This is a genomic window from Novipirellula galeiformis, from assembly GCF_007860095.1.
In the GTDB taxonomy this organism is placed as follows: domain Bacteria; phylum Planctomycetota; class Planctomycetia; order Pirellulales; family Pirellulaceae; genus Novipirellula; species Novipirellula galeiformis.
Genome location: NZ_SJPT01000007.1, coordinates 346,028 through 403,698 on the forward strand (window position 1 = coordinate 346,028; position 57,671 = coordinate 403,698).

Consider the following 57,671-nt stretch of genomic DNA (forward strand, 5'->3'; position numbering starts at 1 on the left):
GAACGATTCGATCCATGTCATGTTCAACTGGTTGTTTTTGAAGATCATCATCACATCGGCAAGCGTACCGGGTTGATGATTGATTTTGAACAACAGCGAGGTTTTGTCGTCACCGCTGGACTCGGGGCGATCTTTGCCAAGCACGGCGAAGCGAGTCACGTTGTGCGGGTTGTCTTCGATGTTGGCGGCCAACACATCCAAGTCGTATTGCCGGCCCGCTTCGAGACTGGCGACCGCTGCGACCCCCGATTTCTCAGCGGCCAATTGAGCCGCCGCCGTCGTGCTGGTCGTCTCCACCAATCGAGCGCCCGGAAAATGAGTCGCCAAGTAGCCGCGGCATTGCGATAACGCTTGCGGTTTGCTGTGAATCTCGGTGATCGATTCACGCGGCGAGGATGACAATAAATTGTGATGGATCGGCAGCACCACCTCGCCACAAATTTGCATTTGGCAGCGGACGAACATGCCGAGCGTGTCAACGACCCCGCCATCGGTGCTGTTTTCAATCGGGACGAGTCCCGTCGCCACGTCACCTCGCGCGACCGCTTCGAACACCGCCGGGATCGAGCCCACAGGCGTAAACTCCGCCCCCAGTCCGAAATACTTCAGCGACGCCAAATGACTGTAGCTGTATTCAGGGCCAAGAAAGGCGACGCGAATCGGGTCGACCGCGGCAAGGCAAACGCTGGCGATATGACGCAGAATCTGGCGTTGAGTTTCGGCGGCGGTCGCCGACGCGTCCTCGGCAATCTCGGTCCGCTCGGCAATCGCCGCGACCACTTCGTCAATATGGTGACTCGACGAGGCCACGCGACCGGTGATCGGCTGCGTCGGGGAGGGCTGGGACGATCCAGCGGACTGCTTCACCGACCGGGCCTCCTGCTTGACCAAAGCGATGCGCTGATCGACCAACGCCAGGATCTCGCGGTCGATCGTATCGATTTTTTCTTGATTCGCGTTTGACATGGGTTCCAATGAGGTGGAGCTCAGAAGATTTGGAGGGAAGGCTACTGTCATTTTGACACGGCCCCGAAAACGAAGCGGAGTCCGTTTGGGCGTGTCTGCCAGAAATTACTCGCCGGCCGTCGATGTCGTCGACCGGAAAAAGCAGTTTAGCGGGAAAAACGGGGGTTTTATCGGCTGCTAATGAAAAAACTGCGGAGTTCCGAAGTCGTTCGGCACAGGCTTTGCCAATCTACCCTTCGTCTCGCCTGAAGCTGACGAATCGACAACCAGCCGAGTGGGGCATCGACCCAGCATACCCAATTGAAATTTGTCAGCTAAACCTCAATGTTTAACGCGACAACCGAAAGAATCGAGAGATAGGAGAAATTAGAGATGGCACAAGGTGAAAAGATTATCGGTATCGACCTCGGCACCACCAACAGTGTGGTTGCAGTGATGGAAGGCAGCGAGCCGAAGGTGATTCCGAACCCCGAGGGCAATCGATTGACCCCTAGCGTGGTCGCGTTCACCGACAAGGAAGACACGATTGTGGGCGAACCCGCACGCCGTCAAGCGGTCACCAACCCCAAACGCACCGTTTACTCGGCCAAGCGTTTTATGGGACGCCGCCACAGCGAAGTGGAATCCGAAGAAAAAATGGTTCCCTACGGCGTGACCGGTGCGGCGAACGATTACGTCAAAATCAAAGTGGGCGACAAGGAATACACGCCTCAAGAAATCTCGGCCAAGGTCCTCCGCAAGCTGAAGGAATCGGCCGAGTCGTACCTTGGCCACAAGGTCAACAAGGCGGTGATCACCGTCCCGGCTTACTTTAACGATGCTCAGCGTCAAGCCACCAAGGATGCTGGCCAGATCGCGGGCTTGGAAGTCGCTCGGATCATCAACGAGCCCACCGCGGCCGCGTTGGCCTACGGCTTGGACAAGAAGAAGGACGAGAAAATCATCGTCTTCGACCTCGGGGGAGGTACGTTCGACGTTTCCGTTTTGGAAGTGGCCGACAGCGGTGACGAAGAGCAAGAGAGCCGCGTCTTCCAAGTGATCAGCACCTCGGGTAACACGCACCTCGGTGGGGATGACTTCGATGAAACGTTGATCAACCACGTCGCCGACCAGTTCAAGAAAGATAACGCCATCGATCTACGCAACGATCCGATGGCACTGCAACGGTTGCAAGAAGCATGCGAAAAGGCCAAGAAGGAGCTCAGCACGCTGCCCGAAACCGACATCAACTTGCCATTTATCACGATGGACCAGTCGGGGCCGAAGCACTTGACGATGAAGATCACTCGTAGCAAGTTTGAAGAGTTGATCGACCCCTTGGTCGAGCAATGTAAGAAACCGGTGCTGCAAGCACTCGAAGACGCGGGCATGAAGCCAGGCGATATCGACGAAATTGTTTTGGTCGGCGGTAGCACCCGTGTGCCCAAGGTTCGTCAAATCGTCAAAGAGATCTTTGGCAAAGAGCCTCACCAAGGGGTGAACCCAGACGAAGTGGTTGCGGTGGGAGCCGCGGTGCAAGGCAGTGTTCTTGCCGGCGAGCGAACCGACGTGTTGTTGTTGGACGTCAACCCATTGACGCTCGGTATTGAAACCGAGGGCGGGGTGATGACCGCGCTTGTCGAACGCAACACCACGATCCCTGTGGAAAAGAAAAACGTGTTCAGCACCGCTGCGGATAATCAAACCGCAGTCACCGTTCGCGTTTTCCAAGGGGAACGAAAAATGGCCACGAGCAACCGTTTGCTCGGCGAGTTCAATCTCGAAGGCATTCCGCCACAACCCCGTGGTGTGCCTCAGATCGAAGTCAAGTTTGACATTGACCAGAACGGGATCCTGGCGGTATCGGCCAAGGAACTCAAGACCGGCAAAGAGGCTTCGGTCCAGATCAAAGAAGCCGGTGCACTCGGCGAAGACGAGATCGAGCAAATGCGCAAGGACGCCGAATCGAATGCCGAAGAGGATAAGCGTCAATTCGAATTGGTCGAGGCCAAGAACAAGGCGAACCAGCAGGTTTATCAGCTTGAAAAACTGATGAACGAAAACAAGGACAAGTTGAGCGATGCCGACACCGAGCCGATGAACAAGGCGATCGAAAAGGTGAAGACGGCTGCCGAAGGTTCCGATACCGCTGCGATCAAGCAGGCGACCGAAGAACTCGACGCAGCTTCGCAAGCGTTCAGCAAGGTGCTGTATGAGAAAACCGAGGCGGCAGGTCCTGCCGCTGAGGGCGCCGAGGCCGCTTCGGGCGCCGCCGCGTCGAACGACGACGACGACGCAATCGATGCGGATTTCGAAGTCAAAAACTAAGCGTTTGACGCTTAGTTAATCGTGAGACGGTCAAATACATCAGCGGGTGGCGGAGCACAGTGCGTCGCCACCCGCTGCGTTTACCGTCATGATTTCTCCCGCTCCTGAGTGAGGAGCACGGGTGTTCGGCGCAAGCACGCTTCGATTCCGGGAATAGCGTGCATCGCAATCTTTCCCGGAAACGCGCCGTGATCTTTTGACCGGATCAAGGGCGCGGCTCTTCTCTTCTGCAAAGGAGTTTCGTGTTATGGCGTTTCGGTTCGATAAACTCACCACCAAAGCTCAATCACTCGTGTCCCAGGCCCAGGGGTTGGCGACATCGGCTGGCAATCCCGAGATTCTGCCGCTGCACTTGCTCGCAGCGATGCTCGAGGAAAGCGATGGGATCACCCGTCCGATGCTGAAGAAGATGAACGCCGACGCGGACAAGTTAAAAGAGCTTGTGCAGAGTGAAATCCAGAAATCGCCCTCCGTTTCCGGAGGCCGCCAGCCGGGGATCGCGCCAGCGCTGCAGCGGACGTTTGACGCGGCCGCCGAAGTCGCGGCAAAATTGAAAGACGAATACGTCAGCACCGAACACTTGCTGCTCGGAATTGCCAAGGTCGAAAGCAAAGCACGCAACCTACTCAAGTTGATGGGAATCAGCGAAGCCGACGTGCTCAAAGCCATGAGTGAGGTTCGTGGTTCGGCGCGGGTGACCGACCCCAACGCGGAAGATACCTACCAGGCGCTGGAGAAGTATGGCGTCGATTTGACGCAATTGGCCGCCAAGGGGACGCTTGATCCGGTGATTGGGCGCGACAATGAAATCCGCCGCGTGATCCAAGTCCTCTCGCGTCGCACCAAAAACAATCCCGTGCTGATCGGCCAACCTGGCGTCGGGAAAACCGCGATCGCCGAAGGCTTGGCGCTGCGGATCTTCGAGGGCGATGTCCCGCAAAGCTTGAAAGACAAACGTGTCATTTCGCTTGACATGGGAGCGCTCGTCGCCGGAGCGAAGTTCCGTGGCGATTTTGAAGAGCGACTCAAAGCGGTGCTGCGCGAGGTCAAAGATGCCAATGGTCAAGTGATCTTGTTTATCGACGAATTGCATCTTGTCGTCGGAGCGGGCAAAGCTGAAGGGTCCCCCGATGCCGCCAACTTGCTCAAACCTGAACTTGCCCGTGGCATGCTCCGTTGTATCGGAGCGACGACGTTGGATGAGTATCGGCAAAACATCGAGAAGGACGCCGCACTCGAGCGGCGTTTCCAACCCGTTTACGTGGGCGAACCGACGGTCGAGGACACGATCGCGATTTTGCGAGGGCTGAAATCACGCTACGAATCGCATCACGGGGTTCGGATCACCGACAGCGCCCTGGTGGCCGCCGCGAATCTTTCCCACCGTTATATCGCCGATCGATTTCTGCCGGACAAAGCGATTGACTTGGTCGATGAAGCGGCCAGCCGTTTGGCGATGGAAAAGGAAAGTGTGCCGGAGCCGATCGATCGAATCCAACGCCGACTGCGGCAACTCGAACTCGCACATCGACAACTCGTCGACGAAACCGAAGCCTCCGCGATGGAAAAACGCGAAGAGGTGGAGGGCGAAATGGCCACGCTCAATCACGAACTCGCCAGTCTCCGCGAGCAGTGGGATGCGGAGAAGATGGGTCTCGATGACGTTCAATCGGTTCGCCAGGAAGTCGAGCGACTTGAGCATCGATTCACCACGCTCGATTCGGACGCCAAGCAAAAACAATTGCGTGGCGAAAGCCCCGAAGAGGTTTATCGTGAGATGCTCGAGGTGCGGGCGCGTTTGAGCGAGTTGCAAGACAAACTTGACGATGCCGAACAACGAGACGCGACGGCCAAAGACGAGAGCGATACCCATGCGGAAAAACGCCGTTTACTCCGTCACGATGTAACCGAGGAAGAGATCGCCGAAGTCGTCAGCGCATGGACCGGGGTACCTCTGAACCGCATGCTCGAGACCGAGCGAGCCAAGTTGTTGGTGATGGAAGAACGACTGCATCAGCGTGTGATCGGTCAAGACGAGGCGGTCCAGGCCGTCTCGGATGCGGTGCGCCGTAGCCGTAGTGGATTGCAAGACCCGGAACGTCCGATCGGATCGTTTTTGTTTCTCGGCCCCACCGGCGTCGGCAAAACGGAATTGTGCAAGGCGCTTGCCGAAGTGATGTTCGATGACGAGCAAGCGATGGTGCGGATCGACATGAGCGAGTTCATGGAACGACACAGCGTGTCACGCTTGATCGGTGCCCCTCCTGGATACGTGGGCTACGAAGAAGGGGGCAAGTTGACCGAGGCGGTTCGCCGCCGCCCTTACGCCGTCGTGTTGCTCGACGAAATGGAAAAAGCACATCCCGATGTCTTCAACATCTTGTTGCAAGTCCTTGACGATGGCCGCTTGACCGATGGACACGGAAGAACGGTCAATTTCACGAATACCGTCATCGTGATGACCAGCAACGCGGGCAGCCAAGTGATTCGCAAGTTGACCGAAGAGGGAGGCAGTGAGCAAGCGATGTACGAAGCGGTTCAAGAATCGCTACGCGCACGCTTCCTGCCCGAATTCTTGAATCGGATCGACGATGTCGTGATCTTTAAACCGCTCGATCGACCACAGATTCGCCAGATCGTCAAACTGCAACTGCTCTCGCTCGGACACCGGTTACAAGAAAACGGATTGCTGTTGAAGGTGACCGAGGCTGCGGTTGATGAAATTGCATCGGCCGGATACGACCCGACCTACGGCGCCCGCCCCCTCAAACGGGTGATTCAAAACGAGGTCCAAAATCGTTTGGCGACGGCGTTGTTGAAGAGTTCCTATCCCGAAGGCAGCACCGTGCAGGTCGATTTCCAAGACGGCCAATACGTGTTCACGCAGCACTAGTGGATATTAAAAATTGAGTCGAGATGTTGGGCCGCTTCCCAGCGGCCTCACTGAAGCGAAGGCCGGTGGGAACCGACCCTGCGGCCAATTTAAAATCGCCCAAGTGGATCTCGCAAAAAAAACGTAGCCGGAGCGTCTCGTTTGCCGATAACAAGGATCGCAAGAGGGACGCTTCCAGCCTCGACCTAGGCTAGGATCTCATTCCCCTTTTCATGTTCGGCTCATTCCGAACAACGCGTTTAATCGGATTGATTCCTCCAATCCACCTCGACTATCGGGATCGAGTTGGCGAGTTTGACGATTCAGTCATTTGACGCCAACGCTGCGATCCGATTCGAGCTATTCCTTCATAAGCGTCTCTTACTTTGCTGATGTGGATTGATGAAATTGCGTTTGAATCAAACAGGTGCTTGCCGAACACGACCTCGCCGAGGTTTAGCGATGTTCCAGGTCGTGCTGTTGCTAGGTTGCCTCAGCGTTGCCGGAGCGGCGATGATGGCGCTCCGTTCGTGGGTCACCGAGCGGTCACGCGTGACGACGGCGTTTGAATACCTGTACGAGGTCCAACATTCACAACAGCGTTATTTCGCTCAAACGGGGACCTATGCCGAGCGACTAGCCGATTTGGATCTGTCGATCCCCTCGCCAGCCTATTTTGCGGTGGGAGAGCTCGAAATTCGACAGCGTGATACAACAGGGCCGGCATGGCGAATGCAGCTCAATCGAGTGGGCGTTGCCCCCTTGTTTGGTGCTTACGAAATCACCTTTGATGGCTCAGGATTTGTCGCCAGTGCGTCGTCGGTCCAGCCGTGGATCGTGCCAGCAAACATCGGTGCATGGCAGGCGAGTGATCCTCGAGCGTTGGCAAAACTCTAGCGAGCAAGTTAACCCAGGGCGGCGCTGCGCTGTGCCCTGGGCGGACATAACGCCGCCCCGCCCGCGGCTGTGGTTAACAGATCGCATTGCCCGATAGCCCCAAAGAGGCGGCCCTATGTCAGCCCAGGGTGAAACCCTGGGATTTCGTTGCCCAATGGAATCTGTTAGCCCCAAAGGGGAGGCCCTAATCCCGTGATTCACATAGCGCCGCCCCGTTGGGGCTGAACTTCGGATGCGGTCCCTCGCTCACGCGTCGGGTTATGATTTGCCTGGTAAAACTGCGATAGCGCAACTTCAAAACTAACGCATTTTGCCGTCGCTTATAGCTAATACCCACAATCACTGCGGGATACGATTGGCTGATCCGCAGACGAATGAGGAGAGCTTAAAAACGCTTGATCATCACGATTTCATTTCCCGCTTCATTGAAACGGACTTCGTCCATAAAGGATCGGATCAGCACGAGGCCGCGGCCCCGCTCGATCTCGAGAACCTGAGATGCGTCCGCGGACATCAACGCTTGGGCATCGAAGCCGGGGCCTTCATCCGTGATGATAAAGACGAGTTCGGTGTGACCGAGATGGGCGCGAAACAGGACCCGACGATCACCGTAGGGCGATTCGCTGCGCCGCCGCTGGACAAGCGTCATCTCTGCGGAAACCTGTAGCTCTTCGTCTTCAAGTTGCGCTTCGCGGCTGATCTCTAAATTGCCACGGAACATCGCGTTGAGCAAGGCTTGCTCGATCGCCATACCAATGCGAGCTCGAGTGACATCGTCACTGAAATGCATTCCCGAGGCGACTTGCTGCATCAAATGCACCAAAGGCGAGATCAAACTCGGGTCATTTTCTAACGTGAATTGAAATTGGTTGTAGTCCAGTCGCTTGATCAGATCCCGGTAACTCACTTGAGTCGCCATCAGCGCGAGGACGTGCTCGATCGAGCCAAGCAATTCTTCATCGACAACCGATTTTGGCAAGTACGCCGCAGCACCTTCTTGCAGCGCTTGGGCGGAGAGCTCCTCGCTGCCCTGGGCGGTGATCAAGATCACTGGGATTGCGGGGTGTTGCTTCCGCAGGGCTCGCACGAGTTCGAGACCGTTCATGTTTGGCATTTGCATGTCGGTCACCACGATCTCGGGCATCGTCTCGAAGATCAGCTCAAGTGCCTCGACCCCGTCGCCGGCAACATGCACGTCGTGCGAATCCTCTTCGAGCATCGCGCGTAACAAGATCGCTTGGGTCCGGCTGTCTTCTACCAATAGAACTCGCGCCATGATGCTTCCTCTTCAGAGTCGTAACCGGTGCAGCGGGGTCGCCACGAGCAAATGTAAAAATCGGACGGGGACGCAGACGAACTCTCTAAAACAGGGGTTCGGAATCGGTTGTCTTCCATCATCATTGCCAACGGCGAGCGAAGTTGCCTGCCTCCTTCGTTCGCTGCCCCCGCTTCTCTGCCCCTCTTCTCAACACCCCCGTTTTCTGCCCCCCTCTTCTCAACACCCCCAGTTTTCTGCCCCTCGTTTTCTGCCTCTCCGTTTATCGATTGACGGTATCGAGATACTCGTTCGTTTCCGCCAGTGTCGAGTCAAGTTGGTGGTGCAAATGCTTGAGTAACTCCGCCACGTTTTCGAACTGATTCGTTTTGCCGACCTTCTCCACCTCGATCGTGCAATCCGCCAGCGCCGTGGCTCCGATCGCCATCGCCGCCCCCTTCAAGGTGTGAGTCGAAGTCTTCAGCAACGTCGCATCCCGCGCCTCCGCAGCGTTGTCGATCAACTGGATCAACGTGGTACTCTCTTCGTCAAACGCTTTGAATAGCTCAACGACCAACGACGGATTATCACCAATGGTGTTGTGCAACTTCGTCCATTCGATCGCTGGCGAAACCGAATTGGCGGACTGCGTTGTGCCGTCATGCTGCGGCGACGCTGAGATACGTTGCTGGGCCGACGCAGGATCAGCATCCGGCAGGGCATCAGCAGGTGAGGCATGCGGCGACGATTCATCAGGCCGTGCGGCATCTGGCGGCGAGTCATCTGGCGGCGAGTCATCTGGCGGCGAGTCATCCGGCGGCGAGTCATCCGGCGGCGAGTCATCCGGCGGTGGGGAGCCAGCGTCCTGGCCGGTTGTGGACGCAGCTGCGGAGGACACCCCTTCAGCGGACTGCGTTTTAGCGGACTGCGTTTTAGCGGGCTGGGCTTTAGCGGGCTGGGCTTTAGCGGGCTGGGCTTTAGCGGGCTGGGCTTTAGCGGGCTGGGCTTTAGCGGGCTGGGCTTCGGAGGGATGCGTTTCGGAGGACGGTGCTTCTCCGGACTGGGCTTCTGCGGACTCGGCTTCTGCGAATGAGGCTTTACCGCACTTCGCTTCCGGCAGCACTTTGGCTAATTTCTCAAACAGGTTTGCGATGCGGATCGGTTTCGGGACATACTCGTCCATGCCCGCCTCGAGACACCCTTCACGATCCCCTTTCATCGCATGAGCGGTCATCGCAATGATCGGCAACCGAACTCCGGTCCCTTGTTCGGCTTCACGAATTTTACGAGCAGCGGTCAATCCATCCATTTCCGGCATTTGAATGTCCATCAAAACCAGATCAAAGGATTCCCGCTGGACCGCGTCAACGGCTTGTTGACCATCGCAGACGACGGTGACTTGGTGCCCATGCTTGCTGAGCACTCCGACTGCAAGCTTTTGATTCACCAAATTGTCTTCGGCAAGCAAAATGTGCAACGGCCCGATCGCATGCTGCGGCACCGGATGGGACTCGTGATGATCTTCGGTAACATTGACTCCTAGGGCGCGGACGACGGAATCGAACAACTCGGACTGTTTGACCGGTTTCATCAAGCGATCGGTGACACGAAATTCATCGCGTCGTTGCTTATCGCCTAGACGTCCGCCAGAGGTCAGCATGATGATCGGCATGTCGTTGATGCATTGTTCATGACGCACCCGTTTCGCGAACTCAAAACCATCTTGGTCGGGCATATTGACATCGGCGATCGTCAATCCAAACGGCGACTTGGCTCGGATCGCCGCTCGGATCTCCTTGATCGCTTCTTCGGTGCCACACGCCAGCGTCGGTTGCATGCCCCAATTGCTCAACATTTCGTGCAGAATCAAACGATTCGTTTCGTTATCATCGACGACTAACACGCGCGTGCCGCCCACCACCACCATGCCTCGTTGGTTCGTCGCGGACACCCCTTCGTCGGCAATCCCCAACTGGACAGTAAAATAAAATCGGCTTCCCACCCCAACACTACTTTCGACCCAAATGGTTCCGCCCATCATGCTGACCAACCGGGATGAAATCGCCAGCCCCAAACCGGTGCCACCGTAGCGACGGGTCGTGGACGAATCGGCTTGCTCAAACTCATTGAACACCGTCCTACATTTGCTGGTAGCAATCCCAATGCCCGTATCGCGAACACACACGCTCAATTCGGTTTGCGAGCGTGATTGTGATTTCAATTCCACGTCCACCACCACCTCTCCCTGTTCGGTAAACTTGATCGCATTGCCGACCAAATTGATCAACACCTGGCGAATTCGCCCTGCATCACCGACGACATAGGGAGGGATATCCGGGGCGACACGGAAGGCCAATTCGAGCCCCTTGGCATGGGCGCGAACGGCCAACGTTTTCATCGTATCGCCGAGCGTTTCTCGTAGATCGAAAGGAATGCTGTCGATTTCGAGCATGCCAGCTTCGATTTTGGAAAAGTCCAACACGTCGTTGATAATCGACAACAGCGCATCGCCGGACTCACCCACCATCCTTAAATATCCACGCTGATTCGCATCGAGCTTGGTGTCCAATAGCAACTCGGTCATCCCGATGATGGCGTTCATCGGGGTGCGAATCTCGTGGCTCATGTTGGCCAGGAAATCGCTCTTCGCTCGATTCGCAGCGTCGGCCGCCTCCATCGCCCGGAGCAACTCTTCGGACGCAAGTTTGCGAGCGGTGATGTCGCGTCCAATTCCCACAATTCCGATCACCGATCCGTCGCTGCCTCGCAACGGAACCTTGGTCGTCAATAGCCAACGTTCCTGACCGTTGACATCTTGAGCCGACTCTTCTTGATCGATCAACGGGGTCCCCGAACGGATCACATTCTGGTCATCGGTGACGTAGTTACAAGCCAATTCGGCGGGCAGAAAATCGTAATCCGTTTTACCGACGATCTGCTCGACCGTTTCCAAGTTAAATAACCCGAGCAAGGCGGTATTGCCAGTCACGAATCGTCCGTAACGATCTTTGACATAGATCAAATCGGGAATGTTGTTGGTGATCGTTTTCAACAAATCTCGTTCGCGAGCCAGCTCCTGTTCGGCGCGAATTTGCTGAGTCACATCGCGTGAAATCCCAAACGTTCCGATGATTTTCCCGTGAGGATCACGCAGCGGCAATTTGGTCGACGAGCACCATGTATCCTCGCGGTCCGGCCACGTCTCGCGTTCCACTTGGGCAATGATCGCTTCTCCGGTCTTCATGATCCGTCGCTCGTCGGCCAAGGCGGATCGGGCATGATCGATGCCAAAGAAATCCGCATCCGATTTGCCCACCGCATCGGCCGGATCGGTCAAGCGAAATAACTTGGCATGCGCACGACTAATGCGGATAAAGCGGCTCTCGCTGTCCTTGAAATAGATTGCATCAGGAACGTTCTCGAGCAACGTGTCCATTAAAAACCGAGCTTGCTGTAATTCAACCTCGGTCGCTTTTTGGCTGCTGACATCCCAAAAAATCACCTGGATCCCAACCACCTTTCCTTTGGTATTGAAGCTCGGCAGCTTTAAGACTTCGACGTAAACGACCGACCCATCCGCGGCAATGTTCTCTTCGACCACATGCTCCGGCAAACCGCTGGACATGACCGCTTGATCATTCTCAACATAAAATTTTGCCAACTCGGCTGGGTAGATGTCGAAATCGGTTTTCCCGATCAACTCTTCCACAGGCTTCCCCACTGCGTTACAAAAGTTGTCGTTGGCGTATTGAATACGCCCCTGTTTGTCCTTGCGTGTGACATTCAATTGCACATGTTCGCGAAGCGTTTGACGCTTGCTGAAGAACTCCAGTGGCGTGGGCAGCGAAAAATCTTTAGGCGAAATCGCGTGCGCCACCGCATCAATCCGAATCGGGTCGCCGTTTGCATCCTTCACGACCGACAAACGCTCATCCAACCAAGTCACTTTGCCCGCAGGATCGACGACACGGTACTTGTGCCGCAGCGCCCCCTCGTCGCACACGTTGCGGATGTTGCGGCTGACCTCGATACGATCTTCGCTATGGATCAAGCGCTGACGCACTTCGACGGTGCCCAACGGCTGCGCCGAAACACCGAAAATCGATTCCGCGGCGCGATTCATATACAACAGCATTTTGCCGTCGATCGTCGATGACCAAATCACGTCCGAAACGTGATCCATAATCGCTCGCGTGGAATCGAACGGCACCGACGTTGTCGCAGACGCAGAGACAGGGTCATTCATAATCCAGCCTTCAGGGGAGAGAGAAGCTCCCTTATTTTAGCTGCTTGTCTCGGCACTCGCACTGGTTGGGACAAGAATTGCCATCAAGAACCGCATCGCAGGCCGCGTAACACGATCTCAACGGGAACTCAGCGGCAGCGAATCAGATGGGAGGGGTCAATCCCGAGTCGCTCGATCATCTCGGCGGTCTCCAACAAGAAGCGATCGGCGTCGACCGGATAACCGGCCGTCGGACGGATCGTTTGCCCAGCGGCAGCGTGTTTTGCGAAGAAGGCGTTGAGGGCATTCATCATCAATTCACGCAGATACTTGGCGTGAATCGACGACATCGCAACGGGCGGAAACGAGTCCCCCTTGACCGTGAACCGGATCTGCATCGTCCGCTCGCCCGAGCCAAGTTCGTAACGGCTTTCCCGTTTGCTCTCCGAAACGACGCGAAGCCGCCAATCAGGCCAAATTTGCTGAAGCACCGCGCCGTAGAATTGCCGACCGCCGTGACGGTCACAATAGACATGGACATTCGTCTCGGTCGGATCGCGATCGAGAACATCGCATACTAACCGCAACGCCGTGTCGGATAACAAATCGGACTTGTTCATTCCGCGTGCAATCACTTGATTGAATTGCCGAGCGGTGAGGATGCGGAGGGCGACGTGTTGTAACACGGCCCCGGCTTGCCCCCAGTGCTGGATCACCCCTTGAGCGTCCGCGGCGGCAACAGACCGATTGCCGCGCAGATCGCGAAGCCATTCCGCTTGCCTCAGCGAGGGCCCGTCGCCTCTAGCGATTTTTTTCAGCCACGGTTTGAAGTCCAGCTCGCCGTCACCGCACCAATGTTTACAGCAACTGACCACGGCATGCAGAACCGCCAACGGATCGTGAGCACGCGACTTGAACAGCTTTTTGGAATCATCGACGACGACCTTCAAGTCGCCACAGCGCAGGGGCGTGCGCAACGGAGCAAAGCAATTTGAAATCGCGTCGTCGGTGTTCGCCGCCTCGTGATCCAGCGTCGCATCGGGTACCTGCCACGCGGTAGCCGCAACGACCAAGGGGCCTAGCTTGGGACCATATCCAGCTTCGTCGACAGCGATCAACAACATCCAAGAACTACGCAGGCAGGAGAGAAATTGAAATGAACGACCGATCCCCGCAAAAGCGCGAGCGATCACCACGTGAAGAGTGTGCCCGCTGGAACGCCGCAGCTCAAGGGCGGCGCACGGTAGGCCGCCAGCGGCTGCCCTGTTGGTGACAAGCAGATCAAGAGAGATCAGATGACGGTTTTCCCATTTTCCTGTCCCCCATTTTCCTGTTCTCATTTCCGGCAGGGGCTCGCGAGACTCTGCCGACGCGCGAAAGGTTTTAACAGAAAGATGGGGGACAGGAAAATGAAAGCGGATCACGTGCTTGGGGGTTTTCCAATTTTTCTGTCCCCCATTTTCCTGTTCTCATTTCCGGCATGGGCTTCGGGAACGGCCGGGCGAGTTTGCCGAGGCAGCGGGCTCGCGAGACTCCGCCGACGCGCGAAAGGTTTTAACAGAAAGATGGGGGACAGGAAAATGAAAGCGGATCGCGTGCTTGGGGGTTTTCTCATTTTTCTGTCCCCCATTTTCCTGTTCTCATTTCCGGCAGGGGCTTCGGGAACGGCCGGGTGAGTATGCCGAGGCAGCGGGCTCGCGAGACTCTGCCGACGCGTGAAAGGTTTTAACAGGAAGATGAAGGGACAGGAAAGTAAAAGCGGATCACGTGCTTGGGGGTTTTCCAATTTTTCTGTCCCCCATTTTCCTGTTCTCATTTCCGGCAGGGGCTTCGGGAACGGCCGGGCGAGTTTGCCGAGGCAGCGGGCTCGCGAGACTCTGCCGACGCGTGAAAGGTTTTAACAGAAAGATGGAGGGACAGGAAAATGAAAGCGGATCACGTGCTTGGGGGTTATCCAATTTTTCTGTAGGTCGTGTCGCTCGACGGTGGTCCGCGTTCTGGCGAACGCAGCTACGGGAACGGCAGCAGCTCGCGGTTCCTAATAGCCGCTGATTCGACAGGAAGGTTAAAGCGAATCAGGTGCTTGGGTATTCCCATTTTCCTGTTCCCCATTTTCCTATTCACCCTCGTGCATGGGGATTAATCAGCGGAGTACGAACCAGAGAAGGCCGCTTGGGCTTAAAACCTACGCCGAATTTCAAATTGCGTTCGCGTCTCGTGCACTGCTTCGGCTCACGCCAGTGAGCGGTAGATCTCGGCCATTTTTTCCATCCGCTTTTGAAAACAGAATTTGTCCACCACCGTCTCCCTGCCTCCTTGCCCCAGCCGACCTGCCAGTGCGGCATCCTCGAGCACGCGTTTGATCTCCGCTGCCAACCCCTCGGGATCGCTCGGCGACACCAGCAACCCGTTGCGGTGGCCATCGATCAACCGCGGCACGCCTGCGATCCGCGTGGCCACGATCGGCACTTCGAACGCCATCGCTTCCAACAACACGTTCGGTAACCCTTCCCGCAAACTGCTCAGCGCATACACGTCAAACGCTTGGTAATAGGTTTCCGGGTTCGCCACAAAGCCGGCCATCCGAATCCGCTCGCTCAATCCTTGCTGTTCGATCTGAGTCTTCAGCGTCTCAGCGAGCGGCCCATCGCCGACGATCACCAGCCCGACATCGTGTCCTTGTTGGACCAGTTGTCCCACGGCATCGATCAGAAACGCGAACCCTTTTTCCTCCGACAAGCGTCCCACGGCGCCAATCAATTTACGCGATTCCGGCCAATCGATCGCGGCCTTGGCCTGGGCAATCGTTTGTCGCCGGCGATATTGCTCGGTATCGATCGCATTGTCGATCATCGACAAACGGTCCGCGGGGACACGTCCCCGACGGCACGCATCAAACAAATCGGTCGAGACACAGACGACCGCCTCGTAGCGCCGCAAGCACCAACGGTCGATGGCGTAATAGAGGGGCGTTTTCCAGGTATTGAGCACCCAGCCGTGCACCGTGGAAACGAGCTGCATCGGGTAGCGACGCCGCAACCACAAGCCCGCCAGATTGCTTTTGTAATCGTGGCCATGCCAGATCAAGGGACGATTCCCGAGCCGTTTGAGCAGCTCGTCCAGCCGAGCGTAGATGCGGTAGTCGGTCGCCCCGGCATCGTCCACCGCGACCAACGGCGCATCGGCCGTTTCGGCGCGGCGTTGGATCGCAGCAAACCCTTCATCGGCTGGGTCACGCAGATAAACACAAACGCAGTCGTAGCCCAGAGGGTGCAAGAAACGAGGCGAATGGAGGATCGTTTTTTCCGGTCCTCCCCCAGTACCACTGACGATCCGCACGTGCAGCACCAGCGGATGCGAGCTCGGCTCGGACAACAGAGAGCGTGCCCGCGCATTGGCCGTGACACCGCTTGCGATCGTTTCATTACCGACAGATTCATCAACTGTCGGGGCGTCATTCATCAATGAATTCAAACTCATGCGTCTCAATACGAATCCGAAAAGGGCAGCTCAGCCACCGAGGAAGCTAGGTTTTACGCCAACAGCGTTCGGTCCCCAAGGCCCAAAGTCGTTGTTTGCTCCGCAAACAAAACGCACCGTCCCACCGTCCCACCGTCCCACCGTCCCACCGTCCCTTCTTCCTCCGTCCCTCCCACCACCATCCCTTCTTCTTCCCCACTCCCCACTCCCCACTCCCCACTCCCCACTCCCCACTCCCCACTCCTCACTCCCTCTCCTTGTCTCCTTGTCTCCTTGTCTCCTTGTCTCCTTGTCTCCTTGTCTCCTTGTCTCCTTGTCTCCCTGTCTCCTTGTCTCCTTCACTCCTTCACTCCTTCACTCCTTCACTCCTTCACTCCTTCACTCCTTCACTCCTTCACTCCCCTCCAGCCCACGTCACGACGACGCGGTAGCTGAGCCAGCCGCCGAGCGCACCGGCGGCATAGATCAACACGTCCGAAGCATCAGCGTAAAAGGGGACCAGGTAGACCTGGGCCACTTCGATCGTCAAACCGGTGCCCAGCACCACCAGGATCGAGGTCAGCGAGGCGACGACGCCAGGAGTTTGCTGGCGTGAACCAGGGCGTGAAAAAACGTGGGCCAGCGCGACTCCCAAAGCGGCAAACAGGATCATCTTGCCGACCAGATTCGAACCGGCCAGGAATTCGGAGGTGTAGTAATACTTCACAAACGGAGGCGACCAGAAGTCGATCCAGCCCGCATCGATTTCAGCCCGGTTTGCGACCCGTTCATACCTGGCCAAAAACGCGACAAAGATGCCCAGCACTACCAACAACAGCGACGCACAGCGAACGCTGACTCGGTCCGTGATTCGCTGAATCGCAGTCCAATGAGTCGCCAGCACCACGCCGATCGCGGCCCCGGCCCAGCCACAGACGACATCGGCTAGCGTGGTGTAGCGAGTGAAGATGGGCGCTTGCAGCAATTCAATCAAGATTGGAAAGCCCAACATGATCGCCAGCCCGCGGTGCTGCATGCGGGCCAAGACGATCAAAATTCCCAAGGGCACCATCCGCAAGCTTGAAACGGCCAGCGCGATCGCCAGTTCCAGCAGCCCTCGTTGCGGATCAAGCGCCACGACGTGCAAGCCAGGCACCCAAGCGAATCTCCCCGCATTCGCTTTCGCAGCCCACTCCGCTTGGCTGAACATGACGTCCAGCGGCAGCACGGAGTAGACGAGCAACAGCGAGCAAAACGACCACAGCAGCACGGTGGCGATCCGAGACGACGAAGACGCATCCCAGCTCAACGTACGGACGCGTCGCCAAACCGCCAGCGCCGGTCGACCGACGGCGATCCATAGCAGTGGCGAGATCGTGGCTGCGACACAACCTGCGGCGATATCGTTGCCCGAGACGGTTCGCCGTGGGTACCACAATTGCAGAAATTCGATCCCCACGATCAACGTGTTGCCAAACAGGATGATGGCGAACAGCGAGGCTAGGTAGCGGAGGGTCAGACGTCCGTCGCGGTCGGCTGCCCCGGCCAACAGAAATCCGAAGGGCAGCGCGACCAATCCGTTGGCGACCCAGTCGGCGCGGCGATCGACGTTCAAATTTAGCCAGCGGAGCGAGCGGAATCGCTCGATCGCCTCGTCGAGTGCCAGCGGACGGTACTCCAGCGGCACGATCGACGCGTAGACCAATGCCACCGCAGCGAGCGAGCCCAGGACGGCCAGCCAAACACGGGGCGAGCCATCGTCCAGCGGTCGGGGAAAACGATCCAGCTCGTTCATCAAAACGTTACCGCGGTGAGGGAGAAAGTCGTTGTTTGCTCCGCAAACAAAACGCGGCGGCAAGCAACCCAACGTCGTACAGCATAACGGCAAGCCGCGGCAGCGTCAGAGCCAACCAGATAGTCGTTGTTTGCTCCGCAAACAAAACGCAGCAGCAAGCCCCCCCAACGCGTCAACGAGTGCCCGCGCAACATAGGCGACAATAAGAATCCCGAGTCGCAGCCAAACAATCCCCCCGGCCCAAAGATGAACAGGAAAATGGGGGACAGAAAAATGGGAATACCGAGCACCTGATCTGGCTCTATCTTCCTGGCTCCATTTTTCTGTCAAAACAGGGCATCCCTAGAAGATCAATCGTTGTCCGAACAAACAAGCTCAGGTGCAAGCTTGCCGTTTCATCACGTTTTCCGTAGTGGACGAGGCAACGAGTCCCTGTTTTTTTTTTTTTTGCCATGGACTCGTTGCCTCGTCCACGACGCTCGACCCTAATTCCTAGCTGTTACGCAACATTCGCGTTCATCCGCGCCATTCGCGGGCAAAACCCGTCCAAAATGCGCCCGCGAATGACGCGAATGAGCGCCAATAGGAATCCCGAACCGCAGCTAGACAATCCCCCCTACCCGAAGATGAACAGGAAAATGGGGGACAGAAAAATGGGAATACCGAGCACCTGATCTGGCTTTATTTTCTGTCTCCATTTTTCTGTCAAAACAGGGCATCCCTAAAAGCTCATGCCCGACGAGCGACAAAAAGATGGGGGGCAAAAAGAGGAGGAAACCGTCATCCGATCACTCTCAATTTCCCTGTCAAAACTGGGCATCCCTCGGCGCAGTGCAGCGGGCTACCGCTCAATCGTCTTTGGTAAACGCGATCCGTTTGGTCCACGTCAACGGGTCCAACCAGGTACGCATCTTCGGCAGCGGATAATGCTCAAGCGACCACAACGCGAAACAACGTTTTCGTGAGCGAAAATCGGGACCCGCAGGGATCGCGGCGACTCGCATCGTGCGGTAGATCCATTGGCGTCGCAAACGCTGTACGCTTCCTCCACTCATCTGCTCGATTACCTCCGCCGGACAATCCAATTGCAACAGCTCCATCGCCAAGCTTAACATACAAGCGACTGGCATTCCGAGCTGCAATTCGCACGTCCGCCGGATCAATTCCTGCCAATCGAACGGAGCCGTGTCGGATCTCTCACCGGATTGCGCCCCGGCCAAATCGCACGGCTGCTCGATCATACAGCTGATGTCCCAAAGATCGCGAAACGCGCGCTGAAACTCACCGGTTCGGGCCAGATTCAATGCCGAATGAAGCACGCGATCGACTCGGTCGAGAATCGAAAAGGGGCTGTCCGGTAGGCGTATCGAACGGGCAATCAATTCATCGGCCACAAAGCTGCGTGGGTCCGAAATGGGTAACAGTCGAAAATGGACATCCACTTCAATCCGCCGATAAGCATGTTTCAACGGAGCCAACTCGTGCAGCCAACGACGATAGTAACGGCAATCGGCCTCGGATAAATCGTCATCCACCGCGTAACCCACCCGACGCAGCGCCGCTTCCACCCGCGGCAAGGCCGCTTCGCTCACTAAGAGATCGACGTCATTGGTTCGTCGGCCGCCCGCCCAGGGCATCGCTGCGGCGAGATAGGCCACTCCTTTCAATAACACCACTGGATCGTCCACCGCCGCCAACGCCGTTTTCAGTTGGCGCAGCTCGAATCCAAACGTGATGTCGTTGAATCGGGTGGACTGAATTTCGTGTTCCAATCGTGAGCGAGCCGGCGCAGGGATCCATTCCCAGGCGGCACTTTCGCGCGCACGCCAAGCGACCCGGGAAAGCAGCCCGGTGTGCGAGGCGACGAGTGTCAGCGCATCCCACTGGGGCAATGACACGCTTTCCAGTGGCACACGCCCACGCAGCAGGTCAATCATCTGGGTCAGATCCTCGTTCCAAATGTCTGCGTTTGCCGCGACTCCACGCGGTGGCGCTGCGGACACCTTCGTGCAAACCGACACAGGATCCGCCGCGCTGAGCGCTGCGGTTGAAGCGCAGGGCCGGTTCCTACCGGGCGACTCGTGCACGCTACGCTTTGGATCCGAACGCTCCGTGGCGGCGATCGCAACCTCGTTCCAATCATGATCTCGCAAAAATCGCTCGGCATCGGCCGCCTCGTCGTAAAACAGTTCAAAAGCAGGCACGTGTTTGGCTAAACGCACCGTCGCCTGAAATCCCGACTCACCGAGTTGACGATAATTAATCCCGAACTGGTTCAAGCGGGTGAACAACCCACCCGGGGTGACTGGTTTTAGTTCCAAACGTTGGCCCGGACCGCGGCGAGGGAACACGATTGCGGCGGGGGAAAAGGATTTACCTCTTAGCGCATGCGACTTCGCCGTGGAACGAAGATGAGCGATTTGTACTGGAGGATCGACGATTCTGCCGTACGGGCCGAACACCGCATCGCTGCCATAACGCTCGGAGATCAGTTCCAACGAATGGCCCTTCAAGATGGTCGGACGGCCGAGCGCCGTCAGGGTCAAGTCATCGAGATCAAACATCGAGATTTCATCACTCAGCAATCCCCATCCGCACATCATCAAGGTTGACGCGAGGGTGCTTTTCCCTGCTCCCGAGTTACCGGGAAAGACGAGCGTTTGATTCTCCGAACCGGGGATTAGCGCCGAGGCGCCGTGGATGGCAAGATGTCGGTGCGAGGCACGAAAAAAACACCAACTGCAAACCCATTCCATCCCCGCCACCGTCAAGCGGCGCGGCCACGCTTGCCAAATATGTCCATTGACCGTGGCGACTACCATCCTTCTGCCACGTTCAAACCTAGGATCCAACCGCATCCGAAAATCTGAAAACTCGTACGGCGGCACCAGCGGATGATCCCCATGTAAAACGTGGACCGCTTGAGCAATCAAAGGAAGCTCCGACTGGATCCGAAACGTGTAAGGACCAAACCGAAGTCCGATCCCCTCGTTTCGTAGTCGCGTCGCGAGTTCGTCAAGAGTGACGTCGGCGATCTTCAGCACGGAGACTCCTGGTCAATCAAGCCAACCAACGCCATTTGCGACAATGCCTCGGCAATGTAGTTCTGAAACGTGGCGTCATAAGCCAGCTCGACCTCCGCGGCCACCATTTTCCCCAGCTCGCCTTCCCCACTCGCCTGCCCAGCACGTTGCATCAAGAAACGCAAAACAGCGACATCGATCGCGTTCATCAGGTAGGAATCCCAATAGGAAGCACTGAAGACGGCAAACTCGTTCTCGGCCAACCGCTCGATCAAAATCTCGTTCTGTGAGCAACGCCAACGACGCTCCAGCGGCGTAGCGGCGGTCACAGCGATCTCCGTTTGGCTCGTTTCGGTAGTCATGGTTTAAGCTGGGGCGAACGGTCGGCGCGTGAGAAACCAGTTACCACCGAATCTTGAACATCGCGGGAGACGACGGTGAGACCGCCGCAGGGAAGAAACAGGAGAAAATCGGTTGCCACCCGATAATTAGACATCACGAAGTGTAGAAGAGAATTCGCCGCGCCATCGATCTGGCGTCAAGCAGGAAGCACAATACACAATCGTCGCTTTCTTTTTCATTCCACGGCCGCGAAGTCAATCAGCGCCAACCCGCGATACACGGAGCGCGAATCAGCGAGTGTGATATGGCGATCGGCGTGTCACTATGGGGTCGTCGGAGGCACACTTGGTCCGGAAACCTTCGACGTAGGGCCTTGAGCGTGGGCGGTTTGCGCCGAGCCGGCGACGATCATCGGGCCGCCGACCACCGCCGCCATCATCAGCATGCGACGTCGTTGCGGATTGACTTGCGTCGCTGTGGTGTGATCCACGGCATCGTCATTCAACTCAGGATTCTCGTTCTCTAGATGCATATCAATTTTTTTCCTGTGCAATCAGCGCGGTCACTCGCAGGCGAGACCAGCGATGGGTCCCAATACTATAGTTACCAAACGAGCCCGCAACACGGTTTAGGTCACGGAAAAGCCAATCAGGCCTCAAAAAGTGTACAGAAGCATCGCGGGGTCAGGCAAGCGGGCAGCAAAAAACGAAAGCAAACCAGTCAAAACAGGGGGCTACGGCTCACGGCAGGCTGCTCAGATAGTCGTTGTTTGCTCCGCAAACAAAACGCACCAGCAAACTTCCCAACGCGTCAACGAGTAACCGCCCAACATTTGCGTCGATTGGCGTGATTCGCGGGCAGAACAAAAAAGCAAAGGGGGCCCGCCAATAACGCGAATAGGCGCCATTAAGAATCTCGAGCCGCAACCAGACAATCCCCCATGCCCGAAGATGAACAGAAAAATGGGGGACAGAAAGATGGAAATACCGAGCACCTGATCTGGCTTTATTTTCCTGTCTCCATTTTTCTGTAAAAACAGGGCATCCCCAAAAGCTCATGCCCGATGAGCGACAAAAAAATGGAGGGCAAAAAGATGAGAAAACCGTCATCCGATCACTCTCAATCTTCCTGTCCCTTCAATACTCTCTGTCAAAACGGGGCACGCATCGGAAGATCAATCGTTGTCCGAACAACCAAGCTCAGCTGCAAGCTCGCAGTTTCTTCACGTTTTCCGTAGTGGACGAGGCAACGAGTCCCTGTTTTTTTGTTTTTTGCCATGGACTCGTTGCCTCGTCCACGACGCTCGACCCTAACTCCTAGCTGTGACACAACATTCGCGTTCATTCGCGGGCAAAACCCCCGGCCGAAGTGGGCCCGCGAATGACGCGAATGAGCGCCAATAGGAATCCCGAGCCGCAGCCAGACAATCCCCCGGGCCCGAAGATGAACAGAAAAATGGGAATACCGAGCACCTGATTGGGCTTTATCTTCCTGTCAAAACAGGGCATCGGTCGCGTCCCCCCACACCACGAGCGCTAACCTTTTAAAAAGCGAGGTGTTTGGAGAAAAAGAACGTTCAGCCTGTAATTCACGCCGCTGTGCCACTGATGAATTGTGGGTAAACAGTGTCCTCTTAATCGAAACGGTCTCGTCGCTTTTCATCCTTAATCTTAATCTTCACGACTTGGCTCCAGTCCAGGTGTGGCTTGCGCGGACGGGAGTAAGATTAGGAGTTGACGACGGGGTGGACCACGTTCTGGCGAACGTAGCTACGGTTGAAGGCCCTCGTCAATCTTCGACGGCCGAGTCATCCGCTACATGCCTTCCGATTAGTGTTCAATTAGCGAAGATCAGTGTTCGCGAAGCCAAGTCTTCTTAACCACCCAACACATCAGTGTGCAACCGCACGAAACTGCCGCATCCCTTTTGTTTCTTAATCTTAATCCTACTCTTAATCCTAATCTTCACGACTTGGCTCCGGGTCCAGGTGTGGCTTGCGCGGACGGGAGTAAGATTAGGAGCTGACGACCGGGGCGACCACGTTCTGGCGAACGTAGCTACGGTTGAAGGCCCACGTCAATCTTCGACGGCCGAGTCATCCGCTACAAGCATTCCGATTAGTGTTCGATTAGCGAAGATCAGTGTTCGCGCAGCCAAGTCTTCTTGACCACTCAACACATCAGCGTGCAACCGCACGAAACCGTCGCATCCCTTTGGTTTCTTAATCTTAATCTTAATCTTAATCTTAATCTTAATCTTAATCTTAATCTTAATCTTAATCCTAATCTTCACGACTTGGCTCCGGGTCCAGGTGTGGCATGCGCGGACGGGATTAAGATTAGGAGCTGACGACGGGGTGGACCACGTTCTGGCGAACGTAGCTACGGTTGAAGGCCAACGAGCTTATGCGGATGCGAAAACGTATTCGCCGAACCGCTCCGCCTTGGATTGCCAATCTTCACTAGCCAACCGCTGCCGCCGGCGATCCAGTTGCGTGAGTGGGTCGGAATCGCGACTCGCATCACCGGTCTGCTCATTACCCATCATCCAGTCCAACGTGGCGGCGACAAATGAGGCTTCGTCGTCAACCATCTTCAGACAATCTTGCCAAGGCACGACGGCGGGCAAATCCGCTGCGACGACCGGCAGCATCGTCGCCAAGTATTCTTTTAGCTTCAGCGGCTGCATCGCCCGCGTGACGGGCAAATCGGCGTACGGCATGATCAACACCCGTGCCGCCTGGGCCAGCGCCGGCAATTGCTCAAACGCCAATGGTCCGATCGCGGCAATCCGCGGGTGCGTGAGCAAGCGAGGATCCGGATCTTGCTGCGGCCCGGCCAGTACGATCGTCCCGGCCGCGCCCCGATCCCGCAGCGCATCGGCCAAGCCGAGCACCCAATCGGCATTCATCCGCCGATCGACCACGCCCCAAAACACGGCCAAAGGAGTGGGCAAGTGCTCGATTGCCGCAGGAGGAGCACAGGTCGGATGGGCCCAGAATGACGAGTCGACGCCATGCGTCAACACGCTGACGTGGGCATGCCGCGGCCGGATCGCCGCCGCCAATGGATCGCTGACCGCCACCACCCGGTCGACGCCCGCGATCAACGTTTGTTCCATCTCGCGCATCGCCGCGGCTGAGAGGCCCGGCCAGACCGAGAAGTCATCGACGCAGTAGTAGACCCAGCGGCGGACCGGTAAGCGGCCGATCAAGTCGGCCGTGATTGGGATCGTCGTGATCGCGATCGCATCCTGAGCATCGTCGTGCAATTGCCGCGAGAGCAATCGCGCGTTCAGGGCCCGATCCCAGCGGTGGGACATCCAAGGCCACATCCGCGGACTGCGGAGCGTCAAGTTCGTAGGGAGTTCGGCGGCAGTGTCTTCGCGATGCATGGCCGCCCACTCGCGCAGTTTGCCGGCGCCGCGGCTCAGCGTGAGCCGGTCCAGTCGTGGCGGACGCATGCCGATCGTATTGACCCAGGTCACCTCGATCGTGGGCAAGAGCTGCGAGATCAGGTGCTGGCAACTACTCGGATGCCGCCCCCAATCATCCGAAAAGACAAGCAGTCGGTTCACGATACAAGCAGAACCACGGCGACGATCACGATCAGCGAAAATACGGCGACACCGGCAACGACCAACTTTTTGAAACGCCCGATCGCAATCTGTCGCTGCGGAACAAACATTTGCGGTTCGCCAAAGTCCTTACTTAGAGGCGAATCAAGACGTGTGTGATCCGAGTGCCTCCGAAACCAGTCGCGTTGCCAACCAAAGTTCAACATCAGCACCACAGGCCGGCACAGAGAACGCGTCTTGAATGTGGATAGCGAATCACAAACGTCGTCGTAGAAAAAACCTGCCTTCGCTTGGATCCGCTCGCGTTTTTTTGCTTCCCCTTCGTACTGCGCCGCATGCTGCAGCACATGCCACTTACGCATATCCTGTGCGGCCCATGTTTCATTCGGGTATTGCAATTCGTCCGGTCGCGATAGGGTTGGACGCTCATGCTCGGACATCCAATTTGCGTAATGCAAAAGGGTGGCAACGCCATATTGGAAATCATCGTCGCGTTGACCGAGGGAATCCTTGTAATCAACAAACCGCCCCAAGGCTTGCAAGTACATCGTGTAGAACCAACGCAACTCGGCATTCAACAAGTCAAGCTTTTCTAAATTTTGATTTGGATGCACGGTGCGTCGCATCAGCAACGCCGCACGATCGAGATACTTTGTTTCCCCGGTCAACTCGTGACCGGTCAGCAACGCGTGGGTCGAGTTCGCCGCGGCGCGTCCAGGGCCGTAATAACCATCCGCGCTGCACGTGGAATAGCCTGTGTCGCCGCGTGAGAGCCATTTGAAGGGCGTCTTGCGGCCATCGTCGATTCGCATCACATAGTCGGCCGCATTGATCGCGGCGGTGCGATAGCGCTGCGTGCCAGTCAGATAGTAGGCGACCATCCAACCGGTGCTGTAGTTATGCGACGCCGCGGGTCCGCCCCCGATCGCATAGTTCTTCGCCAGCTTTTCGCCTGTTTCGCCGAGCTCTTCGAGATCTTGCCCGCCGTCGAATGATTGCGAAATGCGAAGCCGTTTCGGATAGCTGCGATGAGTCGCCGTATGCGCATCGGCGTAATGGTAAGTGTGCCAAAACAGTCCGCCGTTATAGAGCAGCTTGTCATCTTCGGTGTGATAGGTATCGATGTCCCAAGCATGGTCGGCCATTTGAGTCATCAGTTCAAACCAACGTTCATCTCCACTGCGCAGGAACTGGATCGCGAAGCCAAGCGTGCAATCGTATTGATTGTTGTAGTGCGAGATCATCGGTGACTCGCCACGGTGGTCGACCGCTTCATGATCGCCGTACAGATCCCCAAAGTGGCGCCAGCCGAACTGGTCGATTTTCTCATTTTTGATGGCAAACGTATCCTCGCCCTCAATGGCAAGATCGACCAGAGATTCGTAACGCGGGTCACTCCGGTCGGAGCGCGGCATCAAGTAGGGCAGCGCACCGGCGCGAGCGTAATCCTCAGGCGATAGCCGGATCAACGGTGGATTCAAAACCGCAACAATAGTCGACGGTGCGTCAACTGATTTCATTTCAAAGGCGAACTGAAACGTTTTCTGCTCGCCTCCTTGCAACTCGTGCCCTCCCTTGGCCTCGGCGGGAAACAGACCCACACGCAGGCGATTGCCATCGCTTGAAAGCGCCGAGGGAAAATTTTGCCAAAAGTCGCGATAGGCGACCGAGTACTGGACCGCTGCATTGTGGCATCGCAACACCGGCTCGGCGCGCAGTCCGCTGTGGAGCTCGTCATCGGCGACCACCTTGTAGCCACGAAACTCCAGCGGCACCGAGCCGTTTCGGTCGACGTGGTTGCTGCTGTTCCAGTTTTCACCGCCGCTAGAGGCTTGAAAGATCGAGAGCTGTTTTTGCGCCGTGATCGTGGTATCGACATCGCCAAGTTCCAGCGACAAATCAGTGCCCCGTTCACCCTCGGGAAATGAGAAATGGACCGACAGATCATCGATGACGATCGAGCCCTCGGAGCCAAGATCCCAATTGCCGCCGGGATGATCCATCGCTTGCGGATTTTGGACCACCAATTCAAAGGTCACCACGGAATCGTGGGCGTAGGAGTTCGCGATCAAATTGGCAAGTAAAGGTGACCTGTGCTCGCCCGATTCAAAGCTTAGTTCCCACTGTTGTGCCCAGCGAACGGGTCCGGAATCGATTGTTTTCGCCGAGGGTACAACCGCGCGGAATTCGCGATTTTCGTGCGTCATCTTTATTTCGAGCGACGCATGTGTCCCGAGATCGCGGTGGGCAAGCCGAATGCTCGTTCCGTCATCCATCGAATCACCGGCAACCGGCAACGAAATCACCGGTTCGCATGAGGGACTCGGTACGTCATCGAGGATCGTAGGATCCGTGACCACGCTGAGTGACGTTAGTGAATCACTGGCGAATTCCAGCAAGCACCAGCGGACCGATCCATCTGGCCAGAACGCCAGTGGGCTTCGCTGGACCGTTGGTCGCGACCCATCGGCATCCACGACATGAATGGATGCTAACGACTCGCCTTGTCCCTGAGCAAACGGTACCCCCACTCGAACCGGAACGGTGCCGGTTTGGAAGGCGGAGTGGACTGGACCATGATCGATCGCGTGAAGGCGCACGGGAGAATTCTTAATCACTCAGGTGAAACAATAAGTAAGAAATGTCGGGAAAACAAACTCTTGTGAGTGTCGAGCTCGCAGCGTGTACGAAGTCGCATTCTGTTTTGAAGATCACGGATTTGGCAGACACTAAGTTGTCGAAGCATCCGTTTCGAGCGGTCCCAGTTCAGTCGTGGCCGGCGTAGCGAGCTTCATCGCGGCCGCTGTCTCTGCCGTTTTAGATCGCAAGGAAGGTATTTGCTCACGCAGCGTCATTCCCGGCAGCTCAACCAAGCGGTAGAGCAACTCTGCCAACAGCAGAGAGAGAACCCAAATCGCGAAAGTAAACATCAGCTTAGATTCAAATCCTAAGCGATTCGCGATCGCAATCGCTTCGATATGAACCAGGTAGACCGCATAGGAACGGGTTGCCAAATAACCAATCAGCGGCTGCGAGCGGCCGAACCGACGCCAAAAATCGCTGTGATCCGACAGACTGACCCACGAGGCAAAAATGAGCGTGTAGGCGATCAAGGGAAACTCAATGCCGCTGTCCGTTCCACGGGCGATCATGGCGCCCAGAAAAGCCGCTAGCCCGACGGCCGCGGCCAGAGGCACAAACCGCTGTAGCCGATGCCAAACCAGCGTGGCGTGGGTGCTTAGCAAGGCGAGCCCTACGCCCGCCGCACATTGATCGATGCGAACATGCGTCTGAGTGCCCGATCCATACCAGCCCAATCCGCGAAACATCAGCGGTAGGATCAACAAAGTAGCAATCACCAGCATTGCACCCCGGCGGCATGAGCCAAACCACAGCAACAGCGGCGCGATGATCAAGTAAAAATGCTCTTCGACGCATAACGACCAACTGACGCCAAAAAACAGTGTTTTATCAAATGCGTACGTTTGCAGGAAAACAAAATAGCTCGAATCAATCAGTTCAAGATTTCCGTTCATGCCACGCTGCGCGAGCGTGAACAACAGGATCGCGAAATAAGCGGGCAACGTTCGCAGCCAGCGCCGACCGTAAAAGCGTCCCAGCCGGATCGTTCCCGTCGTTTTCAATTCGCGAAACAGCAATCCTCCCAGTAACCATCCACTGAGGACAAAGAACAGATCGACCCCATGTCCCCCCACTCCCAGCGAGCGCAGAAAAGTGGAGTTGACCGATGCATCCTGAAACCGGATGGTCGAAGCGATGTGGCAATTGACGACCAACACAATCGCCAAGGCTCGCAAGAAATCGAGGAAACCGTTACGCATGATTAGCGGAGTCTAAAACCGTGATCGATCGATACAGAACCGGCAATCCAAGTCGGTGGATCCGAGATGTCATTTGCCCGATTTCACTTGTGTTCACGCCACCAAGTCCGGAACGTTGTCATCGTTCTCTTCCGCGTCGAGATCCTCGCTCTCCGAGTCCGCGTTCGCAAGATCAATGTTCATCGTGCAATAGCCGACGATCGCCAAGATGTAGCACGATTCAAACAACACTCCGCTCGAAAACATGCTGGCCAGTAAGTAGGCGGGCATTCCCGCTACCACCGCTAACCGAGCTGCGCCTAAATCCGACCGATCGTCGTGGCGACGATAGGTGCGCCAACAATAGACAACCGGGACCAACAGGAAGCTGAAGTAGATCAGCGCCGCCGGGATCCCCATCCCCGTGGAGACATCAAAGAACAAATTGTGCAGTGCTTTATTGTTGAGATCGAGTCCACCATCGTAGTACTCGGGCAAAGGAACGAGTGACCGCGCCGCGTTCGGCCCTACGCCGAAGACGGGATAATCCATCGTAATGCGATACCCCGCCTGCCAAAGATAGAAACGGCTTTCGGCCGAAGAATCGCGTTCATCCTTTGAGGCAAACGAGGAACTAAATTCAGCGACAACCGAGGGTCCCGCCAACAATACGGTCATGACCGCAACCGCCGCGATCAAACGCACGTTACCATCGCGGCGTGGCATGTACCAAATCGCGATCATTGCTAACAACACCGCGGCGATCATACAGCCCCGCGACTCAAGCAACATGATTTGGTGAATTTGTAACAGCGAAATGCCCAGGTAGAGGAATTTTTTCCATCCCATCTGCTCCCACAATCCTAATGCGAACGAGGCCGCCAAGACAGGAACTGTGATGATGGAGTAGCCGTTATTGTCAACGCCCATGCTGCCCCACGGGCGTTGCGCATATCGAGAGATTCCAAGCTGGAAATATTCCAAGTTAATTTGGTAGGCGTTGTACGCCTGGGCCAACACCGCCACGATCAATAGCGTCGTGATATGCTTTGGGTTATCGAGCACGCAAATCGCCAACACCACCACAAGGACCACTTTCCAGGCATAGCTCATAAAGAACTCGGTCGCTGCCGGAGCAATGCTTTGCTGAGCGCTCACGAAACACAGCCCCAAGAAAAACAGCAGCGCCACCACTCCGAATTTCGCTAACTTCGCAAATCGTTGCGTTCGGAAACCACGCAGCGCAAAGGCGAGTGCCAAGCAGACAAAGATGTACTTTTGGTAGGGAGTCCCCTGCTCCAGCGACCAGCGCCAGTTCCAGCCTGGATCGAGCAGGACAAAGCCATAAAAGCCAATGACTCCAATCGCAGGCTTAAAAAACGCCACGATGCAGACGATTCCTAACAGGCAATAAACGAAAAGAGGGCCTAGCATTTTACGGTGTCTATCATTGCGATCCGTCTATCCTCATCTGGCATCAAACCGTCGAATCTAACGCCCATTTAACTCGTTGAACAGTTTTTGGGCTTGTGTTCCTAGGATCGACCAATCAAAAGTCTTGGACACAAACGCTCGCCCCGCTAGCCCGAACGCAGCTCGCTCGCTGGGGCTGGAAAAACGTTCGCAGATCACGTTTGCAAGCGGTTCGGGGGCGACGCAATCAACCAAGAATCCAGACTCGTTGGGTCGAAGCGTATCACGAGTACCACCACTGTCACCGGCGAGCACAGGTTTTCCGCATGCTTGAGCTTCAAGCAGTACGATGCCAAACCCTTCGACGTCTCGCCCCACATCGCGGTTGGCGAGTACGAAAAGGTCGCAGTCCTGGTAACACCTTAGAAGGCTTTTGTCATCAACTTCACCGACAAACTCGACGTGGTCCGTCACGTTCAATTCACGGCACAAACGTTCTAACCGCGCGCGATCCTGTCCGCCTCCCACGATCGCATAGTGTATCTCAGGGATACGTTCGCGAATCTTAGGAATCGCCCGAATGACCATATCGTGCCCTTTGCGTTCCTGTAGCCGCCCCACGGTCAGCATCACGAACTTCCCTTCCCAATGAGCTCTCCAGTTGGGTTGATCTGCCGGGCGCGGCGTAAAGTAGGATGTGTCGACGCCAGGATTCATCAGTACGACGGAGTTCGGATCCAACTTCCATTCGTTCAGTAACAGATCGCGTGTGAAAGTTGAATTCGCGATCACACGCTGGCAATGATGAAGGACCGACCGGGTTAGCATTTGCAATTCGCGACTCGTCATCGCGATATTGACGTCTTCGCCGTGGACATAACAGAGATAGGGAATGCCCGTCATTGCTTTCACGGCACGACACACCAGCCCTTCGGACAATGGTCTCGCTGCGTGAAGCGACGATACGCGGTGATGACGAGCCAGTTTTGCAACTTTACGAATCTGTTGCGTGTACTTTCGCACGCTGCTCCACGCTGCAATCCCTCGAAATGGCATCGAAAGATCGAGACGTTCAATGACTTGTGGATACTCTTTGTCGCGTGTATCACAACCGTGAGAGTCGCCGACCGCCATGATGTAGGAGTGGGGAGTTTGCCGGCGATAAATTTCCCAAAGCCATTTACCACTGCCACCGTTTTGAGGCGGAAACACTTCGCTCAAAACCAAGCTGAGGTGTTTTGGTGTTTTATCGGTATTACCAGTCGAAGCCAACTTGCTAGTTCTCATCATGAAAGGAATGATATTGTTTAAGATTCCGCAACGGTCTAACCAAATATCATGCTGCACCCAAGCGAACCACATCGTGAATCTTGGCCGGCGCACCTTTCGCTCTTTGAAGGTGAGGAACCAGGAAATTACTGGCAGGCAAATAATCGGTGTTACCCAACACGAACGCCTGCACAGCCCCCTGAGGCGAATCGTTAATTGGCTCCTCGTGCATGCTGAAACTCATGTTGACAAGGACCGAAATCCCCGTTCGTCTCTCGTCGTCTGTCACGATTTGATGGAAACTCGGATTAGACTCGGTCGTCACTAATTGAGGCCGTACGGTGCCATCCGCGTGGACCGCTGCGGGGCAGCACGCGCAGTTATGTGATAATCGCCGCAGCGTGATCGATGTTGAAAACTGGATGATTCACGAAAGTACGTGTAATAGACGCTAAACCGATCATACGACTTTTAGACCTCCGTCAGACCTTCGATGTCGCTGGCACGGTTTCTTTTCGTCGGATAACCTGATGACCAATCCCACTCCACTTCGGTGTGGAGCGTTTCGAGTATCAAGTTGACATTGAAGTCGACTCGCACTCATCGCCATTAGATGGCAGACAACGGCCCCCCAAGAATTGTTCGTAGATCGTAATCAATTTGTCGACATGCACCTGCTCGCTAAAATTCGCGACGACACTTCGTCGTCCGGCACGCCCCATCTCTTCGGAACGGTCACGATCGGTAAGTAGGCTTTCTACGGCGTCCGCCAACTGCCGTGGTTCGCGAGGCGCCACCAATATACCTGTAACCGAGTCGTCCACCACCTCGGGGATGCCCCCTACCCGAGTAGCCACCACTGGTTTTCCGCATGCCATTGCCTCAATCAAGCAACGCCCGAACGTTTCCACTGTGGAAGGACATACCAATATATCGATCCGGCGAAGCGTGTTAGGCACATCACGGACATGCCCCAGAAACTCTACGTGGGACCCGATCCCAAGTTCGGCTGCCTTTTGCCGAAGTTGCTGGTCGGCGCCGGTTCGAAAAACATCCTCGCCGATGATCCAGTACCGACATTTATATCCACGCTGACAAAGATGCATTGCCATCGCCAGAAAGTCATCATGTCCTTTCACAGGAACTAAATTCGCCAAGATGGCGACGATCGGTCGATCGTTATGCGTATCTTGCGAAGGTGGATGGAAATTTTCCGTGTCGACAGCGTTGTGAAGCACAATCTGCCGCACACGCGGACAGGCCGACATTATTAGCGAACCTAGTTCAGCCTTCATTGCATGACTATTAAAGACAAATGCGTTGGGCCGTGGCACACCACGGAACGCCCAATCGACATAGCTAGATTCCGGCGGATATCGAATATGGCACAGCAAGGGGAGGCGAAATTGTCGCGCGGAATAGGCTAAACTTCGCGCTGTCGAAATATCGTTCGCATGGATTAAGTCGCAAGAGATGCCTTTGAATATGCGACTCCATCGCCGCAGATCTAATAGAAATCGGAACGGTTTCTTCCAACTGTGTAACGCATAGGGAACGACCGTATGGGGGATTTCCGCTGCAGTCAGTTCCGCGGTCATACGACCCGAAGCAGGTACGGCTACGTGTACCTTCCAGTTGCGTCGGATCAGTCCCTGCGCGATCAACAACAAGCTTCGCTCACCCCCGCCCAAGTTCGACGAATTAGATAACAACAGGATGGAGTGTGATTTCAAATTCATGTCTTCAGCGAAGCAGGATGAGTCAGTTCGTAAAGTTGGTTATGCAAGTTGTCTATCCGACTGTCCCAATTGAATTGCGCTCGAACCCGTTCCCGTCCTTGTCGCCCCATCTCGGCTGCCTGCTGCGGGAATTCGATCAATTGCAGAATCCTGGCTGCCAGCGTCGTAGCTTCTCCGATGGGAAACAGCCACCCTGTAATGCCGGGAGCTACGATTTCACGCGGGCCATCGGTGTCGCTGCAGACGACGGGCAACCCTGCTGCCATTGCTTCGGCGACCACCAAACCAAACGACTCTCGCTCACTGGCATGCACAAATATATCGGAAGCCAACATCCTCTCAAGCACCAACGTATGTGACAACGCACCTCGGAGTCGAACGCAGTCTTCCAACGCGAGCCTTCGCACTTGTTGCTGCAACGCGTCTCGGCAAGGCCCATCGCCGATCACTTCAAGTTGGACCGAATGCCCTCGTGACACCAGTTCGCTCATCGCGTCAACGACCAAAGCAGTTTGCTTGAGTTCCGACAAAGAGCCGACCGTTAGCAGCCGAATCGGCGATTGGGAACGAGAGAATGGTCGGGCGAGGTCTGTGGGAATGTCGACCCCATTTCGCAACAGACATAGTCCGTCGCTTTGCTCCGTGGCTTGTTGCCAATATTCCTTCCAGGCATTGGACACGCAGAAAATCCTGGAGGTTGTTGCCTGTAGCGAACGGAGTTCGTCCACCGAGTATTGTTTCAGATGTCCGTCATGCGCAATCACAGTTAGCGGCACGTTTAGTAGGCCGGACAACCCTTCACCTACCTCAAGCCCCCACTGAACAAAATGGCAGTGAATCAGTCGGCATTCAGCGATCAACGGTTCGCTTAACAAGGAACCAAAATAGCCCGTGCGGCGGATCGCTAATCGCCGTCCGTAACGTCCCACATTGGCAGCGAGACGCAACCGTCGATTAGTCACGAACCGAAGTGGAGCCATCGGACTTTGCCGGACTGGAAGTGCTATCGTTGGGAATGTAACCCCATCAATCGATTCGTGAAACAGCCCCGATTGGTTAGGGGAATTAGAGTGTTGAATGACCAACCGCACGTCCCAGCCGCGCTGCCGCAGCGCCATAAGCTCGCGTACAACGAAGGTTTCGGTAGTAGTTGGGAACGCGCCGACACAAACCGCAATCGGCCCTAACATGCGGGCTTACCATGAACGTGATGCCGCATCATTCCACGGGTCATTGCCGCGATGCGGTAGGCTTCGAACCACCGTTCATCCTTTATTGTGGACCTGATAATGGCCATACTCCGGCAACGTAGATACCTCGCGATTAGCCATTTGGGTATGCGAAAAAAGCCTCCAGCAGGGGGCACATGTTCACGGAGCATGGTCGATCGCCCCGCACCTTCGTACCAATCCCAAACATAGTTCAGATTCAACCGAGTGGCGGGCACAAAGTGTTGCACTGCAGCCGGGGACACCCACAAAAACCGCATCCCATCCTTTTCCAGACGTCGCAGATACTCAGCGTCGTCGCCGCGAAGATTATTGTTGCCAGCATTGCCCAAACGTGGATCGAAACGATACTGCGAATAAATGGACTGGCGCATCGCCATGTTGGCGCCGATCGGGATGTCGTTTTCATTGAATTCGAAAATGCCTTCACCAAGTTGTCGGAGCGCAAACGTCGAAGTCAAGCTTGGCAAGTGTCGAAGAATCCACGCAGGGGGATCGACTTCCCACAACGGATCCACCCTGCCACCGAACACCGAAAAATCCGGGAAATTTTCGGCTGCTCGCATGTAACCGGCCAACCACCCCGGCGATACCAACACGTCGTCATCGGTCCATATGAGAAGTTTGCCGGTGGCTTGCTCGATCGCACAATTACGCGCCCGCGATTGCCCGGCGACAGGTTCAAACAGTCTGCGGATGGGCAACCGATCGTGAAAACCTTCGATCACGTCATCGGTGTTGTCGGTGCAGTTATTGTTGACAACCAACAGTTCCCATTTAACGCCCGGCGGAATTTTCAGGCGGGTCATCGCATCCAGCGTCTTGTCCAACAACGCGGCGCGATTCCACGTACAGATCGCAACGGTTACATGCATGCTAACTCAGTTCAACTTCTTGCGTTAGAGTGGGAAATCACAAGATTGGCCAAATGTGATGCAAACAAATCCGCAGGTTGTTTCGGGAGATACTCTAGTGCGGCATCCCTCGCGAGCCTGCCCATCTGCTGCCAATCCTCACGTCGGTTCCACGCTGACTCCAGTGCTCGATCAAATAGCTTGACAGTTGGCGCATCAGCCAGAAACCCCGTAACCTCGTCAGTGACAACCTCGCCGTTCCCGGCCACATCGGTAACGACCGCAGGGCGACCGCAAAGCATAGCCTCGACCAAAGCAAGGGGAAGTCCTTCGTATCGAGAAGGCAGAAGCAACAGGTGATTCTGACGCCAAATTTCGGACACGTTTTGTACGTGTCCGTGAAATGTAACTCGGGAGCAAAGCTCGTACACCTCCGTCAGCATTTTAAGCGTTCCTTCCATCGGACCCGATCCATAGATATTTACATGAATAGGTCTTTCTCGCCACTTTGGAATCGAAAGAGTCTTCAGTAAAATATCCTGGCCCTTTGAGGGTGGGTGAAGCCGGGCAACGTTAGCAAGCTGATAATCGGATTCTGGCGGATCTTCGGGCCAGCAAGGTTGGTGATCACGCGGTACTTGGATAGGATTCGCGACTACGGTGGCGTTGGGTAAATCGCATGCGATCTGCGTTTCAACGAGCTGTAGATTAGCATGCGAGACAAAGTAGCACTGGGCACTGGAAAGCCATGCATTTCGCCAGCGATTGGCAAGATCATCGGTCGGCCAATCATGTTCTGAATGCGCCTGCGATATCGTGGCAACCGGAATTCCCGTTGACAAGGCTAGCTCCACTGTCTCCAGGCTCATCACGCCGCCAGAGGAGACAATGATGAGGTCGGGACGGAGTGTCAACAGCCAGCATCCGAGCTCTGTACTGTGTGGATTTCGACCGGTTGCCCGCGCAAGTTTCCTCATGGCACGATCGACCAGGGAGGAAGATCGCGTTTTTCGCTCAGTGACACTAACACGCTCCCTGCGAAGGCTCTCCAACGCCGACCGCGGTGCTGGCCAAGCGTTGACACTTGCATAAACCTGGTGTCCTGAGGCAGCCAACGACTTAGCAGCTTCAGACCACAGAACTTCCGAACCTCCCCACGGAAATCGAGCGATCGTACCTATGAACGCGAATTTCGCCATTGAATTATATTTTGATATTGAACTGAAGGAAAATCATTCAGCGATCCGCGTCACATGATCCAGCAACGTTCTCACTCTTGGCACCGGAATTCAAGTTCTCCCACCGCTTCGGATCGCGGTGTACTAATTGATTGAGCATGATCTCGACTGCACCGTACCAAGCCTCTACCAAAACACGCAAACGATGGCTTTCCATGCCGCTGATTAAGACAATATTCAAGATCTTAACCGCGTTAAAATACGAGTGAGCTGGTTCCGAAAGCGGGTGGTGTTCGAAAGTACTCGACAATCATGATTAAGGGGATGTTGCGAAATGGGAGGCAACTGAATTCGCTTGGGGATTCGTATTGATGGTGGACTGACACTAGAACTCATAGCAACCGCCAGAACCGTTTCCCACTTCCTGAAACACGCGTCATCGTGGTACTCATCGCTGATAAGTCGCTTGGCATTAGTCGAGCAGTTTTGCCAAAGCGGCGCGTCGCTAGATAACCGAATTAATTGCGTGGCCGCGTCGTCAGGGTCATCACTCGTCAGTAAACCAGTCACTCCGTCGTTGACAATCTCGGGAATACCGCTGGGAATGTTACGCACGACAGGTACCACTCCCATCGACATTGCCTCCAATAAAGCAAGAGGGAGTCCCTCGTAGTCGGACATTAGTAAAATGGCTTGCGTATCAACTAAAACATCTCGCAATTTTGTTGAGTCTAAACGTCCCAAAAAACGCACTCGATCTATTAGCCCCAATTCGGAACACTTGGCTTCCCACTTTTTCCGATCAGCACCGTCCCCCAATACGACACATTCGATCTCCGAACTTTGTTGACACGCGATTGCCATGGTTCGAATCACCAACGAGATTCGTTTCTGTTCTTCAAGAACGCGACCGGAAAAACACACCCTAAATGGTTCCGCTCGATAACTTGCAGTTTTATCACCCATGTCGACTCCATACGGGATGTAGTCTACTCCATCAGAAAACTTTTTTTGCGCGATTTCAAATACATGACGTGAAACGCCAACGGTACGCACAAGTGGATGCGTCAGATCAACCAATTCGGCGATCGCCCAATAGAATGGATCATCGGAATGGATGGTGTATATCCACGGCAAACCCTGACGTCGGGCAATATCAGCCGCGTAATAAAACGCTGGCAAGCATTGGGGCGCGAAAACCGTTGCACCGTAACGGTTAAGAAACTGAAGTGTATCTTTCACACCGTCTTCGCTAAACTTCGGCTTCCGCTTGTATTCCACCGGAACGCCAGCGGCAAGTAGCGATTGATGCACCGGTGAATTCTGAGCGTTCGCATCCAAGCCATGAAGCAAGACGGAAACCTCAGTTCCCGATCCATGAAGCTTCAGAACGATTTTTTCAAACCAAGTGTTAACACCACTGATGGCTCCAGCCCCGCAAAAATTTGCAAAACAAATCATGGATAGTTGATGGATTAAATCCTAAATGCCAAGAAACACAAAAATCATCGGATTACCGAGTAGAACTCAAGATGCGTTAGTCGTCACGTTGACCGGGAACTGGCGCAACGATGCAGTGTTAAAGCACTTCGAATTGAGCGTATCGCTTCAACCTAGTTTTCAGAAATCCGCAATAAAGCGGATCATCGTAGGTTGGTGTCAATCGGTGCAGATGGGATCATAAGTGCAGAACCCTTTTTCAACCAAAAGACTATCGGGCGAAGTGCAACTGACTGAAACCCCACGCTGATTGAGATGGTCAATAAGCGTACCGAATTCATCCAAAACCGATCCCTGGCCCCAACCAGCTTTTGACATGTCAGCAACGGTTGCATGAACCCCCTGTGACTTTGCGACCTCATCCCAGGGGTTGAAGAAACGTTTCCAAGACGGATCACTCTGCTTTGCTTCAAAAAACGTGCCCGGTCGATTCAAATCGACTCCGACAAGTCGGATGCGGGGAGCGAGACGCAGGACGTAAATGAGGTTTAACAGACTTGTTAGACTACCTCGACGAAAAAACATCGGCTGATCCAGCGACTCAGCAAACTCTCGGTGGTCTCCGCTTCGATCGTCTCGATCAAAAAAAATCGCGGGGAGCTCGACGGGCACTGCCAGCTGAAAATCCGATTCTAACAACATGACAGGTTGCTCACGGGACTCGCTGGACCGTATCGTTTCGAGTGATTTTCGAAACACCTGCCAACCAACACCCAACGAGTCTGCCAGGAAATGGTATTTCGGCCAAATCCCAACCAAATCCCAAAAAACCAAGTATCGATTCATTGAGATGCTCACACTCGCTTGGATTGCATTCTTCTGAGCAATGTCGAGTTCAAGCATGCTTGAGCTACTACCCAGAATAAAGACTTCGTCGTGGCGATAACCATCCTCGCGAATGTCAGGAAGTGGCAGCTTGGGACGCTGCACCAATTGCTGCATCAAGCACCGCAAGTCGCGACGTTGACGCGTCATGTCTTCTGAGACCCGCGAGAGCATCGCCTCAAGTGACACGACGCGTTGATGAATCTCCAGCGTCTCGTCGCTGAGCAGTCGTTTGCGAAAGCGTTTTGCAGCGTTCTTTGCGTAGCGAAAAAACAAGTTCATTCCGTGTTCGAGGCGATGCTACTCTAATTCAACGAGCCGCGTTGGTTCTCGTCGCAGTTCGCTTCAGCTTCACACGTTGCTCTTGTTCGCACTCGAGCAACTCATCTTGTTTGTATGCCAGAGCTTTGCTTACGTTTCTGACGTCCCGAACCAAGCGTCGCATTCCGTCCGGTTCAAGTGATGCGGCATGATCCGTGCCTTTCCAAGTCCGATCGAGCGTGAAGTGACGCTCGATCCATTGCGCTCCCAGTGTCATCGCCGCCACGTCGGCGGCGACCCCCAGATGGTGGCCTGAAAATCCAATCGCTTTGACCCGGTCGCCGAACTCAGCACGGAGTCTGCTGATTTCGTAAAGACAGATGTCTTCGAATGTAACCGGGTATCCAGATGTGCAACTGTAGAGAACTAAACGCTTAGAAGCTTGCTTAGATTCAAAAAACTCAACAATTTCGTGTTCTTCCGATCGAGATGTCATTCCAAATGAAAGGTGAATCTCACCGTCGTAATTCTCACAAAGGTATGACAACATGTCAAAGCAAAGATTGCATGCAGATGGTATCTTGATCAAACACGGATTCAGTGCTGTAATTTCCCTCGCTGAAGTCATGTCCCACACAGACGTGCTGTAGGCTACTCCAGTTTCATCGCACCATTCTTTTAGCTGACGATGCTGTTCAACTGAGAACTCAAGAAACTCTCGATGCTTCCCATAGGTATCGCCATAGGAATGCATAAGGTTCGGGTGAGGTTGGTTGTACTCTTCACCTGAAAGCAATTCAACGGGATTTCTCTTCTGAAATTTGATGACGTCGACTTTGCAGAAGTATGCAGCAACGTGAATCATCTCTTTGGCAATACTCATATCGCCTTTGTGATTACAGCCGATTTCGGCGATCACCTTCGGGGGAATAGCTTGTATGGTTTGCAAGTCAGTCATTAATGACGATCCTTTATTCTGAGCGGCTTAAGATTAGGTCAATCAATTCACGTACAGCATTGTCTCCACCATTGCGTCCAAGAATCATGTTGGCCGCTGCCGAGGCGGCCTGATTCGCATTTGCAACTGCGACACCGCAACCGGCATGGAGTAGGCAATCGACGTCGTTTACATCGTTACCGACGTAAACGACGTTGTCCCAAGCAATGTTACGTTGATCTAATAGATTCTGGAGTGTGGTGCGTTTATCATTGACCCCGTGAATTGCTTCGAGTTTCAGCTTTTCAGCGCGCCGCATAACGACTTCGTTTTGCTCGGTGCTAAGGATTAACATGGGAATTCCAGCTTCGCGAGCGAGTTTAATTCCCATTCCGTCTGATCTTGAACAGGCAACCGATTCCACACCGTCTTCGGAAAGCAACACACGGTCGTCGGTGAAGACACCATCAAAGTCAAAAACGATTAATTCAATCTTCTTGGGCAGCAAATCCGCACGAACACGTTTAAGTTTTTCTTCCAACAACATTTGTGCAATTTTGAAATCAACCGGATCGTCGATCTCAAGCACGCGATCCGGTGGCATAACGTAATGAGCCGTTTTGCCGAAGAAGCGATGCCGGTGCTTGAGAAACCCTTCGGTCTTCATCGCATAGACGGAGCCTGTTTCGATATATTGAGGTGTTCGCTCCTGTCGCATTTTGCGAATCATCTTGTCATGATTTACACCGACAAAGTCGCCGCGATCGTCGGTCTTCCAAACAAAGTAATGAAAATCCGCTACTGCGACCGATGTGTCTGCACCGAGCCGCTCGATTGCAGCAATGGTCCCATCAATATCGTCGGAAGTCATCAGCGGTGCTGTGCATTGCAGAAAAGCGGTGATTGGAGGCAATCCTGAAGCCTCAAGTTCATTTAACGCATGCAGGATCGCCTGTTCTGACGAAACAAGGTCTCCGCTTAGTTCCGCAGGCCGCCACACGACTTCGGCCCCGAATTTCGTTGCGACGTCCGCTATCTCAGGGTTATCCGTTGACACCACTACACGGTCGACCAACTCAGCATTTTTTGCCGCCTCAATCGTCCATCCGAGCAACGGCCTGCCGGCGAGCGGAAGAACATTTTTGCGAGGCACACCTTTCGACCCACCACGAGCGGGAATGATTGCTATCGCATTCATACTTGACATCCTAACAAGACCTGCATTAATTCCATGAGCATGAAGGATGGTTAGAGCTATTCAATCGCTTCAATGTAAAGCGACATTCAAGGGCGTGTCCTATCGAAGTGACGTATGCCTCTCATACAATCGCTGATTGACTGAAAGTAAGCCGAGCGAACAACATTAGAAAGCCCTGATTCTCTGAGCAGCAAGCAGAGATCGTTGCAGGCCACCAATTAAAATGCCAGGAATGAAAATCTACCTTAAGGCCGGAAGGAAGCGATCCGCATATATCCCCCCAATGCTTTCTCACTGTCGTTTCCAGGAGATCTTTCCTCTGCTTCGTCGCGGGACAAAGACGCAGTTCCTTCTGGAACAAGGTAAAGCGTTTTCAACACAGCAATGCAATAACGGTTGTCAGATGTTTTCCACCTGACAATGCCGATTAATACCAAAGCGATTGAAAAACTACTGATCTTTCTGTCGCCATCGCTCATGTATCAACGACATGCTTGGGCAGGTCAAGCAAAATACGCCACCATATAACAACAGGCGGTGGGTTTCGCGAAACAATTGAATTGTGGCAGCGTCTGCAACATGTTCGACGACGAGAGATCAGTACGCCGTGTCAATTGCTCCACTTGCTAGGGGAATTTGTTTATCGATCCTAATTCGGAACTGTACGTCTATATTGTCAAAAATTGGTAGTTTCAATGCCTTGAGACGTCATGTCTAAATTTGCCCGATCGCGAAGTACCCACCTAAGTGATCCGCTTCGTCTTCTTAGTGAGGGATTCTCAAGCGTTGGCTGACATAGCTACACGCTTACTTCGACGCGCTAAACCTCTGTAAATTGACGCTAATCTATTGAGCATTTAAGTACCCAAAGGGGTCTTTGTATTCGGCAATTCGTTCATTTACTCTGCAAATTACTTCAGCTGAAAGTTCTTCTTTATAAGTTCCAATCTTTGCTTTTCGCACTTTGAGTGCGTCTACATCACTCTTGGAAAACGAATTCATTCCCTCAATTCGACCTGAAACCTCCAGCTTTCGCATCTGTTCAGGCCGTGCCTGATCTACAATCTCCCGAATCAGGCATTCCGGCGGATCGGGAATCCCAATAAAGCGAAGCACTCCATCCAATTCTCTTTCAGTGTTTGTGAGAAGGGACTCATATCGGATCAGTTTGAAGTGACGATACGTGTGCGAGTATCGTTGGTACCTTCGGTAATACGCGAGCACTCGATCTATGCCTAGTGTTGGATCCAATACAAAATCTTCGATGCTTTCAAGACTCAAGGGTGATGACGTTCGTTTCGTAACTTGATGAAAATATGAGACAACGACATCTCGAGGATCTCGAATGAGCAATAAACATTTACCATGATCAGTTGTCGGTGGGCGATCGTCAAAAACTGATGTTAGGCTTTTATTCAGGTTCCCCGACTCCGTGATAATATAGGAATCTTCATGAGTCCAATTAAGTTTTGGAAGATACTGATTGAGCAACTGCACACTCTGCAGCTCAACTGACAAATTGGCGTCGCCCAATTCATAGAATCGCAAGAAGAACGAATTTAGCATCAATTTCAGCCATGTTCCTCCGGTCTTGGGATAAGCCGGGAAGTGAATTACTTCTCTCACGCGTTTGGCTGATTCACGTTCCTCCCGAATAAGCTGTCGAACCTTCTTGGAGACTTGGCGTTTAATATGATTTATCATTACAGCATAATAGGTGCATTCGAGTTAATTTGCCCGGTTACTCGCAGTTTGTGTGACTTATCAAGCCATATTAAAAATCTGGGGTCACTTGCCGGATGCATAAGCACTGAGACGCAATATACGCCTGGCGATAATTTTGTGGATTCTATTACCTGTGATATTCTGTTGAGTCCCTTGGTAATTGCGAAGTATTCGTTGTAGTGAGTCGAGTTATATTCCGCGATCATTATGTGATCTGCAGAGTGAATGGCGATGCGAATATAAACGTCCGAAATCGATTTTTCAGAATCGAATTCGAGTTGCACTGTCAGAGAATCACCTGCTTCGATTTTTTCATCAATTGACACCTTTGTTAATCTGATGCTCTGGATTGTGTGCATTGAGCTCGGCGCGTTTAAGTTTCGTTCATATACTTCATGGTAGGCTTCATAAACCTCGCCGACAGACCCACGGTGCAAGAGCTTTCCCTGCTCCAAAAACAGCGCCGTCGTGCATGCCCTTCGTACTAACTGCTCGTTGTGACTAACGAAGACGACTGCTGCCGTTTCAAGTAGATTGTGAATGGCATTCATGGACTTGACTCGGAATGAAGCATCTCCGACTGACAGGACTTCATCCACGAGTAGGACGTCCGGTTTGATTAAGAGAACTGCCGTCGCAAAACCCAGACGAACATTCATCCCAGAACTCAACGTCCGAACCGGGCTGTCAATGAAGTCATTCAGTCCGGAAAATTCAACGATTTCCTCGATTCGAAGATTTACTTTTTTCGAGCTTAGCCCGAGTATTGCTCCGTTGACATAGATATTCTCTCGAGCAGTAAGGATGGGATTAAACCCAGCTCCTAGTGCTATTAGTGAGTTCACTTGTCCACGGATACTAACTCGGCCTTCGTCGGGTTTGATTAGGCCGCTTATCACTTTCAGTAAAGTTGTTTTCCCCGCGCCATTATGCCCGATAAGTGCTAAACACTCTCCGCGGCTTACAGAAAAAGAAATGCCTTGGTTAGCCCAGAATTCTTGGTCTCGCAACTTGGACGCTTGTTCCCTACAAAAGAGTTCCGCCGCAGAATCTTTAACTCCATACCACAGACTCTTCTTGAGATCTCGGCAAAATTTCTTACCGACATTTTCGGCTCGAATCAATACTTCGGACATACGGGAGTTAAGTGTTGTAAGAAGTGAGAAGCAATAAATTTGTCGACTCTTGATCCAAGCCTACATTCCCATCCGGGCGATCAGGTGTGGCAAGACCACGCGAATGACGAGCATGGAAACGAAGATGATCAAGCAGGAAATGGGCAGTAGCATTAACACCGGCGCAAGGTGCTCAAGCGAGCCCGTGGTCAGAAAATCACGGGTCCCCATCAAGATCGGGGTCAGAGGATTCCATGAAATGACAATCCCAGCCAATCCCGACGTTGGCGGCGGATACACGACCGGCGCCATGTACATCAAGAATCCTAATAGAACAGGGATCGCTTGCTGGATGTCCGAATAAAGACTTCCGATCGGGACTAGCATCAATCCGAGCGCCGTACCCAATGCGAACAACGCTAATAGCACGATCGGCAACAGGACAATCGTCCAGGGGGGCACGATTTTGAACACCAGAAATACCGGGATCAGCACCACGGAATAAATCAAAAACTCGAACACCGCCCGGGCAGTCCCCGCCGCGATGAACGCCTCCGGTGGAACTTTCAGCTTCATAAACACGGGCTTGCCCGCATTGAAGGATACCAGCGGGCTTTGCAGCAACTTGACAAACGTCTGCCAGACTACACTTCCTACGATCACAAACACGGGATAGGGGATGCCCGTGTCGCTGACCGAAATCACTCGCTGGCTATTAAGAAACAACCACACGGCCGTGGTCATCACCGGCGGCAAAAACAACCAGATATATCCCAGATAGCTTTGCCGGAACTGCGCCTTCAAATCTCGCTGAAACAGGATCCAAATCAGCTCACGGCAACGGTACAAATCACCAAAAACCTCCTTGACTAACTTGCCGGGATTGGCAAGCGGAGACTCGGGCGAATAAACCACTTCGGGAAGCGATTCAGACGTAGCGGTTGCAGATGTAGACATGGAAGGTTGCGAAAGATTCGTGAGAGAAGCGAATCGCATTTGTATTAGTTTTGTTTCAAGTCCGCCAGAAGACCTGACAGTAAGACGTTACGTCAGCGCGGACTTCGTCCACTTGGGTGGCACCGCCATCCCTCGAATCGCCTTTTGCAATGCCGTGCCAACCCCGTTTCGGAACCGCGTCATCCACGCGCAATCCAGTCCCGCAAGAACCCCCGAAAGGGTTCGCGGCGACGGGAGCGTCTGAGCCTAGTCACTCACTTGCGTTCGACTAGGGGGCAGGCAGGATTTCCCACCGCAACGCACCGGGCGGCCAGCGGTTTTGTAACGATACTGCCGGCTCCAACGATGGTCTGTTCTGCAACATCGGCCAACACGATCGCCCCCGCCCCAATCCAACTGTCGCGGCCGATCGTGACCCGCCGCGGACTTCCCGGCTGAGTCCGAACGGGAACGTCCAAACGCTCGATCCCGTGCGTCTGCGGGCCACTGGGGATCTGCACCGCTGGCCCCAACAACACGTCTGCTTCCAAATCGACCCAGCCCAACATACAGCGGGGACCGATGTACACGTTCTCGCCAACTCTGGCTCCAGTCTTAGAAAACAACACTCCAAAACCGATCGTCGCCGAGGCAGCACAATGCTCCAGCGCAAACCGATAAAACGCCACTCGCAAATAACTGCCCACCGTTCCTGGGATCAGCGACAGCAGCTGGGAATGCGACTCCAGCGACGCGTCCGCACCGGCGAGCCGGCCGAGCGTTTGATGCGTCAGCAGCAGCGGCGTGATCGCGAGCATCGCGAGCAAACGGGCTGTGGTTTTAAGTAGGGACTTCAAGGGAGAGGGGGGAGAAAGAGGGGGAGACAAGGAGACAAGGAGACAAGGAGACAAGGAGACAAGGAGACAAGGAGAGGGGGAGAGGGGGAGAGATTGAAAAAGTTAAATTGACAATTGCAAAGTCGTTGATCGCTCCGCGGTCATTACGTAATGGATCTTGCTCCAGCCCCACGTCAATCTTCGACGACCAGAGCCGCTTCTAAGTCAGTCGCTACAAGCTTTCCGATTAGTGTTCGATTAGCGAAGATCTGTAGTTCGCGTAGCCAAGTCTTCTTGACCACCCAACACATCAGTGTGCAACCGCACGAAACGGCCTCACCGCTTTTCTTTCTTAATCTTAATCGTACTCTTAATCCTAATCTTCACGACTTGGCTCCGGGGCCAGGTGCGGCTTGAGCGGACGAGATTAAGATTAAGAGCTGACGACAGGCTGGACCGCGTTCTGGCGAACGTATCTAAGGTGCGTTCGCCTACCCCACTTCAGCAAAACTCTGGACGATACTCACTAACGGAGTGCCTCGCCCCCCTTCCGGCTTGATCTCTCTGGCAACCATTGGATGCGACTTCCTTTTATGGAACCAAATTGATCAGTTCGCTGCGGGGACAACGGGTGTGTTTAACGGATCAACTTGTTCACGTTCCGACAATCCATTCGCTCGTTTGTTTGCCAACGGTGAACGTGACGATCTCACGAAAGGTCGCTCGGCAACGAGGTAGAAACCGAAACAGAACAAGAGCGTGATCAAGATCACGAGCAGATCAAAAGCAATGCTTTCCGGTGCAAACACTTGCCAAGCAATTTGGGCGGACAAGTACTGTACGCGTTGATGAATCAAATAAACCGAATAGGACATTGCACCCAAAAGTCCCATCATGAAGGCCATCGCTCGTATGGGAAGTGAAGTTGCACCCTGAAGTGACCCCAACCTAGCATCAAATGACTTGAGAACCCAAAGCCAAACTGCACAAACACCGCAAAAAAGGAACGAGTGCTGATTCAATGCAAACATTAGCAACGGCAAGCCACACAGCAGTACCAAACGCGGCCAACGCCCCATCATTCGAGTGGCATCCCATCCCCGATCCACGACGAAATAAAGCAACGTCCCTGCGGCAAACATCGGCCAATAAGGTAGAAACAAACCGGATCGGTCATGCGGAAATTGATTGAGAAAAATCCCAGACACACAGGTCACCAACACAATGAGCCAAGGAAAGGAAACACGCTTAAAAACGGCAATGGCGGCAACCATATAGAACTGCACCTCAATGGCCAGCGTCCAATAGACGGCATTGATCGTGTTGAATTTCACATGCAGAGCTCTGATGCCTTCATCGGGAGAAAAAACTTTTGTCAACGTTACCAATCCCAGCCAATCCACGACCCCATACGACAGCCAACCGTTGCTGGTGACTTCGGGATCGAGCGATGCAAACTCTCCTGATTTGAAAAAGCTAAGCATCTCCATCACTAGCGGAATTGAAATCACCACACCGATCGAAAACCAAAATGTTGGATAGATACGACGAAATCTTCGCCATGCAAAGTCTCGTACTCCGGAACCACGTCGACGCGTCCCTGCGACTGCCGATGCAATACAGAAACCTGAGACCACAAAGAAAATGGGGACGCCCAGATGCCCAAGTTGGAAAAACTCATGGAGCCTTGGAAACGTCTCTACAAAACGCGTGGAAAAGGAATAATGAAAAGCAAACACCCAGAGCGCTGCGAATCCACGTACCCAATCGAGTGTTGCAAAATGGTGAGCACCGGACGGGATTGCGCCGGGCTGTTTTACCAAAGTCATCGGTTCGATTTTATTCCGTTCGCTCACCATCGTGGTTACATCAGCCATGCTATTTTACGAGTTTCCGCAATGCGTGATCGCCCGACCAAACAGCTAGGCGGGAGTGACTCGGTATGATCCATAATCGCCCACCGGAGTTCGGCCCCGTTGGGGCAAAGTCGTTGACCGCTCCGCGGTCAGTACGTAATGGATTTTGCTCAAGCCCACGTCAATCTTCGACGACCGAATCAGCCGCTACAAGCTTTCCAATTAGTGTTCGATTAGCGAAGATCAGTGGTTCGCGCGGCCAAGACTTCTTGACCACCCAACACATCCGTGTGCAACCGCACGAAACGGCCTCACCGCTTTTCTTTCTTAATCTTAATCTTACTCATAATCCTAATCTTCACGACTTGGCTCCGGGGCCAGCGGGGCGTGCGCGGACGGGATTAAGATTAGGAGTACGATTATGATTAAGAGCTGACGACAGGGTGGACCACGTTCTGGCGAACGTAGCTACGGTTGGAATTCCTCGTCAATCTACGACGGCCGAATCAGCCGCTACATGCTTTCCGATCAGTGGTTCGCGCAGCCAAGTCTTCTTGACCACCCAAACACATCACCGTGCAACCGCACGAAACAGCCGCACCGCTTTTCTTTCTTAATCTTAATCGTACTCTTAATCCTAATCTTCACGACTTGGCTCCGGGGCTTGGTCTGGCGTGCGCGGACGGGATCAAGATTAGGAGTAAGATTAAGATTAGGAGCTGACGACGGGGTGGACCACGTTCTGGCGAACGTAGCTACGGCTGGAAGCTCTCTTGTCACCCTTTGACCTTTGCTTACCTCTCGGTTATCGCTTGATAATGCTTGGCGTACTCGTCAACCACTTGATTCAAATCGAATCGCTCCACCACTCGCTCTCGGGCTGCTCGGCCCAGTGCGGCCGATTTCTCGCGGTCCGATAACAACTCGACCATCCGATCGGCCAACGCCTTATCGTCCGCTCGCGGGACCAAAAAACCATCCACCCCGGCTCGCAAATGCTCGCCGTTGCCCCCCACGTCCGTTACCACCGACGCACAACCACTGGCCATCGCCTCCAGCAACGTTAACGACGCCGCCTCCGATACACTCGTCAACGTGAACACGTCCACCGCCCGCAAGATCTCTGCGACGTCAGAGCGTATGCCCCAGAATTCAATCGAATCGGCGAAAGGGGCAAGTGAGGAGTGAGGAGTGAGGAGTGAGGAGGAAGAAAGAGGGGGAGATGCAGCGAGTTGTTGGATTTGTTGCTCGATGTTTTTGCGTTCGGGGCCGTCACCGACCAGTAACAGCTTGGCATGGGGCAGTTGCTGGTGCACTCGATGCCAACCTCGGACCAAGGTCGCATGGTCTTTGACGGAGTGAAAGCGGGCTACGCACGCGGCGTAAGGCCGGTCGGGATCGAGCCCAAGTCGGCGACGTAGCTCGGACTGTGCTTCCTCGTTACCGCGTGGTGGCAATTGACTTAAGTCGACTCCGTTGGGCAACGTCACCGCGGCTGGAAAACCTTCGATTCGCCGCAGCGCCTCGGTGCTGAAGTCACAACACGCGGTCGCGGCGTCCGCATAACGCTGCAGCAACAACCGGTTCACCCAGCGACGTTTGGGTGAGACGATATCGGGATAATGACGCCCATGCTCGGTGAACAAAATTTTCACTGGCACCCGGTGTACCATCCGCGCTAACGCGGAATAGAAAAACGGCGTGTATTGATGCGCGTGCAACACCTCAATCTGCCGCCGACGAACCTCTTCCCCCAACTTGCGGGCGACCTGGCGGTCCAGTCCCGGTTTGCGTCCCAACACGACCACTGGCACGCCAGCGTCCAGCAATTGTTGCCCCAGTTCCCCCAGCCCGTCCAGGCAAAACACCGTCGCTTCGATCTGACCCGCCAACCGCTCAATGATCTGCTTGACCAACACCTCTGCTCCCGCCACCTGCATCACATGCATGACAAAACCAACCCGGACGGGAGCGGCGAGGCGAGGAGCCGGTGGAGGCGATTGGGAACGGGGCATAGGAGAGTGGCTAGTGGGAAGTGGCTAGTGGCGGGGGCGCGGGGGCGAGCGATGCCTAGTTGTAGGCAGGAAGATAAAGGCAGGTCAGGTTTTGCGGCATTCTCATTTTTTTGCCCTCAATCTTTTTGCCGGTCTTCGGGCTTGGGCTCTGGGACGACGTGCCGACGCGCGAAAGGTTTTAACAGGAAGATGAAGGGACAGGAAAATGAAAGCGGATCGCGTGCTTGGGGTTATCCAATTTTTCTGTCCCCCATTTTCCTGTTCTCATTTCGGGCAGGGGCTTTGAGAACGGCCGGGCGAGTTTGCCGAGGCAGCGGGCTCGCGAGACTCTGCCGACGCGCGAAAGGTTTTAACAGAAAGATGGAGGGACAGGAAAATGAAAGCGGATCGCGTGTTTGGGGGTTTTCCAATTTTTCTGTAGGTCGTGTCGCTCGACGGTGGTCCGCGTTCTGGCGAACGCAGCTACGGGTGCGGCAGCAGCACGCGGTTCCTAATAGCGCTGATTCGACAGGAAGATTAAAGCAGGTCGGGTTTTGGGGCATTCTCATCTTTTTGCCCTCAATCTTTTTGCCGGTCTTCGGGCATGGGCTCTGGGACGACGTGCCGACGCGCGAAAGGTTTTAACAGAAAGATGGAGTGACAGGAAAATGAAAGCGGATCACGTGCTTGGGTTTTCTCATCTTTCTGTCCCCCATTTTCCTGTTCTCATTTCGGGCAGGGGCTTCGGGAACGGCAGCAGCACGCGGTTCCTAATAGCGCTGATTCGACAGGAAGATTAAAGCAGGTCAGGTTTTGGGGCATTCTCATTTTTTTGCCCCCAATCTTTTTGCCGGTCTTCGGGCTTGGGCTCTCGGACGACGTGCCGACGCGCGAATGGTTTTAACAGAAAGATGGAGTGACAGGAAAATGAAAGCGGATCGCGTGCTTGGGGTTTTCCAATTTTTCTGTCCCCCATTTTCCTGTTCTCATTTCCGGCATGGGCTTCGAGAACGGCAGCAGCACGCGGTTCCTATTAGCGATGATTCGACAGGAAGATTAAGGCGGATCGCGTGCTTGGGGTTATCCAATTTTTCTGTAGGTCGTGTCGCTCGACAGGGTCGACCACGTTCTGGCGAACGTAGCTACGGTTGAAAGCCCTCGCCAATCTTCGATGGCCAGATCAACGTCTAAGACAGCCACTACACGTTTCCGATTAGTGTTCAATTAGCGAAGATCAGTGTTCGCGCAGCCAAGGTTTTTTGGCCACTCAACACATCAGTGTGCAACCGCACGAAACTGCCGCATCCCTTTTGTTTCTTAATCTTAATCCTACTCTTAATCCTAATCTTCACGACTTGGCTCCAGTCCAGTGTGGCTTGCGCGGACGGGATTAAGATTAGGAGTAAGATTAAGATTATGAGGTGACGACAGGTGGTCCACGTTCTGGCGAACGTAGCTACGGTTTGAAGCCCTCGTCATTTTTGAAAATGCTCTAGTGGCTCGAAAGGGGCATGTGGGTATCGAACAACGGGTCGAGTCGGCCCAGCGTTGCACTCCATGTGTACGCATCGCAAACCAATCGCCGCGACTCGCTCTCCATCCGCTCTCGCAAGCCATCATCTTCGCTCAACTCTTGGATCCTCTCGATCCATTGCTCGGGCGTCTTTGCCACTCGCAAGTGCACGCCATCGACCGCCTCGATCCCCGTCGCTGCCTCGGGTGACGCGATCACCGCTCGCCCCATCGCCATCGCCTCAAGCACCTTGTTCTGAATCCCACGCGCAATCTGTAGCGGCGCAATCACCATATCCGCTGACCGTAAATAAGGACGTACGTCCGCAACCGCGCCCACCACATTCACTCCCGCTCGCTCTCCCAATCGCTCAATCGCTGCCGATGGACTCTTGCCCACCACCTCCAAGACCGCATCCCCATTTCGCTCCCGTACCGCTGGCCATACCCGCTCCACAAACCACTCAATCGCTTCGACATTGGGCGGGTAATTCATCACCCCGACGAAGACGAGACGAAGGGGGGGAAGGGGGGAAGGGGGGAGACAAGGAGACACGGAGAGGGGGAGAGAGGGAGAGGGGGAGGGGGAGGAAGTAAGGAGTGAGGAGTGGGAAGTGGGGAGTGGGGAAGAAGAAGGGATGGTGGAAGGAGGGATGGTGGAAGGAGGGATGGGGGTGGGAGGGACGGTGGTGGGAGGGACGGTGGAAGGAGGGACGGTGGTGGGAGGGACGGTGGAAGGAGGGACGGTGGAAGGAGGGACGGTGGAAGGAGGGACGGAGGAAGGAGGGACGGAGGAAGAAGGGACGGTGGTGGAGGACGGGACGGTGGGGGGAGGGTTGCTCGGGGAAGGGACGGTGGGGGCTGGTTGTGAAGGGGAGGGTAGGGGGACGGGGGTGGGGGGCGGTGAGAAATAGTCGATGTCGACGCCGTTGGCGATGCCGTGAATCGGATACTCGCCGGGCGGCAACGTGCTGCGCAATAACGCGGCTTCAGCATCACTGACCAACATCACCGCCTTGGACGTGCGGACCGCTTCATGCTCCAGCGCCCGGACGCGGCCAGCCTCGCAGCGGTACAACCACCGTTTCCATCGTGGTCCCTTGGCGGCGTAGGCGTAGAACTTTTCACTGTCGACATCGACCAGATCAACGAAGCGTGGCAGTCGACAAAGCGACTCGCGACGCGTGTATCGCAACATCCCACTGCAATACACCAACACTCCGGCAAACGATTCTCGCAGCGCCCAATCGTCCAGAGTTCCCGCGAGCTGGGGGGACCAAAACAAGCCTTCCGTTAACCCTCCCCCGCGAGCGGCGGCAAGTCCGGCGCGACACCATTTCATCCGCGATCCGATCGGCGCGATCGACACGCGACGACATACCGCTTCGAGTCGCGATCGCGTCTCATCACTCACAGCCTCTTCGGTCACACAGCCGAGCGAAATCTCAAAACGCTCTGACAGATGACGTAGCAGGTTCCACGAGCGAATCCGGTCTCCGCGATCAGGCGGAAACGGAACCCGATGCGTTAGCATCAGTAGCGAACGTTTGGCGGTGGAGGGCAAGTTTGGAGAGTGAGGAGTAAGGAGTAAGGAGTAAGGAGTGAGGAGTGGGGGAGAGTGGGAGACACGGAGACACGGAGACACGGAGGGAGACTATTTGCTGATTGCTAATTGCGCTAGCACGTTGCTCATCGTGGTAAAACGGTGGCTTTGCAATAAACTCCGCAGCCTCGATTCAGTGCGCCGCAATCCGACGTAGTGCCGGAATCGACTGCGCATCCCTACGCCTTCGATCCGCGGTTGATCGGGATCGATCTCCCACGGATGCAAGTACAACATCGCTGGCCGCTGCTGAGCCGCTACCGAGTCGATCGCACGCTGGGTCACTGCCAGTGGAAACAAGCGAAAATACCCGCCTCCAATCGGCACCTTGAATTTCCCCAGCGTTCCCACTGTCGGTGGCACTTCAACAATCGGTCCCGCAGCGGTTTGCCGCTGGTGCACCTCGGGACGCGCGTCGGGGACCCCGTACCGGTCGTGACGGATCGGAAAAATACTACTGTCCACCGTGAAGCCTTCTTCGACCAGCACGTCGAGCGCCCACATCGAGCGCTCGGTGATCGAAAAACTGGGCGCCCGATAAGCGGTCACGGCGACGCCCGCCGCATCCCCGATCGCTTCGCGACTGTCCCGAATGTCTTGCCGAAACGCCTCGGGCGTTAAGTCATAAACCAACCGGTGCCAATAACCGTGCGACGCCAACTCGTGCCCGGCCTGTGCAATCCGGCGGACCAATTCCGGATACCGACGGGCGACCCAGCCGAGGACGAAAAAGGTGCCATGCACGTCGTGATCGGCAAACAATTGCAACAACCGATCCGTGCTCGCCTCGACACGACACGGCAGCGTCGGCCACTCGTCACGCGTGATCCGGTGCTCAAACGCCGAGACTTGAAAGTAGTCTTCGACGTCGACGCTAAGGATGTGGGGAAGTGGGGGAGGGAGAGACAAGGAGACAAGGAGACAAGGAGAGGGGGAGTGAAGGAGTGGGGAGTGGGGAGCGGGGAGTGGGGAGCGGGGAGATCGTAGGGGCGCCCCGTTGGGGCTTTGTGTTCGTAGCGGACGCGGTCCATCGCTTACGCGTCGGGTGGTGAAAGATCTGCACCGGCCGCGGGGCGTTCCACAACCCTCAGCACTGATCCCTCCATGTTACATTCTGCAATTTTCAATTTAACTTTTTCAATCTTCAATCTTCAATCTTCAATCTTCAATCTTCAATCTTCAATCTTCAATCTTCAATCTTCAATCTTCAATCTTCAATCTCCAATCTCCTTGTCTCCTTGTCTCCTTGTCTCCTTGTCTCCTTGTCTCCTTGTCTCCTTGTCTCCGTGTCTCCGTGTCTCCGTGTCTCCGTGTCTCCGTGTCTCCGTGTCTCCGTGTCTCCGTGTCTCCAACCTAGCGGGGTTGTTGGACTGAATACGCGTCGTCTTGCCAATCTTCGTCCTCAGAATCCTCGGATTCCCAGCCACCGACGCCACCGAGCTCCCACTCTTTCTGCCGCTGTGTTTCGTTCAATAACTCTTGCAACGTGACCGTTTTGCGGTCCATGTTTTCAACGGGAAATTCAGCCAGCAAATGATGGTGGTCCAATTTCATCAAACGCGTCAATCGTGTGTTGCTGATGCTGATCACACGTAATGCGGTCAACATGATCATCCGCATGTCGAACCAAGAGTGGGCGTGATCGATGTGATGCAAATCGAGAATCTGTTTCCGCTCGACACTGCGCAGATCGGTGTCCGGGGGCAAATTGATTTGCGACAGACCGGTGATCCCGGGCTTGACGATCAAACGTCGTTTGTAGCCGGGGACATGATCGGTCAACAACTCGACAAACTCGGGGCGTTCGGGCCGCGGGCCGACCAACACCATCTCGCCGCGAGCAACATTGATCAATTGCGGCAACTCATCGAGATGCAACGTACGTAACGCCCGTCCCAATCGCGTGATCCGCGGGTCTCCTTTGGACGACCACTGGGGACCGTTGGCTTCCGCGTCGATCCGCATCGTTCGCAACTTGATCACTTCAAACGGTTGACCGCGATAACCGACTCGCGTTTGCCGATACAAACCGGGGCCTTTGGAGGTCAACCGAACCGCGGCCCAACAAATCGCAATCACCGGTAACGCCGGAATCAACAATCCGATCCCAATCACACGCTCAATTTGATACTTTCGGGAAAAATAGCGATAGCGTCGGTGTTGTTCGGGCAAAGCCGTCACTCGGGCTCCCGCGTGCGGCGGGGCAAAGTGCGCTTCCGGCAACAATTCTTGAATCGTAGGCATCCTTGAGTTTTTCCTTTTTTTTCACCTCAGAACGACAGTGGTTTTCTCGTGGGGGACAGACATCCAATCTGTTCCTGCGAGTCCGCTATCGGACGAGCTTCACGTTGCAAATCATGGAGAGTTAAATGACGGTGATTGGGTTCACAACACCGTTAGGGGTAGGGCTGTCGTCACCGCCCTGCGGCGCCGACGACAACGGCGAATCAAGCGGGCGGTGCGAGGGCTTGATTCAAGGCGGGCAAAAATTCTTCGAGAAAACGTTCGACAGCGGAGGGTTGTCCCTCTTCGCCAGGCTGGCCCGCCACTTGGATCTTGTACAAACGGTCGGTCATCCAGACGCGTGGATACTTGGCCGCTTGCCAATGGCCGCCATCGCTCCAGCCATACCAAACTTCCAAATGAGGTTCTTCAGCATCGACGCTGCGGAATTGGACACTCCACAACGAGTGATCGTCGCTGCCACTCTGGATCGTCTGGACCGCCCGCGGGCCACTCGGCTGAGTCCCCTGGCTGCTGTAACAAATCTCGGGGACGTGCACCGCGATCGGGCCGCGAGGACCAAACAAAACGGCCACGTTGACGCGCTGCCCCGTGACGGGGTTCCAATATTCACGGACCAGCGATCCATGACATTGCAGCGTCCGTTGGGCTTGCTCGTCCAAGGCACCGACGGTCGTGAGTTCCCAGTCACCGACTCGATTCGGCAACGTTGTTAATTGATCGCCGATGCGTTGCAGGTTCGGTTGATCGACCCAACGGCCATCGAGATAGCCGTGTGCGATTCCCGAGCCCAGAATCGCCAACACGCAGACGAACAAAGCGGGAGTGCGATTGAGCAGTCGTGTGCCTCCCTCGGCCGGAGCGACTTGCTCGGGCGTGGGAGAATCAGGCGTTGCGGGATCCGACGTTGAAGATTCAGACATGGTGGTTACTTGGTGGACGAGTTAACCCAGGGTGACGCTGCGTTCTGCCCTGGGCTGACATAGGGCCGCCCCGTTGGGGCTTTTGTATCGTTCTAAGCAGGGAGGCAGGAATGATTGGGTGAAATGCCATTAGCCGCTTGGGCGTTAGCCCCGGTTGAACCGCTTGAACCGTGGCTAACGTCAAAACGGCTAATCTACGGAAAAGACTCCTGCCTACCTGCTTAGGAGCTTTGGCGGTTGGCGAATTCTTGTTGCATGATTTCAAAATCGCGACGCTCGGCCGGGGTCAGGACCGTTTCCTTGAGCGCCCGTACATTCAACTTGGCCCATTGGGCTCGCGATTCCACTTTGTCTCCGGCCCGCATCAACGCCATCAGCAAATGGAATCGATAACGTGGGTCGTCTGAACCGGACGTGGCTTCACGCAGAATCGAGATCGCTTCGTCGATGCGGCCGTTCCGTAGCAGCACCAAGCCTTGGGTGTCCAACAATTCCGGACTGCGGCCATACAAATCGATCGCTTTTTGAATTCGGGACACCGCGGAGGCTTCACGCCCTGCGATTTCGGAGAGCGCCATCGCCAAGTTATTCAGCACGCGAACGTTATCGGGCGCCAATTGCTCCGCTTTTTCATAGAGGGCAACGGCTTCGGGATAGCGTTGTTGCGAAAGTCGCAGCGTGGCGATCGATTCGATCAAACGCGGCACGTTGGCGAAACGCTTGATCGCATCGTCGAAGATCGCATCGATCTCGGCGGGCACGTTTTGAATGTCCCCTTGGATCGTGACCACGTCGGCCATCAACGCGACCGCGTCGGGTTGGCGAGTGGCTTGGTAGTGTGCTTGACAGATTTCCAACGCGCGGGGGAATTGCTTTCCGCGAGCCAAAGCAATCACGAAGACACGAAACGTATCACGATTTTCTTGGTAGGCCTGTTCCAACCACTCCAGTGCTTCTTCGTGATAGCCGAGATTCGAGAGCGTGCGACCGGCGGTTTCCCAGGCTCCGGCTTGCAGCATGGTGCCGGATTGGACGGTTTGTTCGGTCCACGCCTTCGTCAACTCCGCCGCCCGGACGTCGTCGCCCTGCTTGCGGGCCAACCGCAAGCGAATATCCAACCCGATCGGGGCCCCATTGCTGATCGCATCGAGTCGATCGGCCAAGGGAGCGACGTCGGCGATTTGGTCAGCTCGCAGCAGCAAGTCGGCAAATCGATAGAGGTCCATCACCTCGGGTTCATCGCGCCGCGTCAATGCGGTGTAGTGGCGACGAGCTTCGGCGAACGCGCGTTGCGCATCGGGGGATTGGGGACCACCTTTGGCATTCGCCCATCGCCGCCGCTCCAACGCCGCCAACATCCGCATCGCATCATCGCTGTCGTGGCCACCGGTGCGGATCAATCGATCCAAGATCGCAGCGGCCTCGCGTTGTTGCTCTTGATCACCACGATTGATCAGGATCAATGCATACAGCAATTGATTTTGCGATGAGGCGGCGGTTTCGTTTTTCAATAATTCGGCGAGTCGTTCCCAGGGGACGTTGCCTCCGTCGCGTAGCGCGATCGTCAAGGCCAAACGGTTACGAATGTCCGCGCGGTCGGGCGCTAATTGGTAGGCCTGCTCCAGCATTTCGATCGTTTTCGGATCTTCGCGGCGAGCTTGATGGTACTGGGACAGCGCCACATAGACGTTGGGATCCTGGGGGGCGACCTGCAAGGCGTGGTTTAACGCGGGCAACGCGGCGGCAAAATCGTTGAGTTCGACATAGGCCAACCCGACAAACAACGACCGTGTCGGTTCGGCGATCTTGCTGCGGAGTGCTTGCTGCAATTCCAAGTGGACTTCCTCGTTGCCAAAGAACGCCGCTTGCAAACGCACTCGCAATTGGTAGGCCTGCAGCGAGCTGTCGCCCGAGGCGGCTAAGGCTTGGTCATAGGCTTGTTTGGCCTCGCCGACCAACCTCGCTCGCGTTTCGGTTTGCTCGGTC

General features: G+C 54.9%; 39 protein-coding genes (2 of these 39 running past the window's edge). 3 read left to right on the forward strand and 36 right to left on the reverse strand.

Annotated elements, in window-relative coordinates; all coding sequences use genetic code 11:
• Positions 1-966 carry the 5' portion of a prephenate dehydratase gene (gene pheA / locus Pla52o_RS19465; RefSeq protein WP_146596284.1) on the reverse strand. The gene continues 150 nt to the left of window position 1, outside the view, so only the first 966 of its 1,116 coding nucleotides appear in the window; its start codon is at positions 964-966; its stop codon lies beyond the left edge, outside the window.
• Positions 967-1,338: 372 nt separating this feature from the next.
• Between pheA and dnaK the strand changes: the two genes are divergently transcribed.
• The 3 genes from dnaK to Pla52o_RS19480 all read left to right on the forward strand — a co-directional run bounded on the left by dnaK (position 1,339) and on the right by Pla52o_RS19480 (position 7,042).
• On the forward strand, positions 1,339-3,273 hold the full coding sequence (dnaK, locus tag Pla52o_RS19470) for a molecular chaperone DnaK (protein ID WP_146596285.1): 1,935 nt from the start codon (positions 1,339-1,341) through the stop codon (positions 3,271-3,273).
• Between the two features lie 247 nt (positions 3,274-3,520).
• Positions 3,521-6,166, forward strand: a complete 2,646-nt coding sequence (clpB, locus tag Pla52o_RS19475; RefSeq protein ID WP_146596286.1) for an ATP-dependent chaperone ClpB — start codon at positions 3,521-3,523, stop codon at positions 6,164-6,166.
• 441 nt (positions 6,167-6,607) lie between these two features.
• Positions 6,608-7,042 (forward strand): type IV pilin protein, encoded by a 435-nt coding sequence (locus Pla52o_RS19480; RefSeq protein WP_231612485.1) that lies wholly within the window; start codon positions 6,608-6,610, stop codon positions 7,040-7,042.
• 385 nt (positions 7,043-7,427) lie between these two features.
• Here Pla52o_RS19480 and Pla52o_RS19485 read toward each other — a convergent pair whose 3' ends face one another.
• From Pla52o_RS19485 to Pla52o_RS19675, 35 genes are all read right to left on the reverse strand, one after another.
• A complete protein-coding gene (locus Pla52o_RS19485; protein WP_146596288.1) occupies positions 7,428-8,318 on the reverse strand; it encodes a response regulator in 891 nt (296 codons plus the stop codon).
• A 262-nt stretch (positions 8,319-8,580) separates the two neighbouring features.
• A complete protein-coding gene (locus Pla52o_RS19490) occupies positions 8,581-12,543 on the reverse strand; it encodes a PAS domain-containing protein (RefSeq protein ID WP_146596289.1) in 3,963 nt (1,320 codons plus the stop codon).
• 128 nt (positions 12,544-12,671) lie between these two features.
• Positions 12,672-13,646, reverse strand: a complete 975-nt coding sequence (locus tag Pla52o_RS19495; RefSeq protein ID WP_146596290.1) for a hypothetical protein — start codon at positions 13,644-13,646, stop codon at positions 12,672-12,674.
• A 1,108-nt stretch (positions 13,647-14,754) separates the two neighbouring features.
• Positions 14,755-16,002: a glycosyltransferase family 4 protein gene (locus tag Pla52o_RS19500; RefSeq protein ID WP_231612486.1), complete on the reverse strand. Its 1,248-nt coding sequence runs from the start codon at positions 16,000-16,002 to the stop codon at positions 14,755-14,757.
• Between the two features lie 394 nt (positions 16,003-16,396).
• Entirely contained in the window at positions 16,397-17,776 is a 1,380-nt protein-coding gene (locus Pla52o_RS19510; protein WP_146596292.1) for a VanZ family protein, read from the reverse strand.
• Positions 17,777-18,624: 848 nt separating this feature from the next.
• Positions 18,625-20,820: a nucleotidyltransferase family protein gene (locus Pla52o_RS19515; protein WP_146596293.1), complete on the reverse strand. Its 2,196-nt coding sequence runs from the start codon at positions 20,818-20,820 to the stop codon at positions 18,625-18,627.
• Entirely contained in the window at positions 20,814-21,161 is a 348-nt protein-coding gene (locus tag Pla52o_RS19520; protein ID WP_146596294.1) for a hypothetical protein, read from the reverse strand. Before Pla52o_RS19520 ends, Pla52o_RS19515 begins: the two co-directional genes overlap by 7 nt.
• A gap of 302 nt (positions 21,162-21,463) precedes the next feature.
• Positions 21,464-21,673, reverse strand: a complete 210-nt coding sequence (locus Pla52o_RS19525) for a hypothetical protein (protein WP_146596295.1) — start codon at positions 21,671-21,673, stop codon at positions 21,464-21,466.
• A 208-nt stretch (positions 21,674-21,881) separates the two neighbouring features.
• A complete protein-coding gene (locus tag Pla52o_RS19530) occupies positions 21,882-22,250 on the reverse strand; it encodes a hypothetical protein (RefSeq protein WP_146596296.1) in 369 nt (122 codons plus the stop codon).
• A 1,294-nt stretch (positions 22,251-23,544) separates the two neighbouring features.
• A complete protein-coding gene (locus tag Pla52o_RS19540; protein ID WP_146596298.1) occupies positions 23,545-24,717 on the reverse strand; it encodes a glycosyltransferase in 1,173 nt (390 codons plus the stop codon).
• On the reverse strand, positions 24,714-27,317 hold the full coding sequence (locus Pla52o_RS19545; protein ID WP_146596299.1) for an RIFT barrel domain-containing protein: 2,604 nt from the start codon (positions 27,315-27,317) through the stop codon (positions 24,714-24,716). The genes Pla52o_RS19540 and Pla52o_RS19545 overlap by 4 nt, the downstream gene beginning before the upstream one ends.
• 129 nt (positions 27,318-27,446) lie before the next feature.
• Entirely contained in the window at positions 27,447-28,559 is a 1,113-nt protein-coding gene (locus Pla52o_RS19550; RefSeq protein ID WP_146596300.1) for an acyltransferase family protein, read from the reverse strand.
• Between the two features lie 93 nt (positions 28,560-28,652).
• The gene (locus tag Pla52o_RS19555; protein WP_146596301.1) at positions 28,653-29,972 is read right to left on the reverse strand and encodes an O-antigen ligase family protein; all 1,320 of its coding nucleotides are present in this window, start codon (positions 29,970-29,972) and stop codon (positions 28,653-28,655) included.
• A 57-nt stretch (positions 29,973-30,029) separates the two neighbouring features.
• The gene (locus Pla52o_RS19560; RefSeq protein ID WP_197169371.1) at positions 30,030-31,241 is read right to left on the reverse strand and encodes a glycosyltransferase family 4 protein; all 1,212 of its coding nucleotides are present in this window, start codon (positions 31,239-31,241) and stop codon (positions 30,030-30,032) included.
• A gap of 46 nt (positions 31,242-31,287) precedes the next feature.
• Entirely contained in the window at positions 31,288-31,647 is a 360-nt protein-coding gene (locus Pla52o_RS27955; RefSeq protein ID WP_146596353.1) for a carbamoyltransferase C-terminal domain-containing protein, read from the reverse strand.
• A 145-nt stretch (positions 31,648-31,792) separates the two neighbouring features.
• Entirely contained in the window at positions 31,793-32,959 is a 1,167-nt protein-coding gene (locus Pla52o_RS19570) for a glycosyltransferase family 4 protein (protein WP_146596303.1), read from the reverse strand.
• The gene (locus Pla52o_RS19575) at positions 32,956-33,921 is read right to left on the reverse strand and encodes a glycosyltransferase family 4 protein (protein ID WP_390620900.1); all 966 of its coding nucleotides are present in this window, start codon (positions 33,919-33,921) and stop codon (positions 32,956-32,958) included. Before Pla52o_RS19575 ends, Pla52o_RS19570 begins: the two co-directional genes overlap by 4 nt.
• A gap of 221 nt (positions 33,922-34,142) precedes the next feature.
• The gene (locus tag Pla52o_RS19580; protein ID WP_146596305.1) at positions 34,143-35,063 is read right to left on the reverse strand and encodes a glycosyltransferase; all 921 of its coding nucleotides are present in this window, start codon (positions 35,061-35,063) and stop codon (positions 34,143-34,145) included.
• Between the two features lie 11 nt (positions 35,064-35,074).
• Positions 35,075-35,956, reverse strand: a complete 882-nt coding sequence (locus Pla52o_RS19585; RefSeq protein ID WP_197169372.1) for a glycosyltransferase — start codon at positions 35,954-35,956, stop codon at positions 35,075-35,077.
• A gap of 322 nt (positions 35,957-36,278) precedes the next feature.
• Entirely contained in the window at positions 36,279-36,461 is a 183-nt protein-coding gene (locus Pla52o_RS19590) for a hypothetical protein (protein ID WP_146596307.1), read from the reverse strand.
• The gene (locus tag Pla52o_RS19595; RefSeq protein ID WP_146596308.1) at positions 36,458-37,681 is read right to left on the reverse strand and encodes a glycosyltransferase family 4 protein; all 1,224 of its coding nucleotides are present in this window, start codon (positions 37,679-37,681) and stop codon (positions 36,458-36,460) included. The genes Pla52o_RS19590 and Pla52o_RS19595 overlap by 4 nt, the downstream gene beginning before the upstream one ends.
• Positions 37,682-37,879: 198 nt before the next feature.
• Positions 37,880-38,827 (reverse strand): hypothetical protein, encoded by a 948-nt coding sequence (locus Pla52o_RS19600; RefSeq protein ID WP_146596309.1) that lies wholly within the window; start codon positions 38,825-38,827, stop codon positions 37,880-37,882.
• Between the two features lie 28 nt (positions 38,828-38,855).
• A complete protein-coding gene (locus tag Pla52o_RS19605; protein ID WP_146596310.1) occupies positions 38,856-39,764 on the reverse strand; it encodes an N-acetylneuraminate synthase family protein in 909 nt (302 codons plus the stop codon).
• 13 nt (positions 39,765-39,777) lie between these two features.
• Entirely contained in the window at positions 39,778-40,941 is a 1,164-nt protein-coding gene (locus Pla52o_RS19610; protein ID WP_197169373.1) for an acylneuraminate cytidylyltransferase, read from the reverse strand.
• Between the two features lie 846 nt (positions 40,942-41,787).
• Positions 41,788-42,645 carry a sulfotransferase domain-containing protein gene (locus tag Pla52o_RS19615; protein WP_146596312.1) on the reverse strand — a complete coding sequence of 286 codons (858 nt, stop codon included), beginning with the start codon at positions 42,643-42,645 and terminating at the stop codon, positions 41,788-41,790.
• Positions 42,645-43,802, reverse strand: a complete 1,158-nt coding sequence (locus Pla52o_RS19620) for an ABC transporter ATP-binding protein (protein WP_146596313.1) — start codon at positions 43,800-43,802, stop codon at positions 42,645-42,647. Before Pla52o_RS19620 ends, Pla52o_RS19615 begins: the two co-directional genes overlap by 1 nt.
• 60 nt (positions 43,803-43,862) lie before the next feature.
• Positions 43,863-44,738, reverse strand: a complete 876-nt coding sequence (locus Pla52o_RS19625) for an ABC transporter permease (protein ID WP_197169374.1) — start codon at positions 44,736-44,738, stop codon at positions 43,863-43,865.
• A 254-nt stretch (positions 44,739-44,992) separates the two neighbouring features.
• Entirely contained in the window at positions 44,993-45,574 is a 582-nt protein-coding gene (locus Pla52o_RS19630) for an acyltransferase (RefSeq protein WP_197169375.1), read from the reverse strand.
• A 587-nt stretch (positions 45,575-46,161) separates the two neighbouring features.
• Complete coding sequence (locus Pla52o_RS19635; protein ID WP_197169376.1) at positions 46,162-47,382, reverse strand: acyltransferase family protein; 1,221 nt, start codon at positions 47,380-47,382, stop codon at positions 46,162-46,164.
• Positions 47,383-48,203: 821 nt separating this feature from the next.
• Positions 48,204-49,424, reverse strand: coding sequence for a glycosyltransferase (locus tag Pla52o_RS19640; protein ID WP_146596317.1), 1,221 nt, complete (start codon positions 49,422-49,424; stop codon positions 48,204-48,206).
• Between the two features lie 1,471 nt (positions 49,425-50,895).
• A complete protein-coding gene (locus Pla52o_RS27070; RefSeq protein WP_197169377.1) occupies positions 50,896-52,449 on the reverse strand; it encodes a glycosyltransferase in 1,554 nt (517 codons plus the stop codon).
• Between the two features lie 120 nt (positions 52,450-52,569).
• Positions 52,570-53,427, reverse strand: coding sequence for an XrtA system polysaccharide deacetylase (locus Pla52o_RS19655; protein WP_146596319.1), 858 nt, complete (start codon positions 53,425-53,427; stop codon positions 52,570-52,572).
• 444 nt (positions 53,428-53,871) lie between these two features.
• On the reverse strand, positions 53,872-54,762 hold the full coding sequence (locus Pla52o_RS19665) for a sugar transferase (protein ID WP_146596320.1): 891 nt from the start codon (positions 54,760-54,762) through the stop codon (positions 53,872-53,874).
• Between the two features lie 203 nt (positions 54,763-54,965).
• Positions 54,966-55,685, reverse strand: coding sequence for an exosortase-associated EpsI family protein (locus tag Pla52o_RS19670; RefSeq protein ID WP_146596321.1), 720 nt, complete (start codon positions 55,683-55,685; stop codon positions 54,966-54,968).
• Between the two features lie 221 nt (positions 55,686-55,906).
• Positions 55,907-57,671: the 3' portion of a tetratricopeptide repeat protein gene (locus Pla52o_RS19675; RefSeq protein WP_146596322.1), read on the reverse strand. It continues 3,071 nt past the right edge of the window; the window shows 1,765 of its 4,836 coding nt (coding positions 3,072-4,836); the start codon falls outside the window, past its right edge; the stop codon is at positions 55,907-55,909.

Coding starts and splice junctions, on each gene's coding strand:
- dnaK (WP_146596285.1), top strand. CDS start 1,339: ATGGCACAAGGTGAAAAGATTATCGGTATCGACCTCGGCACCACCAAC.
- clpB (WP_146596286.1), top strand. CDS start 3,521: ATGGCGTTTCGGTTCGATAAACTCACCACCAAAGCTCAATCACTCGTG.
- Pla52o_RS19480 (WP_231612485.1), top strand. CDS start 6,608: ATGTTCCAGGTCGTGCTGTTGCTAGGTTGCCTCAGCGTTGCCGGAGCG.
- Pla52o_RS19485 (WP_146596288.1), bottom strand. CDS start 8,318: ATGGCGCGAGTTCTATTGGTAGAAGACAGCCGGACCCAAGCGATCTTG.
- Pla52o_RS19490 (WP_146596289.1), bottom strand. CDS start 12,543: ATGAATGACCCTGTCTCTGCGTCTGCGACAACGTCGGTGCCGTTCGAT.
- Pla52o_RS19495 (WP_146596290.1), bottom strand. CDS start 13,646: ATGTTGTTGATCGCTGTCGACGAAGCTGGATATGGTCCCAAGCTAGGC.
- Pla52o_RS19500 (WP_231612486.1), bottom strand. CDS start 16,002: ATGAGTTTGAATTCATTGATGAATGACGCCCCGACAGTTGATGAATCT.
- Pla52o_RS19510 (WP_146596292.1), bottom strand. CDS start 17,776: ATGAACGAGCTGGATCGTTTTCCCCGACCGCTGGACGATGGCTCGCCC.
- Pla52o_RS19520 (WP_146596294.1), bottom strand. CDS start 21,161: ATGACTACCGAAACGAGCCAAACGGAGATCGCTGTGACCGCCGCTACG.
- Pla52o_RS19525 (WP_146596295.1), bottom strand. CDS start 21,673: ATGCATCTAGAGAACGAGAATCCTGAGTTGAATGACGATGCCGTGGAT.
- Pla52o_RS19530 (WP_146596296.1), bottom strand. CDS start 22,250: ATGACGGTTTTCTCATCTTTTTGCCCTCCATTTTTTTGTCGCTCATCG.
- Pla52o_RS19550 (WP_146596300.1), bottom strand. CDS start 28,559: ATGCGTAACGGTTTCCTCGATTTCTTGCGAGCCTTGGCGATTGTGTTG.
- Pla52o_RS19555 (WP_146596301.1), bottom strand. CDS start 29,972: ATGCTAGGCCCTCTTTTCGTTTATTGCCTGTTAGGAATCGTCTGCATC.
- Pla52o_RS19560 (WP_197169371.1), bottom strand. CDS start 31,241: ATGATGAGAACTAGCAAGTTGGCTTCGACTGGTAATACCGATAAAACA.
- Pla52o_RS19570 (WP_146596303.1), bottom strand. CDS start 32,959: ATGAATTTGAAATCACACTCCATCCTGTTGTTATCTAATTCGTCGAAC.
- Pla52o_RS19580 (WP_146596305.1), bottom strand. CDS start 35,063: ATGCATGTAACCGTTGCGATCTGTACGTGGAATCGCGCCGCGTTGTTG.
- Pla52o_RS19595 (WP_146596308.1), bottom strand. CDS start 37,681: ATGATTTGTTTTGCAAATTTTTGCGGGGCTGGAGCCATCAGTGGTGTT.
- Pla52o_RS19600 (WP_146596309.1), bottom strand. CDS start 38,827: ATGAACTTGTTTTTTCGCTACGCAAAGAACGCTGCAAAACGCTTTCGC.
- Pla52o_RS19605 (WP_146596310.1), bottom strand. CDS start 39,764: ATGACTGACTTGCAAACCATACAAGCTATTCCCCCGAAGGTGATCGCC.
- Pla52o_RS19610 (WP_197169373.1), bottom strand. CDS start 40,941: ATGAATGCGATAGCAATCATTCCCGCTCGTGGTGGGTCGAAAGGTGTG.
- Pla52o_RS19615 (WP_146596312.1), bottom strand. CDS start 42,645: ATGATAAATCATATTAAACGCCAAGTCTCCAAGAAGGTTCGACAGCTT.
- Pla52o_RS19620 (WP_146596313.1), bottom strand. CDS start 43,802: ATGTCCGAAGTATTGATTCGAGCCGAAAATGTCGGTAAGAAATTTTGC.
- Pla52o_RS19625 (WP_197169374.1), bottom strand. CDS start 44,738: ATGTCTACATCTGCAACCGCTACGTCTGAATCGCTTCCCGAAGTGGTT.
- Pla52o_RS19635 (WP_197169376.1), bottom strand. CDS start 47,382: ATGACTTTGGTAAAACAGCCCGGCGCAATCCCGTCCGGTGCTCACCAT.
- Pla52o_RS19640 (WP_146596317.1), bottom strand. CDS start 49,424: ATGCCCCGTTCCCAATCGCCTCCACCGGCTCCTCGCCTCGCCGCTCCC.
- Pla52o_RS27070 (WP_197169377.1), bottom strand. CDS start 52,449: ATGCTAACGCATCGGGTTCCGTTTCCGCCTGATCGCGGAGACCGGATT.
- Pla52o_RS19665 (WP_146596320.1), bottom strand. CDS start 54,762: ATGCCTACGATTCAAGAATTGTTGCCGGAAGCGCACTTTGCCCCGCCG.
- Pla52o_RS19670 (WP_146596321.1), bottom strand. CDS start 55,685: ATGTCTGAATCTTCAACGTCGGATCCCGCAACGCCTGATTCTCCCACG.